Origin of the sequence: Streptosporangium sp. NPDC000239 (assembly GCF_040300765.1) — a bacterium.
In the GTDB taxonomy this organism is placed as follows: domain Bacteria; phylum Actinomycetota; class Actinomycetes; order Streptosporangiales; family Streptosporangiaceae; genus Streptosporangium.
Genome location: NZ_JBEPEI010000031.1, coordinates 1 through 57671 on the forward strand (window position 1 = coordinate 1; position 57671 = coordinate 57671).

Sequence of the window (57671 nt, forward strand, 5' to 3'; positions counted from 1 at the left end):
GTGTTCCCATCCTATCATTTCCGGCCGGTCCGTGTCAACCCGCTGCCTTCGCAGCCACTCGACACCAACCTGTCAGACCCGCTAGGATCTCGCTCGCCCCGTCTCCGGAGCAACCCTTCCAACTTACTCTGACATTCGGCTTCTGTCCAATCGTCCGTGGACGATTCAGACAAACGACTGCCGGAGCAAGGAGGTGGGGTACCGAGCGGGTCGCTGTCTTCGAAGCTCTTTGGCCTCTGCGGCTCGCCGCTCTGCGAGAAGAACATTACCAGGCCCCACGGGTCCCAGAGACAACTTGCCAACCATCCCCAGCACCTGCGCGTCCCAAACGTTCGTAGGGAGTCGACCGCGCAAGCGCTTATCAAGCCGTTCGCAATCGCCCCCGGATACGAAGTTGGCACGAGGGTCAGGATTCTGACTCCACCGTGGAGGTGAGCACCATGACCCGTTCAGAGTTCGACGACATCCGCGCACACATCGATGCGGAAGCCGATCGCCCCGGTGATCTGCTCAGGGTCGCCAGGTCCCTTTTGAGTGATCTTGAGGACGCGCGGATGCGTGAGGCCATGCTCCGCGCCGAACATCTACGTCTTCTCACCGCAGCCCGTGCGACGGCCGCCGCGGAGGCGGCCGGGCGCGCGAACCCGCTTTCCTACATCACCGAGGAACTCGCCCGGCAGGGCCAGCTCCCCGCTACCGAGGTCGAGGTGGACCAGATCCTGCTGGACGTCCGTACCGCGACCACGCTGCTGACCCAGCTCGAACAGGCCCCCGCGCCGGTCACCACCGGAGGCGGGCCGCGCGTTCGCAGGTGTGCCGGCACAAGTCGCACTCTCCCCAGATGAGGCGTTCCGCGTCGTTGACCTGGGCTTGAACCAAGATCTGTAAGACTTCAGGCATGTGGCAGCGGGGGCTGGATTGGGGTGCGACGACCCTCGTAGGGGTCTTCGGCGTCCTGTGGGTTGGCGTGGTGGTGTTCGCAGCGGCCGAAAGACCGATGTGGACGAGTCTCGGACAGTGTGTCTTCGGGGCCTTCCTCATCGGCTGGTCGCTGCACAAGACGTTCCTGCTGCTTCGCCTTCGCCCCCGACACAAAGCGCGGCACCGTAGGGTCAGGGCCTGACTAGAAGCCGGTTCTGAACACTCGCAGTTCATCCGCCACTTCCCGGCACGGGATTCCAAGGTCGAACCTGCTGAGGAGGAAGATCTCCTCTCCTGTGTCGATCTCCAGGAGTTCCGTGCGGGAAGTGAAGCGCGTCCGGGTGTCCACACGAATCCGTTCGACCGCACTCCACGGCACTCTCTGGGCGCCGGAGAAGCCTCGCACCACGATGAGTCCCTCACCGTCCGCGCTGAGCCGCACCGGGGCCAGGAGGTCACGTAGGGCGAGGGTGGCGGCCACCAGGGCTGCGGCGCCCGCCAGGATCGTCCCGCGTGGGTCGTCCAGATTCAGTACGGCCAGCACCGCGAACGCGAGCGCCGCAACGACCTTGACGATGAGCAGTTCTCTACGCACTCTCCAGCGCAGGATCGGTCCTGACATGTCAGCCACACCTGCACGCTAACCGCTGGGTGTCCTGTCCGGAACAAAGTGAAAGGCCCTGATCTCTGAGAGATCAGGGCCTTCCCTTGGTAGCGGGGACAGGATTTGAACCTGCGACCTCTGGGTTATGAGCCCAGCGAGCTACCGAGCTGCTCCACCCCGCGTCGGTATGTCTCAACACTATCGGCCTCCACCGCCAAGAGCAAATCGATACGAGGCCGGGGCAATCGATTCCTTTGAAGCATGGGCTGAAACGGAAGAAGGCCCTGATCTCTGAGAGATCAGGGCCTTCCCTTGGTAGCGGGGACAGGATTTGAACCTGCGACCTCTGGGTTATGAGCCCAGCGAGCTACCGAGCTGCTCCACCCCGCGTCGGCGTGCTTTCACACTACCCGGCTTTGGCGATGAATGCGAACTCAATAGCCGCGGTGCCCCTAGGAACTCGGCGAGGGAGACGGTGTCGGCGTGGTCGAAGGGGTGGCTGACGGAGTCGCCGAAGGGGTTGCCGTCCCCGAGGGAGATGAGCTCGGCGTCGGCGACGGGGTCGCGGCAGGGGCTGTGGAGGCCGAGGCGTTCTTCACCTTCTCCAGGGCCTCCTTCAGCGCCTTCTGAGCCTCGCCGTAGGCCGTCCAGTTCGGCGGCTTGGCCTCCAGGGCGCGCTGGGCGTCGTCATAGGCCTTCTGGGCCTCTCCGATGGCCTGGCTCAGCACGGTGTTCGACTGGGCGGGGACATCGGGTCTGGTCTCCGGCTTGTTCTGCTGAGCGCTGTTGCCGAAGACCTGTTCGAGCGCACCCTGGAGGGTCTCGGCGAAGCCGACCTTGTCTCCGAAGGAGACCAGGACCCGACGGAGAATCGGGTAGGGCTCCTGTCCTGAGGAGGCCGCCGTCTCCACGTAGACGGGCTCGATGTACACCAGGCCCCCGGCGAACGGCAGGGTGAGCAGGTTGCCGTAGCGGACCTTCGCCCCACCGATGCCCAGAAGGTTGAGCTCACCGGAGAACTTGTTCTGGAAGTTGTTCTGTACCTGACCGGGGCCGGGAATCGTGGTGTTCGACGGCATCCGCAGGATGCGCAGCCTGCCGTAGTCGTCACCCGGTGTCGCGTCGACCGCCATGAAGGCGGCCAGGTTCGGCCCCTGGCGTGGCACGAACGTGGTGGTCAGCGAGAAGGTGGGTTCCTGGGTGTCGGGCATCTTGACCGACAGGTAGTACGGCGGCTGCTTGATGTCGTGTCCACCGGAGGACGGGTCGTTCGGGACGTTCCAGAAGTCCTGGCCGCTGTAGAAGGCGTCCGGGTCCTGGATGTGATAGCGGGAAAGCACGTCACGCTGGACCTTGAAGAGCGCCTCCGGGTAGCGCAGGTGCTGCTTGAGGGACTCCGACATCTCGCTCTTCGGCTTGATGATCCCCGGGAAGGCGTTGCGCCAGGTCTGCAGGATCGGGTCCTTCTCGTCCCAGGCGTACAGCGTGACCGTGCCGTCGTAGGCGTCGACCGTGGCCTTGACGGCGTTGCGCATGTAGTTGATGTTGTCGCGCGGCTGCTGCACCACCTGGCGTGGGTCGGTGACCGTGTCACGGGTCATCGACTCCAGGCTCCTGCTGTCGGAGTAGGGGTAGGAGTTGGAGGTGGTGTAGGCGTCGGCGATCCAGACCACCCTGCCGTCGATGACGGCCGGGTAGGGGTTGTCGTCGAGACTCAGGAACGGCGCGACCTTGGCGATGCGGTCCTGCGGGTTGCGCTCGTAGAGGATCCTGGACTTGGCGTTGACGTCTCCCGAGAGCAGCAGGTTCGTCTCGCCGTACTTGGCCGCGTAGAGCAGGCGGTTGAAGAACGAGCCGACGGGGACGCCGCCCTTGCCGGTGTAGGTGGTGTTCTGCTGACCGGTTCCACTGCTCTCCGGATAGTCGAGCTCCTGGCCGACCTTCCTGTCACCGCCGACGATGACGTACTCGGGGGCGGCCGGGGACTCTCCGAAGTAGATCCGCGACTCCTTCAGGCCGATGCGGTCGGCCAGAGAGCCGGTGACCGGCATGTCCTTGGCGTCGAAGTCGGGCAGACCCTGGGAGTCGACCTTGTTGCCGGGCGCGGCCACGAAGCCGTAGCCGTGGGTGTAGACGAGATGCCGGTTGATCCAGTTGTCCTGCTCCCTCGGCGGCCCGGTGAGCTCGCGCACCGCGACGACGGTGTCGCGCGGCTTGCCCGTCTCGTCGGGGTAGCGGTCGACGTCGAGCGGGTCGTGGAAGTCGTAGAAGCCTCGGATGCGCTGCTTCTGCTGGTAGGTCTTGGCGACCAGGTTGGGGTCGAGCAGCCGTACACCGGAGATGGAGCTGTCGGTGGTGACGTTGACCTTGGAGGCGTCGCCCTGGGCGGCGTACTCGATGACCTCGGTCTTGTCGATCCCGTAGGCCTTTCTGGTGGCCTCGATGTTGCGCTTGATGTACGGCTGCTCACGGTCCTGCTGGTTCGGCCGGACCTGGAACTGCTCCACGAGAGCCGGGTAGACCCCGCCGACCAGGATGGCCGACAGGACCAGCAGGCCGAAGGCCACACCGGGCAGCATGCCGCCGGGCCGTACGATGCCGGCGAAGAACAGGATCGCGCAGATGAGGGCGATGATCGCCAGGATGGTCTTGGCGGGCAGCACCGCGTTGACGTCGGTGTAGGAGGCACCGTAGGCGAAGCCACGGTCGGAGAAGACCAGGCCGTATCCGTCGATCCAGTAGGCGACGGCCTTCAGCAGCACGAACACGCCGAGCAGCACCGACAGGTGCACCCTGGCCGCGCGGGAGGCGTGCACGCCGGGCGACTGCAGTCTGAAGCCCCCGTACAGGTAGTGCACGATCGCCGCCATGACGGCCGACAGGATGACCGCGGTGAACAGGAAGTTCAGCACCATCCTGATGAAGGGGTAGGTGAACATGAAGAACGACAGGTCGATACCGAACTGCGCGTCCTTCTCACCGAACGGGGTCGCGTTGAAGAACTCCAGCCACGTCTTCCACTGCCCCGCGAGCGATGATCCCGAGAACAGGGCCAGCACTCCGGCGCCGATCAGGAAGATCAGTTTGCGGTGCGGGTCGAGGGCCATCCGGTAGCGGTCGGCGCCGCTCGCGCCGCCGAACGTTCCGGGGCCGAACATGGGTCTGGCGCGGTAGGCCAGCAGCATGTTGCCGCCCACGAGGCCGACCATGAGCACGGCGCCCACGAAGAAGAGCAGGATCTGTGTGACGACCACACCGGAGAAGACCGCTGTGTAGTCGACCGAGTCGTACCACAGGTAGTCGGTGTATATACCTGCGAAGAGGAAGAACAGCGCGACGATCACGACGATCGCTATCGCGACAGGAAGCAGCAGTCGTGGCCGGCGGGGCAAGCGCATCGCCCTACCGGCTCCGGGGGTCCGGAAGCTCAAGGCCAACCCCTTGTCGTAAAAGAGCACGGTCCGTGTCTGGAAACCTACACCGGTGGGGGTACGGCCGTGCTAAGCCGCTCTGGCAGGGTCCGGCCACATCCCCTGCAGGTTCCAGGGTTCAACGGGTCAACGCGTGAGACCTCGGATGAGTGCCCCGACGTCGTTCTCGGGGCCCGAGACCGTCCGCAGGGGCGCTCTCAGCTCGCCGAGCAGGTCGGTATGGAGCCGGTTCCCGTGCGGATCGCGTCGATCGCCTTCACCGCGTCGTGCAGCGTGCTCACCTTGTAGAGCCGCATCCCGTCGGGGACCGACTTGACCGCCTCCGCGCAGTTGTCCGCGGGCGTGAGGAAGACCGTCGCCCCCGACCTTCTGGCGCCGACCATCTTCTGCGAGATGCCGCCGATCGGGCCGACCTTGCCCTCCGGAGTGATCGTCCCGGTCCCGGCGATCGACTTGCCGCCGGTCAGCGGACCGGGGGTGAGCTTGTCGACGATGCCGAGGGAGAACATCATGCCCGCGCTCGGACCGCCGACGTCACCGACGTTGATCTTCACCTTGAAGGGGAACTTGTAGCTGATCCGCATGGTGATGCCCACGATCGGCGTGCCGTCCTTGGCCGCCACGGTCGGGACGGCCACGGTGAGGCTGCGGTCGCCGCGGTTGACGGTGAAGGTGACCGTCTCGCCCGCCTTGTGCCTGCGGACGATGCCGGAGACGCTCTCCCTGTCCGTCGCGGGGACGCCGTCGACGGAGACGATCTCGTCGCCGGTCTGGAAGTGCCCGTCCGCGGGCAGGCCCTTCTGGGTCGAGGCCACGGTGACGACCGAGGTGTAGGGGATCTTCAGTTCGGTCAGCGCCGCCGCGGTCGCGTCGTCCTGGGAGTTGGTCATCTCCTGGAAGTTCTGCTGCTCGACCTCCTCGGCCGTGCTGGTCGGCGGGAAGATCGTCTCCTCGGGCACGACGGCGACCGTGGGGTCGATCCACCCCCTGAGCGCCCTGAACAGGTCGATCCTGTTGCCCGGGCCGCCCTGGTAGGCGACGGTCACCAGGCTCAGCTTCCCGTCTGTCGGGTAGGTCTCCCGGCCCTCGATGCTGATCACCGGCTTGCCCTTGACGTCACCGATGGTGTTCTCCGTGGGCCCCGGACTCAGCACGACGTACGGCACGGGCAGCAGGGCGCCGACAACGCCGAGCAGAAGCGTGAGGAAGCCTGCCACCATCAATGTCAGCGCTCGTCGGGACATGGGAGGAAGCCTATTCCGTGTGACCGGTCAGAAGGCCGCACCCCCGCGCCGTCACCTTCCAGATTGTAAGGATCGCTCCTCAGCCGCAGCTTCCGACCCATTCGGTCGAGCCGTCGGCGAAGGCCTGGTTCTTCCAGATGGGAACCTCGGCCTTGAGGTCGTCGATCAGGCGCCGGGAGGCCTCGAACGCCTCGCTCCTGTGGGGAGCAGCGACCGCGACGATGACGGCGATGTCGCCCAGGTCGAGGTCACCGACCCGGTGCACGGCGGCCAGCGCGGTGATCGGGAAGTCGGCCACGATCTTCTCCGCGACCCGGCGCAGCTCCTCCTGCGCACTGGGGTGCGCGGAGTAGGACAGGCGGGTCACGGACTTGCCGTGGTCGTGGTCACGCACGGTGCCCACGAAGATCGCCGTGCCGCCCGCGGCGTGGTCGCCGATCGCGGAGAACACCTCGTCCACCGAGAGCGGTGTGTCGCGGATGCCGAGCAGGCGGATGACATTCACGGCTCAAAGGCTACCCGGCGGGCGGGAAGCTCCCCCGCTTCGGGCACGGGAGGCACGGCCGGGACGGCGACGGCCGGGGGCGTGCTCGGGACACGCCCCCGGGAGGGCTTCAGACTCGCCGCTTCTTGCGGGCGGCGCGGACGATCGCCGCCGTGCCGAGGACCGCGACGGTCGCACCGGCCGCGGTGAGCGTGGCCTCCTTGCCGGACAGCCGGCGACCGACCACCGCGTGCCTGCCCTCGCGGAGTTCGAGCAGCTGTGTGAGGGCCGCTTCGTTGCTCCAGGCTGGTTTCCACCCGGCGTCGCGGAGTCCGGCGCAGTCGACGACCCAGGGATAGACCACGTAGTGCAGGTCGGTCGCGGGAGCCGGGGTGATACCGAGGCGGTGCAGGCGCTGGGCCGTACCGAACGTCAGTCCTGCGGGCAGTTCGAACCTGCGCAGACCGGAGAGCTCCTCCACCTGCTCCTGTTCGAGCCAGCCCTCACTGCCGACCGCCACGACGCCGGAGACGGAGCCGAGCGCGGCCAGCTCAAGGGCCGAGATCAGGTCGTCCACGTGGCAGAACTGCCAGCGGGGGCTGCAGCCCTTGACGCTGAGCAGCCTGGGGGCCTCGAAGTGGCGGGTGACCACGCTGTCGACGCCTGGGCCGACGACGGCCGCCGGGCGCAGCACGGTCACCTCAAGGCCGGGGTGGCTGCGCAGTGATCTCCTGACCAGCGCCTCGATCTCCAGATGGTCGCCGACGATGCCGGTGTCCGGCTCGGCCGCGACCGCGGAGTCCTCTGGCAGTGGGACGGGGTTGTCCTGGGCGGCGCCGTACACCATGGCGCTGGTGACCAGCACGACGCGGCGCACCCGGGCGGCGGCCGAGGCGGTGAGCACCGTCTGTGCCGCGCGCAGGTTGTAGGCGCGCCGCTCGGCCGGGTCGGCGTCGAGCGCGTAGTCGCCCGCCAGATGGACGAGCACGTCGATGTCGGAGACCCGGTTCGCCAAGAGCGGATCTCTGACGTCGAGCACCCTCCAGGTGACGTCGGGTACGTCGCCGCGCTGCTCGTCGATGGCCACGACTCTGCGGAAATCCGCAGACGAGGCGACCTTCGAGAGGAAGGCACGGCCGATCCCCGAGGCCGCGCCGGTTACGGCGACGACCGGGAGCCGGGGGCGTTTCGAGGTAGGCACCAGGTCCTCACTTTGCACTGACCCACCATGCGACGGATAACGTGGCGGTTGTGGACTCCTCCATCCTGCACGAGGTAGAGCGGTGACTGACTTGCCAGGTCGGGAAAACGACCCCAACGAGAATCCGTTCGCCATGTTCGGCGACCCGGAGCAGATCGCGGCGGCCATGCGTCAGTTCGCCGACATGCTGTCCGCCCCGCAGAGCTCCGGTCCCGTCAACTGGGACATGGCGAAGAATATCGCCCGGCACGTCGTGGCCGCCGAAGGCGATCCGAGTGTCATGGAAGGCGAGCGGCGCCAGATCGTGGACGCGCTCAACCTCGCCGACCTGTGGCTGAACGAGGCGACCACGCTGCCCAGCGGGGTGAACAACCCGCAGGCGTGGAGCCGGTCCGAGTGGATCGAGAAGACCGTCCCGGTGTGGCGGCAGCTGTGTGATCCGGTCGCCGCCCGCATGGTCGAGACCATGAGCGGCACGCTCGGCGCGACGGGTCTGCCCGCCGAGGCTCAGGCGATGGCCGGGCCGCTGATGGGCATGATGAAGCAGATGGGCAGCATGCTGGTCGGCCAGCAGATCGGCCAGGCCCTCGGCTCTCTGGCCCGTGAGGTCGTCGGCTCCACCGACATCGGCCTTCCGCTGTCGGAGAACGCCGCCCTGCTGCCCGGCGGCATCGCCGCGTTCGGTCAGGGGCTTGAGACTCCCGTCGAGGAGATCCGGATCTATCTGGCGCTACGCGAGGCCGCGCACCACCGGCTGTTCCAGCACGTGCCGTGGCTGCGGGTGCACCTGTTCGGCGCGGTCGAGGAGTACGCCAGGGGCATCACGGTCGACGTGTCCGCGCTGGAGGAGCAGTTGCGCGGCCTCGACGTCAACAACCCCGAGCAGCTCCAGCAGGTGCTGAGCGGCGGCAACCTGCTCAAGCCCGAGGAGACCGAGCGGCAGAAGGCCGCCCTGGCGCGCCTTGAGACCATGCTCGCGCTGGTCGAGGGCTGGGTCGGCACGGTCGTCGACGGTGCCGCCGAAGGCAAACTGCCCTCCTCGGCCGCCCTGGCCGAGACCGTACGGCGTCGCAGGGCGACCGGCGGTCCCGCTGAGCAGACCTTCGCCACGCTCGTCGGCCTGGAGCTGCGTCCGCGCCGTCTGCGTGAGGCGGCCGCCCTGTGGCAGGCCATCGAGCGCGACCGGGGCATCGACGGGCGGGACGCGGTGTGGAGCCATCCCGACCTGATGCCGACCGCGGATGATCTGGACAATCCCGAGGGTTTCGTCAGGGGTGAGCCCGAGCTGGACCTGTCCTCCCTTGAGGCGTCGCTCGGCGAGGCCCCGAAGGAGCCGGAGAAGGGGAACGACGACCCCCGGGACGGCGCCGCGTGAGCCTGCACGCGCACGCGCAGGAGGTTCTCGCGGCCTGGAAGGCGCCCACGGCCGATGAGGAGAGCCTGCGCAGGGAGTTCCTCGATCATGTGCGGGCCCATGAGGACGCGATGTGGCGGGAGTGCGTACCCGGCCATCTGACGGCCACGACCGCGGTGATCTCCCACGACGGCGAGCGGGTGTTGCTGACGCTGCACCCCAAGGCCGGGATGTGGCTGCCCATGGGCGGGCACTGTGAGCGCGGGGACGTCTCACTCGACGGCGTCGCGCTGCGGGAGGCGACCGAGGAGTCGGGCATCGCCGGTCTGCGCCTGCTTCCCGGTCCGCTCGCCCTCGACCGCCACAAGGTCTGGTGTCACCCCCCGCACAGCCACCATCTCGACGTGGAGTACGGCGCGGTCGCCCCCGCCGACGTGGAGGCCGTGATCAGCGAAGAGTCCCTCGACCTGCGGTGGTTTCCGATCGAGGAGATCCCCGAGCTCTCCGACGAGGCGACCCGTAGGCTCGCCAGGCGTGCCCGTGAGGTGATGCGCCAGATCTGAACCGGTTTATGTTCGGCTCACACGACCATCGATAATGTCGTCACATTGGGTGACCGATGAATCGAGGCGTAGTGAGCACGGACACAGCCGGTGGCGCGATTCTGACTCCGGTACGACGACGACGTTCGCCCCGGATTCCCAGCGCTCTGGTCTGGGCGGCTCTCACTCCTTTCGCGGCCTGGGCTGCGGCCAGGGTCACCGGTCTCGAACGTGGCTCACTCACCGCTCAGCTGATGACGGCCACGCCGTACGCGGCGGCCGGGTCGCTGTTACCTCTGTTCCTGGCCGCGGCGACCCGCCGCCGTGCCGCCACGGCTGTGGCGTTGGTCACCACGGCGGCGCTCGGGCTCAGTGTCCTGCCCCGCGCGTTCGCCTCGGCGCAGCCTCCCTCCGGAGCGCCGTTGCGGGTGCTCACACTCAACATGTTGTTCGGTCACGCCGATCCGGGCGCGGTGATGGACCTGGTCAGACGGCTGCGGCCGGACGTGCTGAGCGCTCAGGAGCTGACGCCGGGGATGGTCGAGGAACTCGACGCGGCCGGGCTGAAGGACGTCATGTCGCACCGCGTGCTGCAGACGGCCTGGAGCGCCAGCGGCAGCGGCCTCTTCTCCCGCTATCCGCTGGCCCCGCTGGAGAACCTGTTCCAGCCCATCGGGCACAACATGCCGGCCGCGGTGCTCAGCGTCCCGGGGGTGGGGAACATCGAGTTCGTCGACGTGCACACCTTCCCACCACTGGGCAGCCAGGTGCACGAGTGGAGCGCGGCGTTCGCCGCGTTCCCCGACGCCTCCCCGGATCGGCTGCGGATCTTCGCCGGTGACTTCAACGCCAGCCTCGACCACGCCGCGATGCGCCGTTTCGTCAGCCGGGGCTACGCCGACTCGGCTGATCGGACCGGTCAGGGGCTGGTTCCGACCTGGCCGGTCAACAGCAGGATTCCGCCGGTCATCACCATCGACCATGTCGTGGTCGACCAGCGGATCGGAGTGCGGGAGGTGAGCATCCACACCGTCCCCGGCACCGATCACAGGGCGGTCTTCGCCGACCTCAGCCTGCCTTCGATCTGAGCCCGGTCTTCTCAGACCGACAGCAGTGCCCGGGTGTTGTCCCAGCCCTCAAGGCCGGGGTCGAGCCTGTGGACGTCGGCGGGAGCGCGCAGACGGTGCCAGCCGGGGCCGGTCGCGACCCGCCAGGAGGCGGGGGCCAGCGTGCGCAGGGTCCTGACCGGCTCGGGGTCGTCGAAGCCGATCTCGGCCCAGTCGGGCCACGGTGACCGTGTGGCGATCGCGACGGCCCCGCCCTCGACGGCCGGGCAGACGGCCAGTCCCGCGCTGCCGAGCGCGCGGAAGAGCTTGCCGATCAGCAGCGGCGGCAGGTCAGGGGCGTCCCCGCTCAGCAGAACCGCCTGGCCCGCGTACGGCGCGGCGGCCGAGACCACCTCGAACGCGGCCCTGACCAGGGGTGCTCCGGAAAGCTCGGGGATCTCAAGGACCGGGGTGCCCGGCCAGACGACCTCTTCCATCCCGGGCACGCTCGTCACGAGGACCGGGGTGACGAAGTCGAGGGTGCTGACGAGTTCGTAGGTGTCCTCGACGACGGCCGTCAGGAAGCTCCCGGGGTCGATCCCCGGTGGTGCCCCGGCCGACATCGACGATGTGACGACGACCGCGACCAGGCGGTCCTCCGTACGCTCTGAGGTCAACACTCCTCCGCGACGCCCGCCGCCATGGAGAACCCCTCAAGGAAGCCGCGTGCCCGTTCGGCCTTGGGGTAGTGGTCGACCAGCGCCCAGAAACGAGGTCCGTGGCTGGGCACGAGCAGGTGGACCAGCTCGTGCATGATCACGTAGTCGACCACCCACGACGGCATGCCCCGGAGCCGTGTGGAGATCCTGATGGTGCCGTGATCCGGCGTGCACGAGCCCCAGCGGTGCTGCTGGTTGTCGACCCAGCGCACGCTCGACGGTCTTGCCCGCCCGTCGAGATAACGTGCCGAGAGCTCGCTCGCCCGCTCGAAGAGGTCGTCGTCGGAGGGGCGTCTTCGCTGCTCCTTGGCCGCCAGCCGGTCGAGCATCCGGCGCACCCATTGCTCCTCGTCGGTACTGCTCAGCCCGGCGGGGAGCAGCACGATCGTTTTCTCGCCGTCGCGGTACGCGGATACGGTCCGCCGACGACGAGAACTTCGACGGACCTCGACTGTCTCGGGGGGCACATATGAACGGTAGCCGAGAATCACGAATTCACACCAGAGGGCCGAACACGTTCTGGCTGGTCAATCCCTGTTCGTCGATTGTTCAGCAAGACCGATCGGTTATGGCTGGAGCCCGTGGAATTAACCGGACCGCCGATCCCCTCAGGAGCCGCCGAATCTCGGGGACCGTCGTTCCCGCTGCGCCGCCAACCCTTCGAGCAGGTCGTCGGAGGCCATGGTGACGGGTTGGGCGAGAGACTCCCAGCGCAACGCGGCGTCGAGGTCCGCGTGCCCACCGCCCGCCAGGGCCACCTTGGTGAGCCGGGTGGCGACGGGGGCGTTCGCCGCGGTCCTCGAAGCGATCTCCAGCACCTGCGTCATCAGCGTCTCTCGGGGAAACGCCCTGGTCACCAGCCCCGATGCCGCCGCCTCCGCGCCCAGCATGGTGCGGCCGGTGAGCAGCATCTCCCTGGCGACCCCGACCCCGGCGACCCTGGGCAACAGGTAGGTGGCCGCCATTCCCGGGTGCAGGCCGAGCGAGGTGAAGGGGGCCAGTAGCTTGGCCTCCTCCGCCGCGTAGACCAGGTCACAGGCAAGGGCCAGGCACAGCCCGGCTCCGACGGCGGCGCCGTTGACCGCGGCGATGGTCGGCACCTCCAGGTCCGCCACGGACAGCCAGGTCCGATAGAAGCCCAGCATCCTGTCACGCAGGACGGGCACGCTCTCCGCTCCCCGGTCGGCGAGCCAGGACAGGTCTCCTCCCGAGCAGAACGCGCTGCCCTCCCCGGTGACGACCACGCATCGCACATCCTTGTCGCGACGCAGGTCGGAGACCGCCAGCCGCCACTGTTCCGTCATGCCGTCCGTCATCGAGTTACGCCGGTCGGGGCGGTTCAGGGTGAGCACCACGACGCCGTCGTCGCGCCTGTCGATCAAGAGCTCGTCCATGGCGGGAGCGTAGTACACCGGAAGTTATCCACAGGCGGCGGGAAACGTCTCCGCGATCTTTTGAGGGCGTGGCACTCTGACTGCCCCGGGACCACCGGGTGACCGGAAACTCACGCTCCGCGTCCACCCGGGGTCCTCCCCTTCTGGCCTTCGGGCTCCCTGAGGAGAGGCGGTCACATGAGACCACGTCTGAAGCCCGTTCTGCGTCGGGTCGCGCGCGACGAGCACACCCTGCAGTTCGGTCTGCGCCCCAGGCACGCGGTGGTGCTGACCGACCTGGAACCCGAGGTTCGCCGCTGGGTCGAGAGCCTCGACGGCGTGCGCGACGTCGAAGGGGTGCTCGCCGGGGCGGACGAGGCAGGGCTCGGCAGGGAGAACGGCCGCGCCCTGCTCGACCTGCTGATCGACCAGGGGGTGGTTGACGACGCGGCGGCGCCACCCGGTCCGCTACGTCTGCTCACCCTCGCCGAGCGAGACCTGCTCCAGCCCGATCTGGAGGCGCTCTCCCTCACCCCCGGCACGACGGACGGCGGCCTTGCCGTGCTGGAACGCAGGCGGGACGTCCAGGTGCGGGTGTACGGCGCGGGTCGTGTCGGCGCGCAGATCGCCGCCCTCCTCGCCGCCTCCGGGGTAGGCGGCCTGTGCGTTGTCGACTCCGGTACGGCCCGCGGCCGGGACGTCACACCGGGCGGCCTGACCTGGACGCAGGTGGGCAGAAGCAGGCAGGAGGGCGCGGTCGAGCTGGTGAAGCGGCTCGCACCCTCCATCACCGCGTGGACCGGTGATCGGGCCGCCCGGCTGGCCGACGGTGCCAGGGCACCTGACCTGGTGGTGCTCTCACCGGTCGACCCCCTCGACGACCTGCTGATCGACGAGCTCATGTCCCGACGGATCCCCCACCTGCTCGTGACCGCCTACGAGGACCTGGGGTCCATCGGTCCTCTGGTGCTGCCTGGACAGAGCACCTGTCTACGGTGTCTAGATTTGACGCGACGCGATCGTGACCCGGGATGGCCGGTCGTCAGTGCCCGTCCTGGCGGCTTGCCCGCGGGGGAGATCGGGTGTGGCGTGGTCATGTCGTCTCTTGTCGCGGCGGTGGCGACTGGGCACGCGCTCGCTTTCCTCGACGGGGAGGAGTCCGCTGTGACCAACGGCACAACGGATGTATTGCCTGACTGGCGATGGAAACGGCGATCCTGGAGTATTCATCCTCGATGTCGTTGCTTCCGAAACGAGTTGGGTTCGCCAACAATGGTCGCGTCGGCTGCTGACCGCGGCTGACAGACACCACACCGAAGGGAGGGAGCGGTGTCTCACCACGGGGGAAACGCCGCGAGCCAAGGTGAGTGACCTTCCGCGCCGCGCTGTCGCGCGATCCGCCAAGCTGGCGGCCCTGCCGATCGGATTCGCCGGCCGTACCGCCCTCGGACTGGGGAAGCGGATCGGGGGCAAGTCCGCGGAGATCGTCGCCCAGGAGATACAGGAACGCACCGCCGAGCAGATCTTCAAGGTTCTGGGAGAACTCAAGGGCGGGGCGATGAAACTCGGCCAGGCTCTGTCCATCTTCGAGGCGGCACTTCCCGCCGAGGTCGTCGGCCCCTACCGAGCAACCCTCACCAAACTCCAGGACGCCGCGCCACCGCTACCCGCCGCGACGGTGCACAAGGTGCTCGTCGAGCAGTTGGGCGACGACTGGCGGGAGAACTTCCAGTCGTTCGAGGACCGTCCGACCGCCGCCGCGTCGATCGGGCAGGTGCACAAGGCCGTTTGGCACGACGGCAGAACGGTCGCCGTCAAGGTTCAGTATCCCGGCGCGGGCAAGGCACTGCTGTCCGACTTCAATCAGATCGCCAGGCTCGGCAAGCTCTTCGGGGTGCTGCTTCCCGGGCTCGACATCAAGTCCGTCCTCAGTGAGCTACGCGAGCGGATCGCCGAAGAGCTCGACTACCTGCGGGAGGCAGAGGCTCAGCACGCCTTCGCCCTGGAGTTCAAGGACGACCCCGACTTCCTGATTCCGGATGTCGTGGCGGCCAACGAGCAGGTCCTCGTCTCCGAGTGGGTCGAGGGTGTCCCGCTGTCACGGATCATCAGCGACGGCACCAAGCAGGAACGTGACCGTGCCGGTCTCCAACTGGTCCGATTCCTGTTCTGCTCGCCCGCGCGGGTCGGCATGCTCCACGCCGATCCGCATCCGGGAAACTTCCGCGTCGTCGAGGACGGGCGGCTGTGCGTGCTCGACTTCGGCGCGGTCAACCGGCTGCCCGACGGCTACCCCCCGGCCTTCGGAAAGCTCACCCGGATCTTCAACAACGGCGACATGGAGACCGTGATTCAGGGGCTGCGCGACGAAGGGTTCATCCTTCCCCACATCGAGGTGGACGCCGAGGCGCTGCGAGCCTTCCTCGCCCCCTATGTCGAGCCGACCGCGGTCGAGGAGTTCACCTTCAGCCGCGAGTGGCTGCGGGAGCAGGCCGCCACGGTGACGGACCTGCGTCCGGGAAACGTGGCACGCCAGCTCAACCTGCCGGTGTCGTACGTCCTCATCCACCGTGTGCACGCGGCGGGGTTGGGCGTGCTCTGCCAGCTCGGTGCCACGGCCCGCTTCCGCGAGGAGGTGATCCGCTGGGTTCCCGGTTTCGTCGAGGAGGACCCCGAAGAGCAGGCGATCGCCGCGAGCTGACAGCTCCCCCGTATTCCGAGCCCGCTTCGTTCTGAAGCAGATCCCCATTCGTTCCGAGATCCGTTTCGAAGCCGCACGTCATCCACGATGCCATGACCTCCGCGACGCTCTGAGACCCATGGAGCCCACCTGATCCCGGTAGCTCCTGACCGGTCTCGGCCGTCCCGGTGCTCTTTGTCTTCCTTGCGTCTCAGCGCCGTTCCTGTTGGTCGTTCTTCTCCTCAGCTGCGCCTTGGGGGATTGGCCGTACGGCCCGGGGGCGACATGGCCCGTTCAAGACAGAATCGCCTGGTCAGGGGCGGTTTGACCGTACCTCTGGAAGGGTTCGGCGCGCTCTGGAGAGTACGGCTGCACGAAAAGGGAAACGCATCCGAAAGGGCCGATCATTCAGAAGATCGGCACATATGAAAAGGCCACGTATTCGAAAGATCACACTTCTCGGAAGTGTCGGCCGCCCGTGGGATATCACAGGTTCGAAAGGACCGTGTATCCGAAAGATCTGCGCTTCCAGAAAGGTCTCCGCTCAAGGGGACCACGTGTTTGGGGGAATCACGCGCTCGGGGGGTCACACGTTTGGGAGAAACACACGCTCGGGGAAGCCACATGCTCGGGGTCACATGTTTGGAGCGCGTGTTGGGGCGCGTGTTCGGAGAGGCCACACGTCCAGGAGAGCCACCTGTTCGAGAGCGTCGCGCGTTTTCGGGGCCTCGGTCGGGGTCCCTGCTGGGGGAGAGCATGCGAAAGGGGTGACCCGGGGAAGGAGTCACCCCTTGGAAGTGGTTCTTGCCTGGAAGTGGCGCTCAGCCAGCGGCCCGTTCCCGGCCCGAATTTCTGGGCCTGGAATGCCTGGACCCTGAACGTTCGGGCCCGACTACTCGTCGCTGTTCACCACTGCTCGTCGCTGTTCGCGACTGTGTTGCCGTTGATCGTCGCCGCTTGCTGTTGACCAACGGCGAGCGGCGACGCGCGGCGTGGATCCGTGCCGCGCGTCGCTTACCAGAGCCGAACTGAGCGGTGTTCACCGGCATTCATCGCCGTTGGCCACCGGCGAGCGCCGCTTACCGGCGTTCATCACCGTTGACCGGCGCTCATCGCCGGCGAGCGCCGTTGATCAATGGTGATCAACGGCGATCGACGGTGGCCGGTGGCGATCAGACGAGGCGCAGGAGTACGTGCCGCAGCCGGGCCGAGGCGCGTTCCGCGTTCCGGCGGGCGCGCCTCAGGCGCAGTATGCCTGTCACGATGCGCTGCTCCTCCGCCTCCCGGTGAAGGGTTCGTATTCGGTCCCTCACCAGTTCTTCTTGCATAGGCAGCATGTCGAAACCGGCGGTGGCGCTGTTGGGGTAGGTCATCGGAAGTGGTCCTTTCGGGACATACGGTCTTTTTGGTTGATCAGGTTCCGCGCCGGTCAGGCGGCGACGGGGGTCTTGCGGGGACGGCCACGCGGGCGCTTCCTCGGGACGATGGCGCCCCTCAGGATGAGCTCGCCGCCCCAGACACCCCACGGCTCCTCGCGCTCAAGCGCGCGGGCCAGGCAGGCCTGCTGGATCGGGCAGCCTCCGCAGAGTGCCTTGGCGAACTCCACGTCCTCCGGAGACTCCGCGAACCAGAGGTCGGGGTCGGTACGACAGGGGATTGCGGCTTCGTCGATCAGGTCCATGATCGTCTGGGCCCCCATCTGCTTCACCTCTCAGTTAGGTGTTGGTCTTCGATTACCTCTAGGTGGGGGGACAGGAACAACGCGGACAAACAAGAAGGCCGCGAATCCTGGGTGCGGATCCGCGGCCTGAAGGCTCTTCTTCGGTCAGGTTATGACCGGAGGTTGCCTCCAGGAATACGGACCACGCCGTCCACCATTGCCGGTGTGCTTGGTCAGTGCGTAGCTGCCGCCCTCAGGAGCCAGAACGGCGCCTGCGCCTGCCGCCTTAAAGGCGGCCGGAGTGGCCGGTCGGCTGCCGAGAACTTGGGTACGGACAGTCGTGTCCTGCCGGAGCTGGGCCTCCCGCTGGACCTGGATCTCCTGTCGGAGTCTGGCCGCGGCACCATCGGCGAGGATGGCGCACGTGCCGAACGACAGGGTCATGGCAGGGGTCATGAAGGTAAGCCCAGACTGGGACGGCATCAGAATGTTCTTCACAGCGGACTCACCTCCATTCGTGGATCGTCGGACAGGAGCGTCCGACTTGCTTGAGCATGACCCTAAACCCCGGCGACAGGGAGGGGCAACATATTTTCTACCTGCAGTTTTACCACTAACTCACACGGATCATGGCTTCCTGGACCACCGACACGGCCAGTTCCCCGGACCGGGTGAACATCTCCCCCTTCGCCAGGCCTCGGGCGGAGCTCGACCAGGGCGACTCCTGGGCGTACAGCATCCACTCGTCGACGCGGAAGGGGCGGTGGAACCACATGGCGTGGTCCAGCGAGGCTCCGGAGACGTTGGGGGTTCCCCAGGCCTGGCCGTGGGCCAGCAGCACGGTGTCCACCAGGGTGAAGTCCGAGGTGTAGGCGGCCAGCACCACGTGCAGCAGCGGGTCGTCGGGCAGCTCCGACTCGTAGCGGAACCAGACGTTCGTCGTGGAACGGCTCAGCGAGGGGTCCCGCAGGGCCTCCCAGGTAAGAGGTGTGGCGTAACGGGCGTCGAGCGGACGCGGCCTGGCCAGCAGCTCCCGCCAGGGGGAGTCCTCTGGCATGTCCGCCAGGGCCTGCCGCATCCGCTCCGGGAAGGGCGCCAGTTCCTCGGGGCCGGGCACCTCGGGCATCGTCGTCGCCTGGTGCGCGAGGCCCGGCTCGTCGATGTGGAAGGAGGCCGACATGGTGAATATCGCCTTGCCGTGCTGGATGGCCACGACTCTGCGGGTGGTGAAGGAACGGCCGTCCCGGACGCGTTCCACGTTGTAGACGATCGGCACCGCCGGGTCGCCCGGCCTGATGAAGTAGGCGTGCAGCGAGTGGACGTGACGCTCCGGGGGGACGGTCCTGCCCGCCGCGACCAGCGCCTGGGCGGCGACCTGGCCGCCGAAGACCCGTTGGACGTCCTCGGCGGGGCTGCGTCCCCGGAAGATGTCCAACTCGATCTGCTCCAGGTCCAGCAGGTCGAGCAACTCCTTGAGAGCCTGGTTCACACGTCCTCCGTCCGGTCTGCGGCGGCACGGCAGAGAGCCAGCACCGCCTCGCCGTACCGGTCCATTTTGACGCGTCCTATCCCGGTTATAGAGAGCAGGTCCCTTTCTGTGGCCGGGGCTCGCTCCGCGATGGCCTGGAGGGTGACGTCGGTGAAGACCACGTAGACCGGAACCTTGGCCTCCTTGGCGGCCGAGGCGCGCCAGGCCTTGAGGCTCTCCAGCAGGGCCTCGTCGTAGTCGGCCGGGCAGGTGGCGCATCTGCCGAGCTTCTGCTCGGCGGCCGCGGCGAGGGTCCTGCCGCAGACACGGCAGTTGATCGGCGCGGCCACCTCGCGACGCCCGGCGGACCTTCTTGAAGCCGAACCCTGGGACGCCCCTCCGGACACGAACGCGGCGAAGGCCGACGTCGCACGGCCGGACCCTCCGGAACGTCCTGTGAGGCCGTCGAGGAAGCGGGAGGGCCTCCTGGAGCGGTGCCCGCCGGGTGAGCGGGCCAACGCCCACGACAGCGCCAGGTGCTCTCTGGCCCGGGTGACGCCGACGTACAGCAGGCGGCGCTCCTCCTCGATCTGCTCCGGTGTCTTGGCGTAGACGATGGGCATCATGCCCTCGGTCATACCGACCAGGAAGACGGCGTCCCATTCGAGGCCCTTGGCGGCGTGCAGGGAGGCCAGTGTCACGCCGTCGACCGGCGGCGCGTGCTGTTCGCCCGCCCTGCGCTCCAGTTCCGCCACGAAGGCGGTCAGGTCGGCGCCCTCGGCCGCCATGTCCTCGGCGAGGTCGGCGAGGGCCCTGAGCGACTCCCACTTCTCCCGGGCTCCTCCTCCGCCCGGCGGCACGGGGGTCAGGCCGATTCCGGCGAGGATGTCGTTGACGGTCGGGGCCAGTTCGTCGTCCCGCGCGGCCGAGCGGGCGGCGCCGCGCAGCAGGACGACGGCGTGGCGCACCTCCGGGCGTTCGAAGAAGCGGTCGGCCCCGCGCAGCAGGTAGGGCACGCCGACCGTTGTGAGGGCCTGCTCGTAGGCCTCCGACTGGGCGTTGACCCGGAAGAGCACGGCGATCTCGCGGGACGGGACACCGCCGTCGACGAGGGCTCGGATCGCGCGTGCCACCCCCGCGGCCTCGGCCTGTTCGTCGTCGTACTCGGTGAAGCCGGGTTCCGGACCGTCGGGGCGCTGGGCGACCAGCGTGAGCCGGTGCGGGCTCTTCGACCGGTCGATCAGCCTGTTGGCCAGGGAGACGACCTGGGGGGTCGAGCGGTAGTCACGGACCAGCTTGATCACGGCCGCCTCCGGATGCTCGACGGAGAAGCCGGTCAGATATCTGGGGGTCGCGCCGGTGAAGGAGTAGATCGTCTGGTTGGGGTCGCCGACCACGCACAGGTCGTCGCGTCCGCCGAGCCAGGTGTCGAGCAGGAGTTTCTGCAGCGGGTTGACGTCCTGGTACTCGTCGACGACGAAGTAGCGGTACTGCTGGCGGATCTGTGCCGCCACCTCACGGTGCTCGGTCATCACGGCGGCGGTGAGTTCGAGGATGGTCTCGAAGTCGACCAGGTGCCGTTCGCGGCGGAGCCGTTCGTAGGCGTCGAAGAGCCGGAAGACCTCCTCCGCGGGCACCGGCGGCGTACGGCCCGCCTTCCGCGCGGCCTCGGCGTAGTCCTCGGGGCCGATCTGGGTGGCCTTGGCCCACTCGATCTCGCCCGCGACGTCGCGCAGTTCGGCCCGGTCCGGGGCCCTTCTGACGAGTCGGAAGGCGTCGGCCAGCAGCGGCAGCTTCGACTCGATCACCTTGGGCGGGTCTCCGCCGATGACGCGCGGCCAGAAGTAGGTGAGCTGGCGCAGCGCGGCGGCGTGGAAGGTGCGGGCCTGCACCCCCGGGGCGCCGAGCGCGCGCAGCCGCTGCCTGAGCTCACCGGCGGCGCGTGTGGTGAATGTCACGGCCAGCACGCTCTGGGCGTCGACCACTCCGCTGCGCACCGCGTGGGCGACGCGGTGGGTGATCGCCCGGGTCTTGCCGGTCCCCGCTCCGGCGAGCACGCAGACCGGTCCGCGTACCGCCTCGGCCACCGCCCGCTGTTCCGGATCCAGTCCCGCCAGGACGTCGTCTGTGACCACGGGGACTCCTTACACGGGTTGTACAGGCCAGCTGTGAACATCCTGGCAGTCGGTGGCCAAGCTCCGCCCATTCTGGCAACATGCCGCCGTCAACCTACGTCGTTCCAGAAGATGCGTAAAAAGGGCAGTTCCTCCACAATGAGGGGGGATTTTGGGGTCCGAGGGAAGGAAGAAACCTGTGAGAACCGCGGCGACCGTGAGCGCTCTCGCCCTGGCGGCGTTGGTGATCGGCCCCGTGGCGCTACAGACGTCCTCCGCGGCGCACGCCTCCCCCGCCACGCTGGCGCACTACGGCGGCGCGTCCATCACCGCCTCGAAGGCGACCACCACGCGCAAGGCCAGGACGAAGCACTCCACCAAGGCGAAGCACTCCGCCAGGAAGGCCGATCCGAGCCCCGAGCCGTCCACGACCACCTCGGCGTCGGCCACCGCGACCTCGACCGCCAAGCCGACTCCCAGCCCGACGGCGAAACCGTCCGCCGGCGCGACCGCCAAGCCGAAGAAGCCGTCGGCCACCGCAACCCCGAGGGTCGCCTCGACCGACAACCCGCTGCTCGACGGCACCGTCATCAACACCGTCGCGTACGGCCCGCACCCCCGTCAGCGGATGGACGTCTGGCACCAGACCGACGGTCTCAAGCGGCCCGGTGTCTTCCTGATCCACGGCGGCTGGTGGTCGAGCGGCGACAAGAAGTACATGACCGCGATCACCACCAGCTACGCCGAGCAGGGTTACACGGTCTTCAACATCAACTACCGCCTGTCCGGCGACGCGGCCTGGCCCGCGCAGCGCACCGACGCGCTGGACGCCATCGCCACCGCCCGCAGGCACGCCGCCCTGTGGTCCTTCGACCCCAACAACTACGTGGTCGTCGGCTTCTCCGCGGGAGGGCACCTGGCCTCCGCCGTCGGCACCTACGGGGACGGGCTGCCCGGCCTGCGCGGGGTCGTCGGCATCTCACCGGTGACCTCGCCGATGCTGGCCTACGAGGACGGCGCGACCGACGTCTTCGACCTGAACAAGCGCAAGCTGCGTGAGTCGGCCATCCAGCTCGCCGGAGGCTGCGAACCCGTCAAGTGCCCGAAGATCTGGGCCAGCATGGAGGTCCCGAGGCACGCCAGCAAGGGCGACGTGCCGGAGCTGGCCGTACATTCCCAGGACGAGTTCGTGCCCGCCGAGCACAGTCTGCGGCTCAAGGAGCGGCTCAAGGCCGTCGGTGTGAGCATGACGGTGCTGACCGAGCCGGGAAGCGAGCACAGCACGCCGATGTACCGGCTTCCCGGGGTCGCCGAGACGGTCCAGGACTGGATCGCGGGCAAGCTCCTCTGACCTACGGAAATCCGGGCGACGGGAAGATGAACGGCTCTCACTTTGTTGCCACTGAGCGCTGAACATCTCACGAGGGGAAATCTCACGAAATGGCGCTGACGGTTTACACCGCCACCTGGTGCGGCCCATGCAAGCGGCTGAAGTCCCAGCTCACCCGCGAGGGGATCTCCTACCGGGAGATCGACATCGAGCAGAACCCCGACGCCGCGCAGTTCGTCGAGAGTGTCAACAACGGCAACCAGACCGTGCCGACCGTGCTCTTCGAGGACGGCACGTCCCTCACCAATCCCTCGGTGATCGAGGTCAAGGCCCGGTTGAACGCCTGATCACCAGTTTCCGGCAAGAGGCTCGCCGTACCAGGTCTCGATCAGCCTCCTGGCGATCGAGACCTCGGGCGGCGGTAGCACCTCGCCGCTGTCCAGCGCGGCCCGCAGTTCGGCGCGGCTGAACCAGCGGGCCTCGGAGATCTCTTCCTGGTCGACCGTGAACTCCGTCGTGACCGCCCGCGCGATGAAGCCGAGCATCAGGCTGCGTGGGAAGGGCCACGGCTGGCTGCCCAGGTAGCGGGGCTCGACGACGCGCACGCCGACCTCCTCGGCGACCTCCCTGGCCACCGCGTGCTCCAGTGACTCCCCCGGCTCGACGAAGCCCGCGAGCACCGAGAAACGGCCCTGGGGCCACTGCGGTCCCCTGGCCAGCAGACACCGGTCCGCCTCGTCGTGCACGAGCATGATCACCGCGGGGTCGACCCGGGGGAAGTGCTGGCTGCCGTCCTCGGGACAGACCCGCACGTGCCCGCCGGAGCGCGTCTCGGTACGGCTCCCGCAGCGCGGGCAGAAGGCGTGGGTGGCGTGCCAGGCCTCAAGCGCGACCGCGTAGACCAGCAGCCCGGCGTCCAGGTCCCCCAGCAGCGAGCCGACCTGTCGCAGCCCGGCGACGACGTCCGCCCCCTCCTCGATGGCCGAGAGCGCGACGGCGGAGACGATCCGCCCGGGAAGCGCGGCGGGCCCGTCGGCCGGGAGCGATCCCGAGACGGCGAAGTAGGCGATCCCCTCGGCGTCCAGGCCGAGCAGGTAGCGCTCCCCCTGCGGCGCCTCGTCCGTGGGCAGCAGGACGAGATCGACCCCGTCTCCGTGCCGCCTGACCAGCGCCCGCCCGTCGTCGACCACGACGACCCGGGTCGCGCCGTCGGCCCACGCGCGTTCGAGCCACTCGGCGTCACCGCGTAGCGCGGCGGAGCGGTCGATCGCGCTGCGCGCGAGAAGCAGCGGCCCCAGCAGTCCTTCTTGGGTGGTGATGTCCACGTTCTTCCCCGTCTCCCAGATCGACTGGCATCCTACGACGCTCGCCGTGGACGGCTTTCCGGGGAGCGGCAAGCCGGGCATATGCGGTGAATATCCAGTCAGCCGAGCGACATGATCTCTGTACGGCTAGGATGCGGCGAGTTAGGTTAGGCTTACCTGATTCCGGGGGTCCCATGCGGCTGTACCTCACCGCGCTCAAGCCGACCGACTCGGTCACCGACGGATTCCTGCCCGCGGCACGCGCGCTGGGCTGCGACGTCACCGTTCTGACCGACAGACCGGAGCACCATCGGGACTCGGGGGCCGAGGTGCTCGGCTGCGACGTCCGTGACGCCCGCGCGGTGATCGACACCGTCTCCGGCCACCACACGCCCGGCGCGATCTTCTCCAACTCCGACCACCTGCAGGCCGAGACGGCCCTGGCCGCGGCCTACTTCGGCCTGCCCGGCAAGGACTGGCGGGCCTGCGTCACCGCGAAGAACAAGGCCCTCACCCGCGCGCGCCTGGCGGAGGCGGGCGTCGAGACCGTCCGCTCGGTACGGCTCGCCCCCGGCGACCCCGTACCCCGGGACGTGCCGTTTCCCGCGGTCGTCAAACCGCGCGAGGGCGTCGCCAGTGAGGACGTCGTCCTGGTGCGGGACGACCGTGAGCTCGAAGAGGCCCTGCACGCGATCGGCGCCAGACGGCCCGGTGAGGCGCTGGTCGTCGAGGAGTACCTCGAAGGCCCACTGCACACGCTGGAGACGCTCGGCGACGGGAGCGGGACACGGGTGCTCGGCGGCTTCAGGACGACGCTCGGGCCGTTGCCGTACTTCGTCGAGGAACGACTCGACTGGGAGCCTCCGCCCGCGGCAGGCCATGTGCTGCGGGCGCTGGACGCGCTCGGCGTGGGCTTCGGGGCCTGTCACACCGAGTACGTGATGACGCAGGCGGGGCCCAGGATCATCGAGGTCAACTACCGCGTGATCGGCGACCACTGCGACCTCCTGCTCGGCAACCTGCTCGGCGTTCCGCTGTTCGAGAGGATCCTCGGCGTCCACCTGGGCCTGCCGGCCGGGGACCTGGGCGGTGCCCGGGAGCACGGGACCGCGCTGAGCGTGGTCGCGGAGCGGGCCGGGACCGTCGTCTCCGCTCCGGGAGCGGTCGCCCCCGCCCCCGGCGCCCGGGTCAGGCTCTGGCACCGGCCGCTGCGCGCCGTCGGCGACCGGATCGAACCGACCAACACCAACCGTGACTATCTGGGGGTCGTCCGCGCGATCGGTCCCGACCGAGTGAGCGTCGACGCCGCCCTGACGGCCTTCGCGGCGGACAGACCGTGGGTGATCGCGTGACCGCGCGGGAACGGTACCTCGCCGCGCGTGTCCTGGACGCGCTGCTGCGCGAGGACTACGGCGGCCTGGCCGGGCGGATCACCGGGAACAGGGGCGGCGTCACCCTGGCCCTGGCCGGTGGGCGCGGGGTGCGCCTGGTGCCGGGGTCGCTCTTCCAGGACTTCGTGGTCGCCCCCGAGGAGACGCTCGGCCTGCGCGAGGTCCTGCTGACCCTCGGGGAGGTCGCCCCGCCGGAGGACGGCCCGGGGATCGAGGCGTTCGCCCAGGAGTGCGAGCAGGCGCTGCGCGCCCTGGAGCTGCACGCCGCCCACCGGGAGCGGGTGCTCGGCCTGCTGGCCGCCGCCGGGCCCGGGGAGCGGCTGGACGCCGTACGGTACGAGACGCTGGCCGCCTTCGTCGACCATCCGGTCTATCCGACGGCGCGGTGCAGGAACGGGCTGTCCGACGACGAGCTGACGGCCTACGCGCCGGAGTTCGCGCCCTCCTTCGAACTGCGCTGGGCGGCCGTGCCCCGGGAACGGGCGCGCGGCGCGGCCATGCCGTACGCGCCGGGCTTCGCGGAGGTGGGGCTGCCCTCGTCCCTGGCGCGCACACATGTGCTCTTCCCCGTGCACCCGCTCACCGTTCCCGTGGTCGAGGAGATCCCGTGGGCGGTCGTGGGGGCGCGGCCGTACCTGGAGGTCAGGCCGACGCTGTCGACGCGCACGGTCGCGCTCGACGCGGGCACACACGTGAAGCTGCCGCTGCCGACCAGCACGCTGGGACTGCGCAACCGGCGCTCCATCAAGCCGGGCACGCTCGCCGACGGCGCCAGGGCGGAGCTGCTGCTGCGGCGGCTGCCGCACCCGGGGGTGCTGCTGGCCGACGAGCAGACCTACGGTCACGCGGACCACGAGTATCTCGGCTGGCTCCTGCGCCGCCTGCCGCCCGGCGAGATCGTCCCGGTGGCCGCGCTGCCCGCGCCGACCCCCCGGGGCGCGCCCGTCGTGGAGGAGCTGGCCGGACGGTGGTACGGCGGGGACGTCACGGCGCTGCTCGGCGCCTACCTCAGGCTGCTGTTCGGCTTCCAGGTGCGGCTCTTCGTCCGGTACGGCACCGCCCTGGAGGCCCACCAGCAGAACCTGGCCCTGGTGCTGGGGAACGGTCCGGCCAGGCTGCTGGTCAAGGACAACGACGGGTTGCTGACCTCACCGGACCGGCTGCTGGCCGAGGGCGTCGCGGTGCCGGACTTCACCGACGAGCGGATGCTGACCGACGACCCGCACGCGCTCGCCGACGTGTTCGTGACGATCACGCTGCACCTGGCCGCGGCGGCGGTCGCCTTCTGCGCGCTGCCGCCGGCGCGGGCCCGCCTGCTGGTCCGCGACACGCTCGGGGAGGCGCTCGCCGAGTACGGCGACGACCCGATGGCCCGGCTGCTGCGGGCCAGGACCCTTGAGGCGGCCAGGCTCGTCGGCAAGTCGATGGTCGTCGCCGGGACCCTGGTCGACAAAGCGCGTACCGGGGCCCGTGACGTGAACAAGTTCTACGGCACCAGCGGGCCCAACTACCTGCGCCACCCTCCTGCGGCCATCCAGAACATGACGATGCGAAGGATTCCATGACCGGCCTCGCGCTCGACCCCTGCTCCGCGGCCGTCTCCCCCGCGGCCGTCGCCGAGGAGGCGACGCTCGCCGCGCTGCTGCGCTGCTGCGTCAGGGAGGTCGCCGGGCCTCGCGGACAGGTCTGGCACGCCGAGCCGTACGTGCTGCTGCGGGTCGGCGGCACCGTGCTGCGGGCCAGGACGCACGGCGGGCTCGCGCTGCGCTTGGCGGGCCACCCTGACTGGCTCGACGGGGGCGCCTGGCGCCCGCTCGACGTCGACCGGCTCGTCGGGCTCGTGGAGAGCGAGCTGGGCGGGACGAACGAGGAGTTCGCCGCCCAGGTCGGCGCGAGCAGGCGGGCCATGGCGGCGCTGCTCGCGGCCAGGCGGAGCGGGCGGGAACCGGCCGACCCGTGGCTGGCCTCCGAGCAGCGGCTGGTCTTCGGGCACCCGTTCCATCCGAGTCCCAAGGCCCACGACGGGTCGGGCTGGCTGCGCTACGCGCCCGAGGCGCACGCGAGCTTCCCGCTCCGGCTGCTCGGGGTCCGCGACGACGTGCTGGCCGAGGCGGGTGAGACCGGGCGGCTCGACGAGCTCGGCCCGGCACCCGAGGGGTACACGATCCTGCCCGCGCACCCGTGGCAGCTCGACCTGCTCGCCGACGACCTCGCCGTGCCGCTGGCCGACGGCCGCCTGGTCGACCTGGGGTACGGCTCCCGCCCCGCGGTTCCCACCTCCTCGGTCCGTACGGTCTACGACCCCGGGATCGACCGGTGCCTGAAGTTCAGCCTGGATGTGCGGATCACCAACTGCGTCAGGAAGAACGCGTGGTACGAACTGGCCGGAGCGGTCGAGCTGACCCGGCGCCTCGGGCCGGTCTTCGACGACCTGGCCGCCTCCTTCCCCGGGACGCGCTGGCTGAGCGAGCCCGGCTACCGCTCGGCGAACCTGGGCACCCGGCTGTTCGAAGGGCTCGGTGTGATCATCCGTACCAGCCCGTGGTCGGTGTGCAGGCCGGGGGTGACCCCGCTGCTGAGTGGCGCGCTGGCCGTGCCCGGATCCGGGCCCGCCGACCCGGCCGGTTGGTGGCGGGCCTATGTCGAGTGCGTCGCGCCCCCGGTACTTGAGGCCTACCTGGAGCACGGCGTGGTGCTCGAACCGCACCTGCAGAACGTGCTGGTCGGCGTGGACGCGTCGGGGACGCCGGTCGAGGCGGTCTTCCGCGACCTGGAGGGGACCAAGCTCGTGGCGGGCAGGCACGACCTGTCCGGGCTGCCCTCGCGGGTCGCTGAGGCGCTCACCTACGATCCCGGGCCGGGGTGGGACCGGGTGGTCTACTGCCTGATGGTCAACCATCTGTCCGAGATCGCCGCCTCTCTGGCGGGCGACGGCCCGGTGCGGGAGCTGTGGGCGGTCGCCGGGGAGGTGCTGGCCGGATACGCGGGCTCCAGGGGGTGGCCGCGTCCGCTGGCGGACCTGCTGGCCGGGGCGCCGCTGCCGGCCAAGGCCAACCTCTCGGTGCGGTGGGCGCGCTCGGCCGACCGCCGGGCCGGGTACGTCCCGGTCGCCAACCCATTGGCGATGCTCTCCTAGAGCCCTCCTAGAGCTCTCCTGGGCCCTCCTGGCTTCCGTCCGGCCCACATGCCCGGCGCCGGTTTCCTCCGGTAGCCGGGCTTTTCTCTGGGTGATTTATCACGCCATCCACACATATCTCTCCTGCTGGGCGACAACTGCGACCATCCAAGAAATATGGATAAAATCCACCTTCCATATGACACAAGAAGCCGAAATAAGCGACAGAACACACCAGTCAATTCTTTGATCTTCGTTAATAAACCAAAAGCATCACTGTAACGATCACCGGGTACTTCACCCCTGCCGCCATCAGGCGGATCATGTATCCGAAATCATCAACGACATGGAATGCGATGACTTCTAGTGGTACCGGACGGGCTTCCACCGTCGACTCCAGCAGGTACGTACGGGGATTGATCACCACGGCGGCGACAATCGGTACTTTCCTCACGCTTGCCTCCCAGTCGCTGGCGAACGCCGCGACCCCTGGCTCGGAAAGCGCCCCGCAGGGCAAGCCCGCGGGCCTCGCCATGCGCGGTGAGACTTTCCATATCGGCAGCCTCTCCTCCAGATGGTGTGGGTGCTGGAGAAGGCATTGCAGGTGCCACAACGGCCGTAACGGCCACAATGGCCGTAATGGCCGGGATGGCCACAATGGCCGGGATGGACGCGACGGTAAGACAGGACCCCGAGGCCCTCAGGGACCGCAGGGTGTCCCCGGAACCCCGGGTGGGCCTCCCGGACCTCCCGGGCCTGCCGGACCTCCTGGGCCCCCCGGGCCTCCTGGACCTCCCGGGCCCGCTGGAGCCGCCGGTCCTGCAGGCCCCGCAGGACCCGCAGGCCCTGCCGGTCGCGAGGCCGGACCGCGGGGTCCCGCAGGCCCCGCCGGAGCCACCGGTCCCGCAGGCCCTGCCGGCCCCGCAGGTCCCGCAGGTCCCGCAGGTCCCGCAGGCCTCACTGGCCCTGAAGGACCCGCAGGTCCCACAGGGCCTGAAGGACCCGCAGGACCCACAGGCCTCACTGGCCCTGAAGGACCCGAAGGACCCGAAGGACCTGCAGGACCCACAGGACCTGAAGGACCTGCAGGACCCACAGGCCTCACTGGTCCTGAAGGACCCGAGGGACCCAGAGGGCCCGCAGGACCCAGAGGACCCGAGGGGCCCGAGGGACCTCCTGGGTGTCATGTACCTGAGAAGCCTCGGTGTCATGGGCCCCACAAGCCCCATGAGCCCCGCAAGCCCTGCGAGCCCCACAATCCCTGCGAGCCTCACAATCCCGGCTGGACCGCAGGGCCCAGCGGAGTCGGCTGGACCGCGGGACCCAACGGGGCAGGCTGGACCGCGGGCCCCAGCGGAGTCGCCTGGACCGCAGGGCCCAGCAGGGTCGGCTGAACCGCTGCCCGCTCCCACCGCCTGTCCGTCCGGGCAACCGCACCCCGCTCAGTGACGAGGTGGTGCCCTGACGGGTCCGGCCCCCTTCAGGGGGTGAGGAGATGAACCGGATGCCGTGCCCGACCCATCGGGCGCGGCATCCGCGTTTCCCCGGCCGGGCCGTACTCAGTCGTCGAGGTAGCGCAGGATCGCCAGCACCCTGCGGTTGTAGCCGGGGTCGCGCGGCAGGCCGAGTTTGTCCGTGATCGCGTTGATGTGCTTCTCCACGGTGCTCAGTGACACGTGCAGGCGTCCGGCGATCGCCGCGTTGACGAAGCCCTGCGCCAGGAGGCCGAGCACCTCGCGCTCGCGCCCGCTCAGGCCGTCCAGCGGGTCGGTGCGGGTGGTTCGGGCGAGCAGCTGACGCACCACCTCCGGGTCGAAGACCGTCCCGCCCGCGTGCACCCGCTCCAGCGACTCCAGGAAGTCGGCGACCTCGGAGACACGGTCCTTGAGCAGGTATCCGACCCGCCCGCCCGCCCCGGAGAGAAGGGTCGCGGCGTAGGTCTTCTCCACGTACTGCGACAGCAGCAGGACACCGACCTCGGGCCTGCGCCCACGGATCTCCAGGGCCGCGCGCACCCCCTCGTCGGTGTGGGTCGGCGGCATCCGCACGTCGATCACGGCCACGTCGGGGCGGTGCCGTTCGACGGCGTCGAGCAGCGCCCGCGCGTCGCCGACGGCCGCGACCACCTCGTGCCCGGCCTCGTCGAGCAGCCGGACCAGGCCCTCGCGGAGCAGTACCGAGTCGTCGGCCAGGATCAGCCGCACGGCACGTCCCTCGGCAGCGTCGCGACGACCCTGGTCGGCCCGCCGGGCGGGCTGTGGACGTCGAAGGTGCCGTCGAGCGCCAGGACCCGCCTGGCCAGGCCGGACAGTCCGCCGCCCGAGGGGTCGGCGCCACCCGCTCCGTCGTCTGAGATCGTCACGCTCACCGTCCGTTCGTCCTCGGCCACGACGACCAGGATTTCACGCGCGTCCGCGTGCTTGACGGCGTTGGTGATCGCCTCCCTGGCGACGAAGTACAGGGCCGTCTCGATCGCGGAGGCGGGGCGCCCGGCCAGCCCGTAGTGCACGGTGACCGGCACCTGCGACCGTTCCGCGACGCCGGCGAGCGCGGCGCGCAGGCCGAGTTCGTCCAGGGCGGTCGGGTAGATCCGCCAGGCCACGCTGCGCAGTTCGTCGAGCAGGCGGCGCGACTCGGCGTAGGCCTCCTCGACCAGCGCCGCGGTCCTGGCCTGGTCGGGGTTGCCCCGGGCCCGGCCGAGCAGCATGGCCAGCGCGACGCCCCGCTGTTGCACGCCGTCGTGCAGGTCGCGCTCGATCCTGCGCCGTTCGTCGTCCACGGCCCTGACGACGCCCGAGCGGGTCGCGGTCAGTTCGGCGATGCGCCTGCGCATCAACTCCCGCGTGCCGGGACCGAGGAAGTGGTCGGCCAGGCTCCGTTCCACGGCCCCCGCGGCGAGAAGCCAGAGCACGGTCAGGGCCAGCACGACCGTCCCTCCGGCGAGGCCGAGCACCCCGTCGCTGGTCACCAGCCGCACCCCCGGCAGGTGCACCGGTACGGCCCGCGCCCTGTCCCCGGCCAGGTTCCACAGGCCGCCGAAGAGGAACAGCCCGCCGAGGAACAGCCCGGCGGCGCAGCCGTACCCGGCGAGGAGGCCGAAGAGGGCGCGGACGGCGAGATAGCGACGGCCGTCCCGCCGGAGGTGCCCGGTCGTCTCGTGGTCGAACCAGGCGGCCAGCCTCGCCCGTTCGAGGGCGGTCAGCCGGTTCAGGATCCGCTCGACGCCGGGCCGTACGGCGGGCACCGGGTGAACGAGCGCCGCCGCGCAGAGGAAGAGCAGTTCGACGAGGCCCAGCACGGCGCCCGCGAGCACCCCGACCAGGGCGCGGGTGATCCGGTTACCTGACACGGGCGCGCAGTCTATGCGTCCCTGCGGCGCAGTACGGCATAGCCGGCGACCGTCGCGGCCGCCGTCCAGACCAGCAGCCACACCAGCCCCTGCGTGGCCGGGTAGGGCACCGGGCCGCCCATCGGGGTGTCCGAACTGCCCATGAAGGCCAGGCCCGCGAACAGCGGCATGCGCAGCGAGGCCTCGAAGCCGATCGAGGTGCCCGTCATCACCAGCAGCAGCGGCGCGCCCATCAGCAGCATGAACGCCGTGGTCAGGGTGCCCGCCGCGCTGCGCGTCGCGACTCCCACGCCCAGCGTCGTCACCGAGACCAGGGCGAGGAAGACGCCCACGCCCAGCAGGTCGGGGACGACCTCGGCGGGCGGCGCCGTCACCCGGCCGCCGAACACCTCCGCGGACAACACCAGGTGGACCACCGCCGTCGCCACACCTGCGGCGACCACCCCGGCGACGAACGTCACCGGCGCCAGTACCAGCGCCTTGGCGGCGAGCACCCGGCCCCGGATCGGCGTCGCCTGCAACGTGGTCCTGATGCCTCCCGAGGCGTACTCGGGGGTGATCGTCAGCATCGCCAGCGCGACCAGACCGAACTGGGCGAACGCCGTCGCCGAGGTCACCGGGTCGCTGGCGGACAGAGTGCCGGCCAGGTCCCGGCGCACCATCTCCGTCGCCGTCCCGCCGCCGATCGCCAGCGAGCCGAGCACCATGAGCGCCGTGGTGCAGGCCAGGCACCACCAGGTCGAGCGAACCGAGCGCAGCTTCACCCACTCGCCGCCGATCGCCTGAGCCAGCTCTCTCACCCACGTGTTCACGCCCGCCCCTTCCGTACGCCGTACTCGACGCTGTCGGCCGTCAGTTCCTGGTAGGCCTGCTCCAGGGAGGCCTCGCGGTGGCGTAGTTCGTGCAACCTGATGCCCGCCTCGTGCGCCAGGTCGCCGACGCGCTCCGCCGTGGCTCCGGTGACGACCAGCTCGTTCTCCCCCGGCCGTTCCCAGTGCAGGCCCGCGGCGCCGAGCCGTACGGCCAGGTCGTCCGTGTGCGGGGTGCGGACGACCACCGCGCCCAGCGAGCCGCGCGCGATGATCTCGGCCAGCGGCGCGTCCGCGATGAGCCGTCCCCTGCCGATCACCACGAGGTGGTCGGCGGTGAGCTGCATCTCGCTCATCAGGTGACTGGAGACGAAGACCGTCCTGCCCTCGTCGGCCAGGGAGCGCATCAGGTCGCGCACCCAGCGCACACCGTCGGGATCGAGGCCGTTGACGGGTTCGTCGAACATGAGCACCTCGGGGTCGCCGAGCAGGGCGCCCGCGATGCCGAGCCTCTGGCTCATGCCCAGCGAGAGCGCGCCCGCCCGCCTGCGCGCCGCCTGCCCGAGCCCGACCGTCTCCAGGACCTCCGTGACCCGGCGGCGCGGGATGCCGTTGCTGCGGGCCAGTGCCGTCAGGTGCGCCCGGCCGCTGCGCCCGGGGTGCAGGGCGCGCGCGTCCAGCAGCGCGCCGACCGTCCGCAGCGGGTTCCTGATCCGGTGGTACGGCAGGCCGCCGATGAGCGCCGTGCCCGAGGTCGGGTGGTCGAGTCCGAGGATCAGGCGCATCGTCGTGGATTTTCCCGCCCCGTTCGGGCCGAGGAACCCGGTGACCGCGCCCTGCCTGACCTCAAGGGACAGGTCGTCGATCACCGTCCGGTCGCCGTACCGTTTGCGCAGGCCGTTGAGTCTGATCATGCCCGCAACGCTAGGCGGGCCCCGGGGCGGTGACCATGGAGGCGATCCTCCGACCTCGATGGCGGAAACCCGTAACCGCGTGACCGTGCGGACCGTCCGGGGAGGGGCGGACGGCCCGCACGGATCCCGGTCAGACCTGGTTGAGGTACCAGATCTCGTTGCCCGCGATGACTCCGGCGCCGGAGTCGTTGTTACCGGTGATCGTCTGCTGGTCGAGGGTCGTCCCGCTGCCGGACGGCGCGTCGAGCACCTTGGCGCTGTAGCGGTTGACCAGGTAGAACGTGCCGTCGGCGACCCTCTGCAGGGTCCACTGCTGGCTGGTCCCGCTGCCGCAGGTCGCCTGCCTGATCTGGGTGCCGTTGGTCGTGCTCGCCGTGACGAGGTCGAGGCACTTGGCGCTGTTGACGTTCACCAGCTTCCAGTAGGAGCCGCTGGCCTGGAGGGTCCAGCGCTGGCTGGTCGCCCCGGAGGGCGCGTTGTGCGTGACCAGCGCGCCGGAGGCGGTCGAACCGCCGGCGGGCTCGACGTTGTCGTGGCTGGCGAACCCGTTCAGGTAGTAGGAGGTGCCGTTGACCGGGGAGGCGTCGGTGACCTGGTTGAACACCCACTGCTGGTTGGCCGCGCCGGTGTAGGTCTGCTGCGTGACGGCCGCCGGGTAGGCGCCGCCCGCGGTCAGCGCCAGCCCGGAGAGCCAGTCGAAGATCGCGTAGGTGTTCGTGCCGGTCTGCAGGTAGGCGAAGCGCATGCCGTCCTGGCCGTTGCAGTAGTACTGCAGCAGCGTCGTGCCGGGCGTGGTGCCGCTGTAGGCGCTGTCGGCGCACAGGCGACTGCCGACGTTGATGAACTGCAGTCCGGTGTTGTAGCTCATCAGCCACTTCTGGCTGGGGGTGTCCACCCGGGTGCGCTGGCTCAGCTCGGTCAGCGCCGTGGTCGCGCCGCCGATGGGTTCGAGCGCGCCCCCTGTCGAGGCGTTCGTTATGACGTAGGTGTTGCCCACCTTGGGATGGGGGTCGCTGTCGGCCGTCGAACCCGCGATGAGGTAGGCGCTGTCGGCCACGTTCCAGTGCGTGGCCAGGTAGCTCCCGGCGGTCGGGACCGCGTTGTAGTAGTCGTCCCGGTTGCAGTCGGGCAGCCGGTAGTCGTTCCACTGCAGGCAGCTCCAGGTGGGCGTGCCGCCGTAGCACATGATGTCCCACTGGTCGAGGCAGTGCCAGGAGCCGTCCGAGTGGGCCGCGCTGAGCTGCACGGCGCCGAAGCTGTGCCCCAGTTCGTGGGCGATGGCGTTCGCCCCGAAGCAGTTGGGACTGGCGTCGACCCGGGAGAAGGCGAGGCCGTTGTTGAGGTTGGTCGACCCGGTGGTCAGGTCGTCGTTCTTGATGTCGGAGACACCGCAGATCACCGTGGCCTCGGTGAGCATGAGGTAGTGCCGGTCGTTGCTGTTGTAGCCGAGGGCCTGCAGGGCGGTCTTTCCGGCGTCGAAGGTGGCCAGCGAACCGGCGGGCACCACCACGTTGCGCACGACGGGGACGCAGCCGCCGCTGACCGCCGTGGTGACGTACCGGATGTGCCTGCTGCGGTTGGAGGTCGCGGCGGCGTCGTTGAACTGGTCGTCGGCGTTGGCCAGCCAGGCCCGGAACATGGGCAGGAGCTGCGCGTAGCGGTCCGGCATCGTCGCCTCGCGCACGTACAGGGTCTCGACGCGCTTGCCGCTGGTGCCGTCACCGTCGCAGGCGACCAGCTGGGGGCTGACCCGTGCGGTCTCCTCCTGCTTCTCGGCGTTCTTCCCGGTGTCCTTGACGGCCTTGGGGCCGACGCGCTCACCGAGCCTGGCGCCGGGGAAGACGTCGGAGGTGACACTGGACTGGCCGCCGTCCGGCGGGGCGGCCGACGCCGCGGGGGGTGAGGCGACCAGGCCGACCACGGCGAGTATCGACGCGGCGGCCAAGGAGAGGTTTCGCCTGAGCTGCATTCCGATGAACTCCGATCGGTACGGATACACCCACACAGGGCGATTCATCGGCAATGATCACATTTCAAATATTAAAAGCGACCCCCTTGTAAGATTTATCACACCATATTGACGCGAGGCCTTCCAGGTGTTCTCACATTCAAGGTGAACACGTGCGGTAATACCGGTGAACACCACAACCCCATTACGTCCCCGTACATTCAGAGAATGCGTCGCGACGGAGCGTGCGCACCCCTCCGCCCCACGTGACGTCGGGCTTCGACCGGCACCCCACACCCTTCTCATCGGGAAAGACCCAAGGACAGGAAAGCCGAACATTTCCCTCCCTGGAGGGAAACCCGGGGAATCGGCCGGGAGAATCAGGGGAGGATTTCCAGCCGGACGCCGGGAATGTCGTCGTAGAGGTGAGGGGCCGGGGTTATGACGCGCCAGCCGCCTCTGGACTCGGCCAGCAGTACGGCATGGGCCGCGGCGAGAACGGCCACGAGGTCGGTTCCCGCGACGGGGCCCGGGGTGTGCCGTTCCAGGTTGGCCGCGATCCTCGGGCCGAGCCCGGCGGCGTGCGCGACGTCGGCGGCCGTCAGGCCCCCCACCGTCACCACCGGCACCCCGAGCAGGGCCTCGGCCTGCTCGGGCCGCAGGGCCGTCACACACTGCGCGGCGGCCGCGGGCAGCAGGAGTGTGGTGTTGCGCAGCACGGACTGACGGACGATCTCACGCCCGTAGTTGCTCCTGACGTCGAGCAGATGGCAGACCGCGTCGAGATCGAGGACGTGGCCGGTCAGACCGTCGTCCTCCGGGGTCACCCGGCCTCCCGCACGTCCGGGGTCACGCGACCTCCCGTGCGGAGCCGAACAGGCGGTTGGCGCGCTCCCGGTCGGCGTCGGTGATGTCGTCCTGCCAGCCGGGACCCCACAGCCGTTCCAGGGCCGCCATGCCCTCCCTGATGCGACGCTGCTCCCGCAGTGCCTCGGCGATGTAGCCGGAGGCGTTGCCCGAGCGCTGCGCCTCGTCGGCGAGGTCGTCGGGCAGGGAGATCGTGATCCGCTTGGTCATACCGAGGAGGGTAATCGCGTCATACTCCCCCCGTCCACGAAAGGGCGATCATCCGCGTGGCCGGTCACGCGGAGGCAACGGGTCAGTCGACCCGGGGAGATTCCGTACGGCTCCGCTTGAGCTCGAAGAAGCCCGGGGTCGCCGAGACCAGCAGCACACCGTCCCAGAGCCCGCCCGCCGCCTCGCCACGCGGCACCGGGCTGACCACCGGCCCGAAGAAGGCGTTGACCCGCCCGTCGGGGCCGGGGACGTGGATGGCCGGGGTGCCCAGGTCCTCACCGATCGGGTCGAGACCGGCCCGGTGGCTCAGCAGGAGGGCCTCGTCGTGGTCGGTGCTCTCCGCCGCCTCGGCGAGTCCCGGGTCGAGGCCGAGTTCGGCCAGCGCGTCGCCGTACAGGCCGGGACCGATCGGGACCTTCCCATGGTGGATCCGGTCGCCGAAGGCGGTGTAGAGGTCGCGCAGGACGGGCGTGCCGTACTTCTGCTCGGCGGCGACGAGCACCCGGACCGGGCCGAGCGTGTCGGTGAGCCAGCGCCGGTACCACTCCTCCAGGCCCTGCCTGCCCTCGTTGAGCAGCCACAGGCTCATCACGTGGAAGCGGACCTCCACGTCACGGACGCGTTCGACCTCCAGCAGCCAGCGTGAGGTGTTCCACGCCCAGGGGCACTTCGGGTCGAACCACATGTCGGCGACGGTCAAGACGTAACTCCTCGGCTGTTTCCCCGTTGGTCGAGTCCATCCAACGGCCTCGATTGGCTCCCCAGAAGGGCCAATTCCCCGGAAACCGAAAGAGCCAATGTAGGGTCTCCGCGTGGACCCGCACGTCAGCCTGGGCGGCCCCGGCGACCTGGCCTCCCGCATCTACCGGCAGCTCCGCGAGGCGATCCTGGACGGCAGGCTCCGTCCCGGGGAGCGGCTGCCGCCCTCGCGGGAGCTGGCCCGCCGCCTCGGCGTCTCGCGCAACACGGCCTGCACGGCCTACGAACGGCTGACGGCCGAGGGCTTCCTCCTCCCCCGCGTCGGCGCGGGCACCTTCGTCGCCGAACCCACCACACCCGCCGGAGCCGTACGGCGTGGCGCCCCGCAGGGCCGTGGGGTGCGTCCCCGCCCCTTCTGGGACGATCTCCCCGACACCGCGGAAAGCCCCGAACCCCCTCGCTACGACTTCCGGGTCGGCAGACCCGACGGTGACCTCTTCCCCCTCGCCACCTGGCGCCGCCTTCTCGCCGCCGAACTGCGCGCCTCGACGGTCAGAACCTCCGGGTACGGCGAGCCAGCGGGCCACCCCGCCCTCCGGGAGGCCGTGGCCCGCCACGTCGGCCTGTCCCGTTCGGTGCGCGCCGACGCCGGGGACGTCGTCGTCACCCAGGGCGCGCAGCAGGCCCTCGACCTCGTCGGCCGAATCCTCATCGAGCCGGGTGACCGGGTGGCCGTTGAGGAGCCGGGCTATCCCCCGGCACGACTGCTGTTCGCCTCCCTCGGCGCCCGGGTCAGCGGGGTGCCCGTGGACGACGAAGGACTCGACGTGGACGCGCTCCCGTCCGGCACCCGGCTGGTCTACGTCACCCCGTCGCACCAGTTCCCGCTGGGCACGCCGATGTCCCCGGCGCGGAGGGCCGCACTGCTCGACTGGGCCGCGCGCCACGACGCCGTGATCGTCGAGGACGACTACGACAGCGAGTTCCGCTTCGGTCAGCGTCCTCTCGACCCGCTGCAGAGCCTCGACCGGGACGGCCGGGTCGTCTATGTGGGCACGTTCTCCAAGACGCTGCTGCCGATGCTGCGGCTCGGCTTCCTGGTCGCCCCGGCCTCGTTGCGCCCGGCGCTGCGCGCGGCCAGGCGGCTGACCGACTGGCAGGGCGACCACGCCGCACAGGCCGCGCTCGCCCGATTCATCGACTCGGGCGAACTGTCCCGGCACGTCCGCAAGGCGACCCGCGTCTACGCGGACCGCCGCGAACGCGTCCTCACGGCGCTGCGCGGGGACCTCAGCGACTGGTTCGAGCCTGTGCCGTCGGCCGCGGGTCTGCACCTGTGCGCCAGGCTCAGGCCCGACGTGCCCGTCGATCTCGGCCGGATGTCGGCGGAGGCGCGCGCGTCGGGCGTCGCCGTCGAGAGTCTGGAGGCGTACTGCGCCGAGGACCGGTCACGCTCCGGGCTGGTGCTCGGCTACGGTTCCATCCGCGCCGAGCGCGTCACCGAGGGGCTGCGGCTCCTCACCCACCACCTGGCCACGCAAGTCCGAGAAACGCACCGTGAGCTTGACAAGGCTCTAAATTACGATTTTCCGGCGTAGCCCCCCGGCATGTGATCCTCGATCACGGCTCATAGAGTTTGCGCGCCCCCGAGGCGTTTTCCCCGAGACAGTCATCCGGATTGACCAGCTTGCACAGCCCCAGGGACAGGCAACCGCATCCGATACATCCGGCGAGCCGGTCGCGGAGCCACTCAAGACGCTGGATTCGGCCGTTCAGGTCTTTTTGGTAGCATTCCGAAAGCTTGGCCCAGTCTTCCCGTGTCGGCGTACGCCCCTCGGGAAGGAGGGACAGGTAGAAGCCGATCTCCGCAAGAGAGGTCCCCAGCTGCTGGGACGCACGGATAAAGGCCACCCTGCGAAGGGTGTCACGTGAGTAACGTCGCTGATTGCCCGCCGTACGGCGACTGACTATGAGCTGCTTGCGTTCGTAGAAGCGCAGGGTCGAGGTGGCCACACCACTACGCCTGGACAATTCCCCGACCGTCAGCTCCACGGCTCGACGATATCCCATATAAATGGGGACAACCATTATTCCGTTCATTGCGTGAGCGGCTCTTACGTTCCTCCACCCGACTCCGTAAGAGTCCTGGCGACGGAGTGGGTCACCACCGGATGCGGTGAGATCTCCAGGAATCCCCGCTGACCAGAACGACACCCGGACTTGCCCTCCCGGGGAGGACGCAGGCGACGCCGCGTTTTGGACCTGCCCACCGTGGTCATGCCCCCTCCCGCCCGGACAGCTGGGAGAACACGATCTCCGGCACGGAGGTCGAGGCGTTGGCGTGACCTGACACGTCAGCTGTTCAACCGATCGCGGGGACCGACTCGATGAGGGCGACCAGGCCGCGTTCGTCGAGGAGGTCGGCGGGCCGTACGGTCTCGTTGAGCCGCACGTAGTGGAAGGCCGCGCTCACCCGGCCGAGCGGGACCTCCGCCAGGTGTGCCCAGGCCAGCCGATAGGCCGCCAGCTGTACGGCCGCCGCGACCTCGGCCTTCTTCCCCTTCGGCCGTCTGCCGGTCTTCCAGTCGACGACCTCGTAACCGCCGTCCGGTGTCTCGAAGACCGCGTCCATCCGGCCCCTGACCAGCCGGTCGGCGATCATGGTCTCGAACGGGACCTCGACGTCAAGCGGCTCCCTGTCCGCCCACTCGCTCTCCTCGAACCGCTCGCGCAGCTCGGCCAGCTGGATGTCTGCGGCCTCGTCGGCCTCGCCCGTCTCGTCGGCCGAACCGGGCAGGTCGAGCTCGTCGATCAGCCGCTGCTGACCCCAGCGGGATTCGAGCCAGCTGTGGAAGGAGGTGCCCCTGCGGGCCAGCGGGGCGGGCTTCCTCGGCACGGGACGGCGGATCTGCCGGGCCAGGGCCTTGGGGTCGGAGGCGAGCGTGACCAGCGAGGACACGGTCAGGTGGGTGGGCAGCTCGACCCGGCCGGGACCGCGCCGCCGGTTCAGCTCACGTTCCCTGAGCAACAGCTCGATGTCGCGTTCCCAGGCCCTGGCCCGCTCCCTGTCCCACCCGCGCAACGCCGGGGAAACCCGGTCGGGGACGTCGTCATAGGGTTCGGGGAGAGGCCGGCCCGCCGGGCCGAGGTCCCCGTTGAGATCCTCGTAGGGATCGTCGTAGGGGTCGTCGGGGAAGGGCACCTCGTCGTCCTCGACGACGAACACCTCCTCTACCGGGACGACCTCCGGCTCCTCGGATTCCCCGGACAGCGCCGACAACGCCGCCAGCGCCGCACTGACCATGTCCGCGCCGTCCCGTACGGCCTCGTACCGTGCCCCGGCCGGGGTGACGGGCCACCTGGACTCGGCGGGCTCGGCCAGCAGCGGGTTGGTCTCCCCCTCCTCAAGGGGCGGCGCCCAGACCTCGGCCCGCCCGCACGTGTCGCGGACCTCGACCAGGAAGTCGGACGGGTCAAGGGGCTTCGACCCGCCGCCCCAGCGGTAACCGGAGGCGATCAGCAGGTAGTGGGCACGGGTGACGGCGACGTAGGCCAGACGGCGTTCCTCAAGGAGCTCCCGCTCCCGGCAGCGCTCGTCGAAGTCGCCGATCTCCTCCTTGGACAGACCGCCGAGTCTGGGCAGGTCGGAGGCATCTCCCCGTAGCGGGTACGGCAGTTTGCGCGCGTTCTCCGTCCACCTGGGGCTGACGGTCGGCCTGGCCGGGAAGACCGTGCCGACGGTGAGCGTCCCGCCCTTCGACAACGCCTGGGACATCCCCGGCACGATCACGACCGGCCATTCGAGGCCCTTCGAGGCGTGGACCGTCATCAGCTTGACGCTGTTGCTCTCTCCGACCCGGCCCGCGTCGAGGCCGTTCTCCTCCTCGTCTGCGGCCTTCAGGAACGCCAGGAACGCCCCCAGCGTCGGGTCCTCGGAGTCTCCGGCGAAGCGGGAGGCGGCGTCGAGGAAGGCGTCCAGGTCGGCGCGGGCCGCGAAGACACCGGCGGAGCCCCTGGCCGCGACCTCGATGTCCAGGCCGAGCCTGCGTTCGATCTCGGCGACCAGGTCGGGCAGCGGCTGCCCGGTGTGGGCGCGCAGGACCCGCAGCTCCTGTGCCATGGCCACCAGGCGGACCCGGGCGAGCGGGGAGAACGCCTCCTGCCACTCGGGGCGTTCCGGCAGCTCGTCGAGGGCGTCGACCAGACTGCCCCGCTCCTCGGCCATGTCCGCGACGACCTGGTCGAGGGGGTCGGCGACGCCGCCGGGCCCGTCCTCACGGGTCTCCCGGCTCAGCTCACGCGCCCGGTCGCCCAGTTCCTTCAGGTCGGCGGGACCGATCCGCCAGCGTGGCCCGGACAGCAGCCTGACCAGGGCGTCCCCGGCCGTCGGGTCGTAGATCACCCGCAGCGTCGCCACGATGTCCGCCACCTCGGGCACGGTCAGCAGCCCGCCGAGACCGACCACCTCGACCGGGATGCCCCGCGCCTCAAGGGCCCTGCGCAGCGTGGGGAACTGCGACCGTTTGCGGGCCAGGATCGCCACGTCGTGGGGCTGCAGGCACTGCGGCCCGCCCCAGGCGCTCTGCTTGGCCCGTTTGCGTTCGCCGTCGCCCCAGGGCAGCCCGTCGGGGGCGCTCTCGCCGCCCAGCAGCCCGGAGATCTTCGCCGCGATCCACTCCGCCTCGTCCTCAGCGGTCCCGTGGAAGGCGGTCACGACCCGGCCCCGCTCGATCCGGTTGCCGCCGGGCACCAGCACCGGCACCTCACGGGCTTCGAGCCGCAGCGGGATCTGCACCCTGGCCGCCACGTCGAGTACGGCGTCGCCGTTGCGGAAGCTGACCGAAAGGCGGCAGACCGGGGCGGGCTCCCCCGACGCCGTCCTGAAGTCGCGGGGGAAGCGGGTGAGGTTGCCCGAGGAGGCCCCGCGCCAGCCGTAGATCGACTGGCAGGGGTCGCCGACCGCCGTCACCGGGTGCCCGTTCCCGAACAGCGAGCGCAGCAGGACCAGCTGGGCGTGGCTGGTGTCCTGGTACTCGTCGAGCAGGACGACGGCGAACCTGCCCCGCTCGGCCTCCCCGACCTCGGGGTGCCGTTCGGCGATCCTGGCCGCGAGCGCCATCTGGTCGCCGTGGTCGACGACCTCGCGGCGGCGCTTGAGCCGTTCGTAGGCCTCGACCAGCGGAAGCAGCTGCTCCCTGGCCCGCTGCGTGGCCAGTGGCCTGCGCTGGAGCTGGGTGGGCGTGCCGGGCAGCCTGCCGTACCGCTCGGTCAGCCAGGCGCCGATCTCCCGCACCTCCTGCGGGGTGCGCAGGTGCTCGGCCATCTCCCCGGCGAGGTCGAGCACCGCCCGCGTGACGGTCGCCGGACCCCACTCGATCTGCTCCATCGGGCCGTCGTAGCCGCTGACCACCCGTCCGGCGAGCTGCCACGCGACGGCCGGGCTGATCAGGCGCATGGTGGGTTCGAGCGCCTCCCGCAGGGCGTGCTCGGTGACCAGCCTGGCCGCGTAGGCGTGGTAGGTGGAGATCGTCGGCTCGCCCTGCAACAGTTCGGCGGGCACCTGCTCGGCCGCGACCAGCCCGTTGAGCCGCTCACGCACCCGTACGGCCAGCTCCCCGGCGGCCTTCCTGGTGAAGGTCAGGCCGAGCACCTGCTCGGGGCGGACCAGGCCGTTGGCGACCAGCCACACGACCCGTCCCGCCATGGTCTCGCTCTTGCCGGAACCCGCCCCGGCGACCACGACCATCGGTTCGAGACCTGCCTCGATGACCTCGGCCTGCTCCGGCGTCGGCGGGAGGATGCCCAGCTTGGCCGCGAGCTGAACCGGGCTCAGCACACCTGGTCTCCGTTCTTGCTGACCGGGCAGCTCGCCCGCACGACACAAGTGCGGCAGCCGTCGTTGACCTTCGCCTGGAAGACCGGGCCGGACATCCCGGCCGCCACGGTGTCCACCATGTCACGTGCCCAGCCCGGGTCGGTGTCGTCGGCCAGCGGGATCTGGGCCTGCTCCTTGGCGGCGTTCCTCGTCGCCGCGTCTCCGACCTGCACCAGGGCCGCGCCGCCGGGCTCGGTCATCCCGTGCCGTTCGAACGCGCCGAGCAGCGTGGCGAGCTGGTAGACCCCGAGCTGGGGGTGGCGTTCGAGGTCGGCCTCCTTGGGGCCGTGCTTGCCGGTCTTGATGTCGATGATCACGGCCCTGCCCTCGCCGTCCCGCTCGACCCGGTCGACCCGCCCCTTGATCTGCACGCCCTCGGAGACCGTCGCGACGAACGACTCCTCAAGGGCGACCAGCTCCCGGGGGTTGTCCCGCTGCCAGCGCAGGAACCGGGAGACCATCTCCTCGGCGACGCCGCGCTGCTTGCGGTTGTACCAGGCGCCGCCGAAGTCCAGCTCGTGCCAGACGTCGTCGAGCCGTTTGCCGAGCGTCTCCTCGGTCCCCTCGCCGGTCGCCGCGAGCACCGCCAGGGCGTGGATGACCGTGCCGAGGCCCCTGGCGACGTCGGTGCCGCCCGCGCCGACCGAGGTCTCCAGCAGCCAGCGCAGCCCGCACTTGGTGAAGTTCTCCACCGCGGACGGCGAGACGCGCACGATGTCGTCCGGCCAGCGCAGCGGACGCTCGTCGGAGATCTCCGTCAGGGCGTACCACTCGTTGGGGTGCGCGCCGGGCACCCCGGCGGCGGCGAGCCTGGCCAGGTGCTCGGCGGCGGCCCGGCGCAGCGCCTCGGGCCGTGTCGGGTCGGAGACGGCCGAACGCAGGTCCGCGACCAGCGCGGACATGCTCAGCCAGCGGGAGCGCTCGTCCACGACCGTCTCCCCCGTCTCGCCGGGGGCGAGCTCGGCCAGGAACCTGGAGGGCCGCTCGTCGGCGTCGTCCCCCCCGACGGCGGTGACGACCAGCTTCCTCCTCGCCCTGGTGGCCGCCACGTAGAACAGGCGCCGCTCCTCGGCCAGCATCTGCGAGGCCAGCGCCGCCGAGACGGCCGCGGGGTTCTCGTGCTCGGAACCGGCCGCCTTGGCGACCATCTCGTCGGTGCCCAGCACCGACCCCCGCAGCCGCAGGTCGGGCCAGGCCCCCTCCTGCACCCCGGCGACGACCACGACATCCCATTCGAGACCCTTGGAGCGGTGGGCGGTCATGATGCGCACCGCCTCGCTGTCGGGGGCGCGCTCGGCCAGGGAGTCTCCGGGGATCTCCCGCGCGATGAGGTCCTCGACGAACACCTCGACACCGGCGTGCGGCAACCGGTCCACGAAGCCCGCCGCGTAGTCGAACAGCGCCACGACCGCGTCGAGGTCACGGTCGGCCATCGTGCCCCTGAACCCGCCGGACAGGCTTGTCTCGGTCCACCGTCCGGCCAGCTCGGTGGCGCTCCAGACGCCCCACAGGACGTCCTCGGCGGTGCCGCCGCGCCGTACGACCTCCGCGGCGCCCGCGATGAGCCTGGCGAGCCGTTCGGCGGGGAGCGCGACGTGCGGCTCGATCCTGACCAGCTCCCGCTCGTCCTTCAGCGCGGCCACCAGCAGCTCGCCCGAGGAACGGGGCTCGGCCGCAGGGGCCGGGTCGTCGAGGTCGTGCTCCTCCGGACTGGTCACGGCCTCGTGCTCGGCGACACGCAGGGCCCTGCGCAGCCGCCGTACCCCGATCATGTCGGTGCCGCCGAGCGCGCCGGTCAGCAGTTCCTCCGCCATCGCCTCGTCGAGGATCTCCGGGTCGAGCGCGACCTGGATCAGCCTGATCAGCGGGCGCACCCCCGGCTCCTGGAACAGCGGCAGCTCACCCGCGCCGACCGCGACCGGCACTCCGGCCGCGACCAGCGCCCGGCGCAGCAGCGGCAGCTGACGGGTCGCCGAACGCACCAGCACCGCCATCCGTGACCACGGTACGCCGTCGAGCAGGTGGGCCCTGCGCAGCGTGTCGGCCACCAGCGCCGCCTCCTGCGCCTCGCCGTCGGCCACCACGACGTGGACCTCGCCCGGCTCCACGTCCGGCAGCGGCCTCAGGTCGCGGTGCCCGGCGCCGCCCGGCGGAACCGGCAGGCGGGCCGTCACCCGCCGCGAGGCCTTCAGCAGCTCGGCGCCGCTGCGGCGGCAGACCCGCAACGCGATGACGGGGGCCCTCCCGCCGTCCTTCCTCCTGAAGCGGTCGGGGAACTCCATGATCCCGCGCACGTCCGCGCCCCGGAACCCGTAGATCGACTGGTCGGGGTCACCCACCACGACCAGGTCACGCCCCTCCCCCGCGAGCTGCCCGAGCAGGAACTCCTGGGAGGGGTCGGCGTCCTGGTACTCGTCGACGAAGACGACGTCGTAGGCGGAACGTTCGCGCTGCCGTACCTCGGGGTCGGTCAGCAGCGCCCCCGCGGCCCGGATCAGGTCGGCGTAGTCGAGCACCGGCTCCAGGTCGAGGTCGAACCGCGCCTGGTAACGGCCCGCGAACCGGCCCGCGGCCACCCAGTCGGTACGGCCGTGCGCCCGGCCGAGCGCGACCACGTCCTCACCGTCCAGGCCGCGTTCGGCGGCACGGGCCATGAAGTCGCGCAGTTCCTGGGCGAACCCCCTGGTCCTGAGCGCCTCCCGCATGTCCTGCGGCCACAGCGGGGCACCGTCCTCAAGCTCGCCGTGGAGCAGGCGGCGGATCTCAAGCAGCTGCTCGGGCGCGGTCAGCACCCGGGGCGCGACGTTCCCGGCGAGTACGGCCTCGCGGCGCAGCAGCGCGTAGGCGTAGCTGTGGAAGGTGAGCGCCAGCGGCGTCCTGGTCGTACGGCGCACGCGCGCCGTGATGCGCTCGCGCAGTTCCTCGGCGGCCTTGCGGCTGTAGGTGAGGACGAGCACCCGTTCCGGGTCCGTCCCCCTGCGTTCGATCCGGTCGACGACGCTCTCCACGATCGTGGTCGTCTTGCCGGTCCCCGGCCCGGCCAGGACCAGCAGCGGGCCGCTCTCATGCGTGACAGCCGCCCGCTGGTGCTCGTCGAGCACGGGGGCAACAGCCCTCCCGGCACCCACACGACGCACCAACCGCCAGCCCTGACCACTCACAACTCGTCATTCCACCAGATCCCGGACGATGATCGTGCCGACTCCGCCCCTCCGGCCCCTCTTGTAGGACGCCGAAGCGGACCGGGTCACGAGGAGTTCGACCTGGCCATCACCCCCGGCGGACGCCAGACCTCCTGGCCTGTGCCCCCCGGTCCTGCTCCTTCATCCCGGCCTCACGCCGGTGACCGGCCTTCTCCCACAGGGCACCGACCGGGACGGTCGGCGTCCGACCTCGGAAGGAGCCGGTCCCACCGAGAGGGCATGGGGTGGTCGCTCTCCGAGCGGCTCGCCGTACGGCCTTTTTGCATGGGTCCGCCGACATGTGGTCGGCGTTATCGATCAGGCGTCCGGTTCCAGGGTTGTGACAGTCAGGAAGTGCCGGGTGTGGAAGACGCCGCCACCAGTGGATCGCGAGTCTCGATGTCCACACCCACCGCGGCTCACCCTGTCCTGCCCGACGCGTTCGACGATCGCTGCTACCCGCTCAGCGCCTCGCGCAAGACGGAGGGGGCTTCACCGAGGTGCTTGCGGACGGTTCGGGTCAGGTGGGCGTGGTCGGCGAAGCCATAGCGGGCGGCGAGATCCGCGAGGCAGTCGCCACCGGCGGTCAGATCGTTGAGGACGGCGCGGACGCGTAGGTCGTTCCGGTAGCCGGTGATGGTGCGGCCGGTGACGGTATGGAAGATCTTGCTCAGGTGCTTGGGGGACGCGCCGACCATTCGGGCGAGATCTTCGAGGTTCGTCGTGAGATAACCGGCGTTGAGGGCTTCCTGGACGGCCAACGCCAGCCGACGATGCACCACGCGTGTGGCCATCGAAGTGCCGGTGGAGGCTTTCCACGCCGGCCGGGACGGGGTCAGCGCGTCGAAGAGCAGGTAGAGCCGTTCCTCGGCTTCGAGGCGGTCGGTTCCCCGCAGAAGGGCTCTTAGCAGCTTCCGATGGCGAAGGTCGGCTTGCGCGCTGACATGGAGGGTCCAGTCGTGACGCAACGGGCCGCTGAAGCGATCGGCGAAGCTGCCCGGCTCGAAGAGGATCGCCGTGTACACCCAGTCCCGGCCCAGGGGCTCGGCGAACCTCTCCTCTGTGCCGGCGACATTGACGTATCCGGTGACGGGGTCGAGATAGGACGCCATGCCTTCGGCGTCGCGGACGAAGCCGCTGGCCTGGAAGAGGACGACTGCGTCCGTCTCGTCGGGCGAAAACCCTGACCACTCCGTGGGAGGACCGCCGTCGCCACGGGCGCGCTCGATTCTGATGCCGATGTCGGGCGCGTGCATCAAGTTGTCCCTGGACATGGCCGAAGCATTACACGTCATCGGGTAGGAGTAAACACCCATGTCAATGAATACCATTCGAAACAGTCAATGCATGGAGCCATTTCCACATCCGGCGATTCCCTCCACGACGAAAAGACCTTCTATCGCAGATATCAAGAAAAGCCCTCGGCATTCGCCCCCGCAAATCAACCATGCTTTTCGGACCCGATGACCGTCCCGGCGGGCTCCGAGAAGCCGCGTACCGATGTTCAAGCGCGAGCGGGTTCGAGCGGAAAAGATGGTGGCACAGGGGCTCCAGCCGGGCGGCCCGAGCAGAAGGAAGGCCACGACATGGCGGTACACGTAGCCCTGGTCGTCTTCTGTGCGTCCACAGTCCCGAACGAGGCCGTCCATCCCATGAGCGGCCCGCACGCGCCGGGCGCGGTTTCGGCGACCGCCCCGGCGGGCGCGGCCACGCCGGCCTTTTCAGGCCCCGGATGTCACCGATCCAGGAATGGAGAGTGAGGCATTCGCGCCCCGCCCTCGATCAACGGATCCTCACAACGGAAGGGAAGAACATGTTCAGCCTCATCAAGTCGACGAACCCGACCCCGGGTCGAATGGTCGCGCCTCCGGTGACCGCGGTTGCGGCCAACTGCTGGTCGTAGGCGGAGCCTGGTCGGACCGGCTCAGACAGCAGTGCAAGCGCGATCCGGAAGCAGCCACGAGACCCGGCTCCTGCGCGAACCGGCATCTCGCCCGTCCAAACCGTGAACGGTCGTGTTCCGCGCCTTTACCGGCGCTGCCGACCTCCACTTCCGAACGGACCGTACCCGATGGTCAGCTCGTCCTCCTGGGCGACGACCCGGACGGCGGCTTCGGCTCCCGCCACTTCGGGTTCGTCTCCGCGGAGCCGGTCATGGGAACCGTCGTGCGGTTCGAGGGCTGACCGGCGACGACGTTATCGGCTGGCCTCTCCTGTGGCGCGCGACGCGCGGCTGACGTCGAGAACGGGCATGGTTCGTGCTGGTGTGGCTGTTACCAGGGCACCGTTCCGGCGTCGTCGAAGAATCCGCCGGTCGGGCCGTTGTCGGGCAGGGTCGCGAGGCGAATCGCGATGGCCGCGCCCTGTTGTGGTGTGCGGACGCCCTGGAAGCCGGTGAGGTCGGTGGCGGTCAGGCCGGGGCAGGCGGAGTTGATCAGGATGTTGGTTTCGCTCAGCTCCTTGACGTACTGGATGGTGAGGGCGTTGAGGAAGGTCTTGGACGCCAGGTAGGCGGTGGGCACCGGGCCCATGTCGATACCGGGGGTGGTGTGCAGGGTGAGCGAGCCGACGCTGCTGGACATGTTGACGATCCGCGGTGACGCCGAGTCGCGCAGCATCGGCAGCATCGCGTTGGTGACCCGGATGACCCCGATCACGTTGGTCTCCACGACGGCTCGCACCGTCGCGGGATCGACCGTGGTGGGTGTCTGCGGCACGCCGCCGGTGATCGCGGCGTTGTTGACCAGGACATCAAGCCCTCCGGCATGGTCGGCGATCAGCTCGGCCGCCGCGACCGCACTTGCGTCGTCGGTCACGTCGAGCGGCACACCGAACGCGTCGACCCCGGCCGCGCGCAGCTTCCCGACCGCCGTGTCTCGGCATCGCCGATCCCTCGCGCCCACACCGATTCGCCAGCCAAGCGCGCCCAGGCCGGCGGCGATCTCGTATCCGATTCCCTTGTTCGCGCCGGTCACCAGCGCGATCGTCCGTTCGCTCATACCGCCGATCATGTTGCGGGCTCGGGTGGGGCGTCCAAGACCGGTCAGGTGGACGGCGATACCGCACGGGTATCGATCGTGGTCGGCGCTGGATACGATGAGCGGGTGGAGACGCGGGAGTTGCGATACTTCGTCGCCGTCGCCGAGGAGTTGCACTTCGGGCGGGCGGCACAACGGCTCGCGATGGCGCAACCACCACTGTCACGGGCGATCCAGCAGCTGGAACGACGGCTCGGAGTCGTCCTGCTGCACCGCACCCCTCGCGCCATCTCCTTGACCGAGGCCGGGTCGGTGCTGCTGCGGGAGGCCCGGACCGCGCTCGACGCGGTCGAAGCCGCCGAGCGGCGAACCCGCCGTGCCACGGGCGACCAGCCGGGTGTGGTGCTGGCCGCCAAGGCCGGAGCGTCCAGGGAACTGTTGTCGAAGCTTCTGGACGCCTACGCCGCCGAACCGGGCTCCGCGGCGGTCGAGGTGATGCTGTGCGGGCCGGGCGAGCCGGAAGGTCTGCTGCGCACCGGGCGTGCCGACGTCGCTCTGCTCCACCGGCCTTACGACACGACGGCCGGATTCGACACCGAGGATCTGCACGCCGAACAGCAGATCGTGGTCCTGCCCAAGGGTCATCCCCTCGCCGACCGGGCGTATCTGTCGTTGGCCGAGGTCAACGCCCAGACGGACCTGCCCCTGCCGCGCTGGCCTGAACGGGATGGCAGCCATCCGGACGGCCCCGGCCCGCAGGTGCGCGACCATACCCAGCTGTTCCAACTGATCGCGCTCGGACTGGCCTGCGCCGTCGTACCCGAGTCGCTCCGAGACCGGCTACGCGACGACCACGCCATCGTGCCGGTGCCGGACGCGCCGACCGTCACGACCGTCATCGCCTGGCCGCCGCACAGCAGATCCAAAGCCGTCGCCGACCTCGTCCGCACCGCGACACGCCTCTAGCCGACGTCCGCCGCACGATCCGGGGTTCTCCCGCCGGTCACAGCGACATCGCCTTCCGGTCGGCGACCGGCGGCAAGAACCGCTCATGCCGGATCGACGACGTTCAGCCGTGACCGCCGACGACGACAAGGCACCTGCCCGAAGACCGCCCGTGAGCATCGTGGGATGGAGCCCTTTTGGGCACTTTTCTCACCTGGGAACGGCCCTCGGTAGGGTCGTCGGCATGCGAATCATCAAGGGTGCGGGTGAGTGGGCGCAGCCGGCCGGTGGGTCCGCCAACGACTGGGTCGAGCAGCTCAAGGTGCCTGATCTGTCCGTCGGGACGTACTGCATCCCGGCGGGCGGGGTCGACACCCAGAGCCCGCACACCGAGGACGAGATCTACGTGGTGACCTCGGGCCGGGCCAGGATCGTGACGCCGGACGGCGAGGCGGAGGTCGGCCCCGGCGCCGTGATCTTCGTCCCGGCGGGCGAGGAACACCGCTTCGTCGACATCACCGAGGACCTGGCCCTACTGGTCGTCTTCGGCCCGGCCTACGGCTCACGCGCGGTTCCCCAGTCCTGACGACCGGCTCGCGCGAGGTGGCCGATCGGTTGTGCGAGCGTGCGGGCTTCCGGCGACGGGATTCGACGGCCGGGTGCCGGACGGCCCTCAGGAGTGATTCCGAAGGTCCGCCCGGCCGCGGGAGGGTTACTCGACGAATTCGGCGATGTGGTCCCGGATCCAGGTGGTGAACGGGCGGGCCGGGTGGCCGGTGACCCGTTCGACGGTGTCGCTGAGCGGAGTCGGGCGGCCGTCGTTGGCGTGCCAGTAGTCGAGCAGGGCGTCGGCGTAGGACGCGGGGATGTAGGCCGCCACTTCCCGCCTCCATTCCTCGGAGGTGACGTGGTTGACGGTGATCGGGCGGCCGACGGCCTCGGAGAGCCGGTCGATCTGCTCGCTGAAGGTGAGGGTCCGCGGGCCGGTCAGGTGGAGGTTTCCGCCCTGGTGGTGGGGGTCGGTGAGCACGGTGAAGGCCACCTCGGCGATGTCCCGTTCGTGGATGGGGTCGGTGTAGGAGCCCGGGTAGGGCAGGTTCACCGGCTGCCCCGCCTTGATCGCCCACGCCCAGGCGCTCGCGTTGCCCGCGAAGGAGCCGGGGCGCAGGAGCGTGGTGGTCAGCGGCGAGTTCAGCAGGGCGGTCTCGACGTCGAGATGGGAGGCGGCCAGCGGGTTGTCGGCCGCGCCGGGGTCGAGGACGCTGGCTGAGGACAGCAGCGCCACGTGCTTGACGCCCGCCGTGGTGGCGGCGCCGACGAACTCGTCGATGTGTGACGCCTCGGCGTACAGGAAGACCGCGCTGACACCGTGGAGGGCGGCAGGGAAGGTGGCCGGGTCGCCGAGGTCGCAGGTGACGGTCGCGACGCCGTCGGGGACGCGGAGCTCGCCGGGAACGCGGGAGGCGACGCGTACGGGGTGGCCTGCCTGGTGCAGCAGGGCGGTCAGCTGGGTGGCGACCGCGCCGCGGCCTCCGGTGACGAGAATCATGAAAGTGTTCCTTCGGATGGTGTGGTCAGGGTTCGGGCCGGTGGAGAGACACCGGCCCAGCGTCAGAAGGGCCTGCGAGGCTCGGTGGCGGCGGGCCCCGCGCCGGAGCGGACATGGACCGAGGCACGGATCGAGACGGCGCCGTCGAAGAACGGGGTCGTCCTCAGACCCGCCGGCGATCGTCGGGGAGCCGGACTCCTTCAGGATGGTGAAGGAGGGCCACGAGCAGGAGGACCGCGCGTACGCGCGAGGGGAAGGTTGCGGGCATGGCTGAGCACGCTCTCCACTGAGAGATCCAGACAGCCTTGCTGAGGCTGCCGTGCCGGCCGGATGTCCCGACGCGCTCACCGAGGAGCGCTGCACCTTACGAGCGGGAACGTACCACAAATCACGATATCCACGATCACCGGTACGCCTCAAGGGACCCGGGAGTAGCCTCTGCCGAGGCTGTGAACGACCCGTAAGGCGGCGGAGGGACGAGATGGGCGCGGACGATCGGATCGAGCGGGCCGGGGCGTTGTACGAGCGGGCGGTCTTCGGGGGTGACGCCGACGCCGTGGCGGCGGCCGATCGGGAGTTGGACGCGGTCGAGGCCGATCTCTCCCTCGCCCGGGGGCGGGTCGCGCACGCGCGGTTCCTGGCCGACGGGCGCCGGGAGGCGTACGAACCAGGTCTGTTCGAACGCGCCGCCGAGCTCTACCGGAGCCTCGGGGACGTACGCGGCGAGGCGGAGGCCCTGTTCTGGATCGGGTGTTTCCACCAGGTCGTACGGAACGACGACACCGCCGCGGTTCCCGTGCTGGAACAGTCCCACCGGCGGGCGGTGCGTGCCGGTGACGCCCTGACCGCGTCCTACGCCCTCCGGCACCTGGGTATCGCGGAGCACCGGGCGGGCCGGCTGGGAGCGGCAAGGGAGCGCCTGGAGGAGTCGACGCGGCTCCGCCGTGAGGCCGGGTTCCTTCCGGGTGTCGCCGCCAACCTGGTCGGGCTCGCCTATGTCACGGCCGGGGAGGGTCGCCGCGACGAGGCGCTGAGGCTTCTCGACGAGGCGGGTTCCATCGCCGGGTCGTCCCGGGCCGACGGCGTGCTGCGTCAGGTCCAGGAGGCGCGGTCCCGCCTGTGACCTGGGACGAGGGTCAGGTGAAGATGTGGTCCACGAGGCGGGGGGTGGCCTTGCCGTCGTCTCGGGGGGCGTAGGTGTTGCGGAAGTGTTCGTAGCGTTCGGCGTGGGCGGCGGCCACGGTGTCGATGGTCCTGAGGGCCTCGATGACGTCGGCGCCGTTGGTCAGCAGCGGTCCCGGGGCCTCGGCGGCGAGGTCGAGGTACAGGCCGCGCTTGGTCGAGTAGCGCTGCAGGTCGTAGGTGAAGAAGAGCATGGGCCTGCCGGTGGCCGCGAAGTCGAACATGACGGACGAGTAGTCAGTGATCAACACATCCGCCACCAGCAATAAGTCCGTTATATCCGGATAAGCGGTGACATCGCGGCCAAGCCCTTCGGGGATGTTGGGCGCCGCCTGCATCGAGTGCGCCCTGATCAGGAACTCGTGTCCCGGGCCGAGCGCCTTGTGCGCCCGCGCCAGGTCCAGCTTGAGCGAGGAGTTCTTGCGGTCGTAGTCGCGGAAGGTCGGCGCGTACAGCACCACCCTGACCCCGTCGGCGACGCCGAGCCTGCGGCGCACCCGGGCGGCCAGTTCGTCCCGCTCGGGCGAGGAGAGCACGTCGTTGCGGGGATAGCCGCACTCCAGGACCTCCCCGTGGTAGCCGAACGCCTTGCGCAGGATCGGGGTCGCCCAGGGGCTCTGCGAGACCAGCAGGTCCCAGCCGCGCACCTCGGCGGCCTGCCTGTGCCAGGCGGCGGGCTTCGGGTCACGGGACATGTGGGGCAGGTCGTTGCCCAGGCGCTTGAGCGGGCTGCCGTGCCAGGTCTGCACGACCATCTGGTCGTCGCGGGCCCGGAACCAGGGCGGCAGGAAACCGTTGGTGACGACGTACCGGGAGCGTGCCAGCACGGCGTAGTGCTCCCGGCTGCCCGCCCTGACCACCGTCGGCCGGATGCCCGAGCCGAACCCCAGCTCCGCCGAACCGGGCGGGGTGAAGGCGCCGTCCTTGACGATCCAGACGTGCGCGCGGTCGTCACCGCGCCGTACGCGCTCCTCGTAGATGGCGCGGACGTTGCCCTCGTACTGGCGGCCGTCGTAGGCGACGTAGACGGTGGCCTCGTCCAGCTCACGACGCCGCTGGTCGGGATAGAAGGAGCGCTGCAGGGCGTACAGGCCCCCGGCGCCCTTCTCGTCGTCGGGGATGTCCTCGGCGACGATCAGCACGGGCACGTCGAACCTGGTGGACAACAGGCGGTAGGCCCTGCCGTCGCGGACCCTCGGCTCCTCGTCGAGGGTGTCCAGCGCGGCGTGGTCCACGCGGAGGGGGACGACCTCACCCGAGGGGTCGCGGGTGGTCATGCTCCAGCTTCCGCTCCCCATCGCGACGGCCTCGCCGAACTTCGGCATGGCCGAGGGCGTCAGCCGTACGGCGAAGCGGTCGTCGGCGCGCTCCATCGGCACGGTGTGGACCGTCCCGCCACGGTGCCTGAGCGTCAGCTCGGCGGCCCCCGAACCGGGGTAGGAGCCCTCGATGGTGAGCGTGCCCTCCTCGTCCCAGGTGGCGGAGGAGATGACGGGGCGGATGCGGTGCGCGGCGACGCTGACGCGGTCGCGCCGGTCGCGCAGCACGGTGATCTCCCGGTCGCCGACGACCAGCCGGCTCTCCCTGGCCTGGCCGATCATGACGGGTGCGGCGGGGTCGCCCTTCGGCTCGATCCAGAGCCTGCCGCCGTCGCGCTCCTGCAGCAGCGAGGGTACGGCCAGCGGCACGACGACCTGGGTGCCTCCCTCGACGGGGGTGAACTCGGCGGACATCCGGTGGCCGTCGAGCCGGGCCTGTCCCCTGGTGTGCTCCCCGCCGGGCAGGAAGACCGTCAGTTCGAGGCGGTCGCCGTCGAGGCGGATTCCGGTCAGCTCGGCCCTGGTCGGCTGCAGGGCGATCTGCAGCGCGCGGTCGGAGGTCCAGACAGGACGGATCCACCAGCCGCCGGGGAGCTCGAACCCGGCCGGACGCTCGGTGCGGCCGTTCGAGGGGCCGCGGAGCAGGCCGGTGGCTCGGGCGCCACGGCTCCAGATGGCGATCTCGGCCCGCCAGGTGGTGGTGTCGGGCACGGTCTCCCTGCGGCGCAGGGTCCGCCTGACGCCGTTCACCAGGGAGCGCAGGGCGCCGCGCCAGCGCAGCGGCCAGGCGGGCATCTCGGCGACGAAGCCGGACCAGTCGTAGTTGCAGCCGGGCTCGCGGGCCCCGTGGGTGGCCTCGGGGCGCAGGACCCTGCGGGTGCGCAGCCGTACGGGAGGCAGCCAGCGGGGGCCGCGCAGCACGACGAAGGCCCGGTTGAAGCGGGGGCTGCGGACGGAGAGCCCGGCGAGGTAGGCGTGCCCGGTGACGCGCAGCCGCCCGCCGGTCCAGGAGACGTCCTCGATGTGCGTCATCGGGATCAGGTCGGCCGCGCGCAGCCGGTACATGGCCTCGGGCAGCTCGTCCTGCAGGGGCAGGTTGGCGTACCAGCGCAGGCGTCTGCGGACCCGCCGGGAGGGCTCGGCCGCCGCGGTGGTGAGGCTCTGCAGCGCGTCGCCCTCGGCGAGGTCGTCGATCGTACGGTGCTCGACGAGGTGGAAGGCGAGTCTCCTGGCGACCGGGAGGTCACGCTTGACCTTGGGATCGACACCCGTGATGTAGGGCTTGAAGAGCGTGACGAACTCGCGGCGGCGGACGGCGCCGCGTTTGACCGCGAGATCCAGGCGGCTGCCGAGCGGACCGGAGAGGACTCCGGCGTCGAAGCGGCGGCGTTGCGCGGGTGTCAGTCCCTCGGCTGTCACGGCCGAGAGGATCGATTCGAGCGGTTCTCCCCGGTCACAGAGATCTTGGACAACCCGAAGACGGTCGGCGACGGAGTCGCCACCTGTTCGGGCGGGCGTGACGCCTGTGGCCATGAAGGGGGCACCGCCTTTCGGACAGAGCGCTGTCCTAGGCAATGTTAGTGGGCCACGAAGAAGCCGGTTACGTCGTGATTTCTGGTAGACCGTCCCAGCGTGCGAAACGCATGTCGGCGCGCTCGCCCCGCATGGGTGTGCCCTCCTCGCGCCACCTGGCCAGGCAGCGCGCCTCGTGCCCGGGAGCCGGGGTCCCGTCGGCGTGCACGACACGCCACCACGGCACGCCGCCGCCCCAGGTGGACATGACCCTGCCGACCTGACGGGGACCGCCCTCGCCGAGGTATTCGGCGATGTCGCCGTAGGCCATCACCCTGCCGGCGGGGATGCGCTCGACCAGGTCGAGCACGCGCTCGGCGTAGGGGGTCGGGTGGCCTACTGACTCCATACGGAGGGTCCGGCCGCGAGAATCTCGTCGATCTTCCCGAACTCGTAGGCCGTCGAGCCGTTCAGCTGCTCGACGAGGCCGTCACGGATCGCGTACTGCTCGCCGTCCTCACCGACCAGGCGGGCGCCGAGCAGCGCGGAGACCCTGGCGAGCTGAGCCACCTGCCAGTCGGAGCCCGGCGCGCCCGAGAGCTTGCCGTCCCAGACGGCCACCGCGTGGACCCCGTCGCCGTGGCGGGCCAGGACCTCACCCTTCTCCTGCGAACCGCGGAACTCGAACCCCGCTCGCCCCAGCACGTTCGCGAGCTCCGCGAAGGCGAGAGGCGCCGGGCGCTCCACGCGCAACTCGTACCCCATGATGCGCGACATTAGCGAATGTTCGACGTTCGCCGGACCGTGAGAAGCCGCATGGAGCCGTCCGCGTCCGAACGGTGTCCAAAAAGACTTCGAACCGAATCAAAGCCCGTCCCATATATGACGCTATATGGCATTTATCCGGAACGCCGGGTGAGTGTCACCACGGTCCAGCAGAACGCGAGCAGGCCGACGGCCAGGCCGGTGCCGTACACCCAGAGCCTGAGGACGTCGGGGCCGGGCCTGGCGGGCTCCTCGGTCGGGAGGCCCGCCCCGAAGTGACGCTCCCCCTCGTCGGGTGGCGTGCCCGCCGAGGCGCGCAGCAACTCCCCCGCCCTGACCAGGGCGGCGCCCGCGTCGACCACACCGAAACCGACATGGTCGTCGTATCCGGCGATCGGCGCGGAGGTGGCGGTCGAACTCAACGCTCGCGCCACCAAATAAGGCGGGATATCTGGATATTTCGCTTTTATCAGTGCGGCGACTCCGGCGACCAGCGCCGCCGCCGAACTGGTCCCGTCCGAGGGGCGGTACCCCCCGCCGGGAACGACCACGGGCACCTCGACGCCCGGCGCGGAGACCAGGACCGACAGGTTGTCGCTGCTGAACCCGGCGGGCTCGCTCCGCTCGTTCACCGCGCCCACGCCGATGACCCCGGAGTAGCCCGCGGGGAAGCTCCAGAAGGAGGTGTCCTTCTTGACCGCGTAGGGGGTCTCCCCGTCGTTGCCGGCCGCCGCGACCAGCACGACCCCCTTCGCCAGGGCGTAGGAGACGGCCTCACGCTCGCTCTTCTGCGGGCCGTACGCCCCCAGGGACATGCTGATGACCTTGGCGCCGTGGTCGGCCGCGTAGCGGATGGCGCGGGCGACCGGGCTGTTCGTCCCGGTGCGCTGGTCCTGCTCGGGGAGCGGGGGGGCGCTCTGCTCGCTGTCACGCAGGATCAGCGGCAGGGACAGGACGCGCGCCTCGGGGGCGATCCCCAGCAGGCCGCCCTCGCCCCGGCCTCCCCCCGCGATGAGCGAGGCCATCGCGGTGCCGTGCCAGATCTCCTTCGCGTCGTCCCCGACCGGCCCGGCCGAACCCATCTCGGGCCCGACGGTCACCCTGCCGCGCAGCTCCGGGACCTGGGCGTCCACGTCGCTGTCGACCAGCGCGACGGTCACCCCGGCCCCCTTGGTGATCTTCCACGCCTGCTCGACGTTCATCTTCTCCAGCACCCAGCGCTGGTCCCGGCGCGCGTCGTCGGCGACCGCCGGGGCGCAGACCCCCAGACAGAGCGTGATCAGGGCTCCCGCGGCCCCCAGCCGCCTCAGCACACGTTCCCCTGGGTGCACTGGGGTACGGCGCTCGGCTCGTCTCCCAGGGCACGGGCGATGCGTCCCGCGATGGACTGGGCGGTCGGCCACAGCTCGCTGTGCAGGATCTCCTCGGGCGGAACGGCCTCACGCGTACGGCCGTCGGCGTATCCGGCCGTGGAGAGGACGACGTACGGCCCGGCCGCGATCCAGGAGTTGTGCTGGCGCTGCGCGGCGCCGAACAGCTCGCCCGCCGTGCCGGGGAAGGCGACGGGGCGCACCCCGACCCGGTCGT

General features: G+C 69.9%; 49 protein-coding genes and 2 tRNA genes (1 of these 51 running past the window's edge). 16 read left to right on the forward strand and 35 right to left on the reverse strand.

The genetic code is table 11. The features are described 5' to 3' along the window. Positions 1-440: 440 nt before the first annotated feature. Positions 441-845 carry a hypothetical protein gene (locus ABT340_RS40255; RefSeq protein WP_352016211.1) on the forward strand — a complete coding sequence of 135 codons (405 nt, stop codon included), beginning with the start codon at positions 441-443 and terminating at the stop codon, positions 843-845. Between the two features lie 278 nt (positions 846-1123). On the opposite strand, the gene ABT340_RS40260 is transcribed toward ABT340_RS40255, so the two are convergent. The 7 genes from ABT340_RS40260 to ABT340_RS40290 all read right to left on the reverse strand — a co-directional run bounded on the left by ABT340_RS40260 (position 1124) and on the right by ABT340_RS40290 (position 7888). Next, positions 1124-1543, reverse strand: a complete 420-nt coding sequence (locus ABT340_RS40260; protein WP_352016212.1) for a PH domain-containing protein — start codon at positions 1541-1543, stop codon at positions 1124-1126. An 87-nt stretch (positions 1544-1630) separates the two neighbouring features. After that, positions 1631-1707, reverse strand: a tRNA-Met gene (locus ABT340_RS40265). 131 nt (positions 1708-1838) lie between these two features. After that, a tRNA-Met gene (locus ABT340_RS40270) sits at positions 1839-1915 on the reverse strand. A 62-nt stretch (positions 1916-1977) separates the two neighbouring features. Next, a complete protein-coding gene (locus ABT340_RS40275) occupies positions 1978-4923 on the reverse strand; it encodes a UPF0182 family membrane protein (protein WP_352016213.1) in 2946 nt (981 codons plus the stop codon). A gap of 230 nt (positions 4924-5153) precedes the next feature. After that, positions 5154-6200: a YlbL family protein gene (locus ABT340_RS40280; protein WP_352016214.1), complete on the reverse strand. Its 1047-nt coding sequence runs from the start codon at positions 6198-6200 to the stop codon at positions 5154-5156. Between the two features lie 79 nt (positions 6201-6279). Continuing rightward, positions 6280-6705: a molybdenum cofactor biosynthesis protein MoaE gene (locus ABT340_RS40285; protein WP_352016215.1), complete on the reverse strand. Its 426-nt coding sequence runs from the start codon at positions 6703-6705 to the stop codon at positions 6280-6282. 109 nt (positions 6706-6814) lie between these two features. Beyond that, positions 6815-7888: an NAD-dependent epimerase/dehydratase family protein gene (locus ABT340_RS40290; RefSeq protein ID WP_352016272.1), complete on the reverse strand. Its 1074-nt coding sequence runs from the start codon at positions 7886-7888 to the stop codon at positions 6815-6817. A 79-nt stretch (positions 7889-7967) separates the two neighbouring features. Between ABT340_RS40290 and ABT340_RS40295 the strand changes: the two genes are divergently transcribed. From ABT340_RS40295 to ABT340_RS40305, 3 genes are all read left to right on the forward strand, one after another. Next, the gene (locus ABT340_RS40295) at positions 7968-9260 is read left to right on the forward strand and encodes a zinc-dependent metalloprotease (RefSeq protein ID WP_352016216.1); all 1293 of its coding nucleotides are present in this window, start codon (positions 7968-7970) and stop codon (positions 9258-9260) included. Next, positions 9257-9802: an NUDIX hydrolase gene (locus tag ABT340_RS40300; protein WP_352016217.1), complete on the forward strand. Its 546-nt coding sequence runs from the start codon at positions 9257-9259 to the stop codon at positions 9800-9802. The genes ABT340_RS40295 and ABT340_RS40300 overlap by 4 nt, the downstream gene beginning before the upstream one ends. A 71-nt stretch (positions 9803-9873) precedes the next feature. Continuing rightward, positions 9874-10869: an endonuclease/exonuclease/phosphatase family protein gene (locus ABT340_RS40305; protein ID WP_352016218.1), complete on the forward strand. Its 996-nt coding sequence runs from the start codon at positions 9874-9876 to the stop codon at positions 10867-10869. A gap of 11 nt (positions 10870-10880) precedes the next feature. Here ABT340_RS40305 and ABT340_RS40310 read toward each other — a convergent pair whose 3' ends face one another. The 3 genes from ABT340_RS40310 to ABT340_RS40320 all read right to left on the reverse strand — a co-directional run bounded on the left by ABT340_RS40310 (position 10881) and on the right by ABT340_RS40320 (position 12940). Further along, positions 10881-11504: a hypothetical protein gene (locus ABT340_RS40310; protein ID WP_352016219.1), complete on the reverse strand. Its 624-nt coding sequence runs from the start codon at positions 11502-11504 to the stop codon at positions 10881-10883. Further along, complete coding sequence (locus ABT340_RS40315; protein ID WP_352016220.1) at positions 11501-12013, reverse strand: M48 metallopeptidase family protein; 513 nt, start codon at positions 12011-12013, stop codon at positions 11501-11503. The genes ABT340_RS40310 and ABT340_RS40315 overlap by 4 nt, the downstream gene beginning before the upstream one ends. 141 nt (positions 12014-12154) lie before the next feature. Then, positions 12155-12940 carry an enoyl-CoA hydratase/isomerase family protein gene (locus ABT340_RS40320; protein ID WP_352016221.1) on the reverse strand — a complete coding sequence of 262 codons (786 nt, stop codon included), beginning with the start codon at positions 12938-12940 and terminating at the stop codon, positions 12155-12157. Between the two features lie 177 nt (positions 12941-13117). Here ABT340_RS40320 and ABT340_RS40325 point away from each other — a divergent pair, with 177 nt between their 5' ends. Together ABT340_RS40325 and ABT340_RS40330 are read left to right on the forward strand one after the other, a co-directional pair. Continuing rightward, positions 13118-14221, forward strand: a complete 1104-nt coding sequence (locus tag ABT340_RS40325) for a ThiF family adenylyltransferase (protein WP_352016222.1) — start codon at positions 13118-13120, stop codon at positions 14219-14221. Between the two features lie 61 nt (positions 14222-14282). Next, positions 14283-15620, forward strand: coding sequence for an ABC1 kinase family protein (locus tag ABT340_RS40330; protein ID WP_352016223.1), 1338 nt, complete (start codon positions 14283-14285; stop codon positions 15618-15620). A gap of 1408 nt (positions 15621-17028) precedes the next feature. Here the strand turns inward: ABT340_RS40330 and ABT340_RS40335 are convergent. The 4 genes from ABT340_RS40335 to ABT340_RS40350 all read right to left on the reverse strand — a co-directional run bounded on the left by ABT340_RS40335 (position 17029) and on the right by ABT340_RS40350 (position 20862). After that, complete coding sequence (locus tag ABT340_RS40335) at positions 17029-17298, reverse strand: WhiB family transcriptional regulator (protein WP_184718892.1); 270 nt, start codon at positions 17296-17298, stop codon at positions 17029-17031. Between the two features lie 126 nt (positions 17299-17424). Then, complete coding sequence (locus ABT340_RS40340) at positions 17425-17757, reverse strand: hypothetical protein (protein WP_352016224.1); 333 nt, start codon at positions 17755-17757, stop codon at positions 17425-17427. 115 nt (positions 17758-17872) lie between these two features. Next, complete coding sequence (gene tesB, locus ABT340_RS40345) at positions 17873-18748, reverse strand: acyl-CoA thioesterase II (protein WP_352016225.1); 876 nt, start codon at positions 18746-18748, stop codon at positions 17873-17875. Continuing rightward, a complete protein-coding gene (locus tag ABT340_RS40350; protein WP_352016226.1) occupies positions 18745-20862 on the reverse strand; it encodes an ATP-dependent DNA helicase UvrD2 in 2118 nt (705 codons plus the stop codon). Before ABT340_RS40350 ends, tesB begins: the two co-directional genes overlap by 4 nt. Before the next feature lie 178 nt (positions 20863-21040). Here ABT340_RS40350 and ABT340_RS40355 point away from each other — a divergent pair, with 178 nt between their 5' ends. Beyond that, a complete protein-coding gene (locus ABT340_RS40355) occupies positions 21041-22192 on the forward strand; it encodes an alpha/beta hydrolase (protein ID WP_352016227.1) in 1152 nt (383 codons plus the stop codon). Between the two features lie 89 nt (positions 22193-22281). Next, positions 22282-22518: a mycoredoxin gene (locus ABT340_RS40360; protein WP_184718882.1), complete on the forward strand. Its 237-nt coding sequence runs from the start codon at positions 22282-22284 to the stop codon at positions 22516-22518. On the opposite strand, the gene nudC is transcribed toward ABT340_RS40360, so the two are convergent. Continuing rightward, on the reverse strand, positions 22519-23577 hold the full coding sequence (gene nudC / locus ABT340_RS40365) for an NAD(+) diphosphatase (RefSeq protein ID WP_502992610.1): 1059 nt from the start codon (positions 23575-23577) through the stop codon (positions 22519-22521). A 92-nt stretch (positions 23578-23669) separates the two neighbouring features. Between nudC and ABT340_RS40370 the strand changes: the two genes are divergently transcribed. From ABT340_RS40370 to ABT340_RS40380, 3 genes are read left to right on the forward strand one after another with little or no spacing between them, the layout of a single operon-like run. Further along, a complete protein-coding gene (locus ABT340_RS40370) occupies positions 23670-24827 on the forward strand; it encodes an ATP-grasp domain-containing protein (RefSeq protein WP_352016228.1) in 1158 nt (385 codons plus the stop codon). Further along, a complete protein-coding gene (locus ABT340_RS40375; protein WP_352016229.1) occupies positions 24812-26431 on the forward strand; it encodes an IucA/IucC family protein in 1620 nt (539 codons plus the stop codon). Before ABT340_RS40370 ends, ABT340_RS40375 begins: the two co-directional genes overlap by 16 nt. Further along, on the forward strand, positions 26428-28002 hold the full coding sequence (locus tag ABT340_RS40380) for an IucA/IucC family protein (protein WP_352016230.1): 1575 nt from the start codon (positions 26428-26430) through the stop codon (positions 28000-28002). Before ABT340_RS40375 ends, ABT340_RS40380 begins: the two co-directional genes overlap by 4 nt. A gap of 235 nt (positions 28003-28237) precedes the next feature. On the opposite strand, the gene ABT340_RS40385 is transcribed toward ABT340_RS40380, so the two are convergent. The 9 genes from ABT340_RS40385 to ABT340_RS40425 form a co-directional block, all read right to left on the reverse strand. Beyond that, positions 28238-28435 carry a hypothetical protein gene (locus ABT340_RS40385; RefSeq protein ID WP_352016231.1) on the reverse strand — a complete coding sequence of 66 codons (198 nt, stop codon included), beginning with the start codon at positions 28433-28435 and terminating at the stop codon, positions 28238-28240. A gap of 1105 nt (positions 28436-29540) precedes the next feature. Further along, a complete protein-coding gene (locus ABT340_RS40390; protein WP_352016232.1) occupies positions 29541-30185 on the reverse strand; it encodes a response regulator transcription factor in 645 nt (214 codons plus the stop codon). Continuing rightward, positions 30176-31330, reverse strand: coding sequence for a sensor histidine kinase (locus ABT340_RS40395; RefSeq protein WP_352016233.1), 1155 nt, complete (start codon positions 31328-31330; stop codon positions 30176-30178). The genes ABT340_RS40390 and ABT340_RS40395 overlap by 10 nt, the downstream gene beginning before the upstream one ends. An 11-nt stretch (positions 31331-31341) precedes the next feature. Then, positions 31342-32142, reverse strand: a complete 801-nt coding sequence (locus ABT340_RS40400) for an ABC transporter permease (RefSeq protein WP_352016234.1) — start codon at positions 32140-32142, stop codon at positions 31342-31344. Beyond that, positions 32139-33053, reverse strand: a complete 915-nt coding sequence (locus ABT340_RS40405; protein WP_352016235.1) for an ATP-binding cassette domain-containing protein — start codon at positions 33051-33053, stop codon at positions 32139-32141. The genes ABT340_RS40400 and ABT340_RS40405 overlap by 4 nt, the downstream gene beginning before the upstream one ends. Before the next feature lie 130 nt (positions 33054-33183). Continuing rightward, positions 33184-35022 (reverse strand): RICIN domain-containing protein, encoded by a 1839-nt coding sequence (locus ABT340_RS40410; RefSeq protein WP_352016236.1) that lies wholly within the window; start codon positions 35020-35022, stop codon positions 33184-33186. A 359-nt stretch (positions 35023-35381) separates the two neighbouring features. Further along, positions 35382-35828 (reverse strand): hypothetical protein, encoded by a 447-nt coding sequence (locus ABT340_RS40415; protein WP_352016237.1) that lies wholly within the window; start codon positions 35826-35828, stop codon positions 35382-35384. 22 nt (positions 35829-35850) lie between these two features. Then, on the reverse strand, positions 35851-36078 hold the full coding sequence (locus ABT340_RS40420) for a hypothetical protein (RefSeq protein ID WP_352016238.1): 228 nt from the start codon (positions 36076-36078) through the stop codon (positions 35851-35853). Between the two features lie 82 nt (positions 36079-36160). Further along, positions 36161-36763, reverse strand: a complete 603-nt coding sequence (locus ABT340_RS40425) for a DsbA family protein (protein ID WP_352016274.1) — start codon at positions 36761-36763, stop codon at positions 36161-36163. A gap of 127 nt (positions 36764-36890) precedes the next feature. Here ABT340_RS40425 and pdxR point away from each other — a divergent pair, with 127 nt between their 5' ends. After that, the gene (gene pdxR / locus ABT340_RS40430; RefSeq protein WP_352016239.1) at positions 36891-38375 is read left to right on the forward strand and encodes a MocR-like pyridoxine biosynthesis transcription factor PdxR; all 1485 of its coding nucleotides are present in this window, start codon (positions 36891-36893) and stop codon (positions 38373-38375) included. Between the two features lie 22 nt (positions 38376-38397). Here the strand turns inward: pdxR and soxR are convergent, their stop codons facing one another. The 4 genes from soxR to ABT340_RS40450 all read right to left on the reverse strand — a co-directional run bounded on the left by soxR (position 38398) and on the right by ABT340_RS40450 (position 47108). Continuing rightward, positions 38398-38847, reverse strand: a complete 450-nt coding sequence (gene soxR / locus ABT340_RS40435) for a redox-sensitive transcriptional activator SoxR (RefSeq protein WP_352016275.1) — start codon at positions 38845-38847, stop codon at positions 38398-38400. 292 nt (positions 38848-39139) lie between these two features. Then, positions 39140-42613, reverse strand: a complete 3474-nt coding sequence (locus ABT340_RS40440) for an ATP-dependent helicase (protein WP_352016240.1) — start codon at positions 42611-42613, stop codon at positions 39140-39142. Then, positions 42607-45753 (reverse strand): ATP-dependent helicase, encoded by a 3147-nt coding sequence (locus ABT340_RS40445; protein ID WP_352016241.1) that lies wholly within the window; start codon positions 45751-45753, stop codon positions 42607-42609. The genes ABT340_RS40440 and ABT340_RS40445 overlap by 7 nt, the downstream gene beginning before the upstream one ends. A 536-nt stretch (positions 45754-46289) precedes the next feature. Continuing rightward, positions 46290-47108: a helix-turn-helix domain-containing protein gene (locus ABT340_RS40450; RefSeq protein WP_352016242.1), complete on the reverse strand. Its 819-nt coding sequence runs from the start codon at positions 47106-47108 to the stop codon at positions 46290-46292. Between the two features lie 475 nt (positions 47109-47583). Here ABT340_RS40450 and ABT340_RS40455 point away from each other — a divergent pair, with 475 nt between their 5' ends. Continuing rightward, positions 47584-48018 (forward strand): S26 family signal peptidase, encoded by a 435-nt coding sequence (locus ABT340_RS40455; protein WP_352016243.1) that lies wholly within the window; start codon positions 47584-47586, stop codon positions 48016-48018. Between the two features lie 89 nt (positions 48019-48107). Here ABT340_RS40455 and ABT340_RS40460 read toward each other — a convergent pair whose 3' ends face one another. Continuing rightward, on the reverse strand, positions 48108-48833 hold the full coding sequence (locus tag ABT340_RS40460) for an SDR family NAD(P)-dependent oxidoreductase (protein WP_352016244.1): 726 nt from the start codon (positions 48831-48833) through the stop codon (positions 48108-48110). Between the two features lie 105 nt (positions 48834-48938). On the opposite strand from ABT340_RS40460, the gene ABT340_RS40465 reads away from it, so the two are divergent. Next, positions 48939-49778, forward strand: a complete 840-nt coding sequence (locus ABT340_RS40465) for a LysR family transcriptional regulator (protein WP_352016245.1) — start codon at positions 48939-48941, stop codon at positions 49776-49778. A 223-nt stretch (positions 49779-50001) separates the two neighbouring features. Continuing rightward, positions 50002-50343 (forward strand): cupin domain-containing protein, encoded by a 342-nt coding sequence (locus ABT340_RS40470; RefSeq protein WP_352016246.1) that lies wholly within the window; start codon positions 50002-50004, stop codon positions 50341-50343. 126 nt (positions 50344-50469) lie between these two features. Here ABT340_RS40470 and ABT340_RS40475 read toward each other — a convergent pair whose 3' ends face one another. Next, positions 50470-51306 carry an NAD(P)H-binding protein gene (locus ABT340_RS40475; protein WP_352016247.1) on the reverse strand — a complete coding sequence of 279 codons (837 nt, stop codon included), beginning with the start codon at positions 51304-51306 and terminating at the stop codon, positions 50470-50472. Between the two features lie 481 nt (positions 51307-51787). Here ABT340_RS40475 and ABT340_RS40480 point away from each other — a divergent pair, with 481 nt between their 5' ends. Then, positions 51788-52429 (forward strand): hypothetical protein, encoded by a 642-nt coding sequence (locus ABT340_RS40480; protein ID WP_352016248.1) that lies wholly within the window; start codon positions 51788-51790, stop codon positions 52427-52429. Between the two features lie 13 nt (positions 52430-52442). Here the strand turns inward: ABT340_RS40480 and ABT340_RS40485 are convergent, their stop codons facing one another. The 5 genes from ABT340_RS40485 to ABT340_RS40505 all read right to left on the reverse strand — a co-directional run. Then, the gene (locus ABT340_RS40485) at positions 52443-55226 is read right to left on the reverse strand and encodes a CDP-glycerol glycerophosphotransferase family protein (protein WP_352016249.1); all 2784 of its coding nucleotides are present in this window, start codon (positions 55224-55226) and stop codon (positions 52443-52445) included. 181 nt (positions 55227-55407) lie between these two features. Then, positions 55408-55728 (reverse strand): MGMT family protein, encoded by a 321-nt coding sequence (locus ABT340_RS40490; protein ID WP_352016250.1) that lies wholly within the window; start codon positions 55726-55728, stop codon positions 55408-55410. Further along, positions 55716-56096 carry a hypothetical protein gene (locus tag ABT340_RS40495; protein WP_352016251.1) on the reverse strand — a complete coding sequence of 127 codons (381 nt, stop codon included), beginning with the start codon at positions 56094-56096 and terminating at the stop codon, positions 55716-55718. The genes ABT340_RS40490 and ABT340_RS40495 overlap by 13 nt, the downstream gene beginning before the upstream one ends. 122 nt (positions 56097-56218) lie before the next feature. Next, positions 56219-57397, reverse strand: a complete 1179-nt coding sequence (locus ABT340_RS40500; protein ID WP_352016252.1) for a S8 family serine peptidase — start codon at positions 57395-57397, stop codon at positions 56219-56221. Then, positions 57391-57671 carry the 3' end of a hypothetical protein gene (locus ABT340_RS40505; protein WP_352016253.1) on the reverse strand. Its footprint extends 763 nt past the window's final position, so 281 of the gene's 1044 nt are visible here — the last part of the coding sequence; its start codon lies beyond the right edge, outside the window — the gene reads right to left on this strand; it ends in the stop codon at positions 57391-57393. Before ABT340_RS40505 ends, ABT340_RS40500 begins: the two co-directional genes overlap by 7 nt.

What these genes read in the sequence shown, in the direction of transcription:
- ABT340_RS40405 (WP_352016235.1), bottom strand. Translation starts at nt 33,053, where the DNA reads ATGATCAGACTCAACGGCCTGCGCAAACGGTACGGCGACCGGACGGTG.
- ABT340_RS40425 (WP_352016274.1), bottom strand. Translation starts at nt 36,763, where the DNA reads ATGTGGTTCGACCCGAAGTGCCCCTGGGCGTGGAACACCTCACGCTGG.
- ABT340_RS40275 (WP_352016213.1), bottom strand. Translation starts at nt 4,923, where the DNA reads ATGCGCTTGCCCCGCCGGCCACGACTGCTGCTTCCTGTCGCGATAGCG.
- ABT340_RS40495 (WP_352016251.1), bottom strand. Translation starts at nt 56,096, where the DNA reads ATGTCGCGCATCATGGGGTACGAGTTGCGCGTGGAGCGCCCGGCGCCT.
- ABT340_RS40480 (WP_352016248.1), top strand. Translation starts at nt 51,788, where the DNA reads ATGGGCGCGGACGATCGGATCGAGCGGGCCGGGGCGTTGTACGAGCGG.
- ABT340_RS40470 (WP_352016246.1), top strand. Translation starts at nt 50,002, where the DNA reads ATGCGAATCATCAAGGGTGCGGGTGAGTGGGCGCAGCCGGCCGGTGGG.
- ABT340_RS40475 (WP_352016247.1), bottom strand. Translation starts at nt 51,306, where the DNA reads ATGATTCTCGTCACCGGAGGCCGCGGCGCGGTCGCCACCCAGCTGACC.
- ABT340_RS40455 (WP_352016243.1), top strand. Translation starts at nt 47,584, where the DNA reads ATGGAGAGTGAGGCATTCGCGCCCCGCCCTCGATCAACGGATCCTCAC.
- ABT340_RS40450 (WP_352016242.1), bottom strand. Translation starts at nt 47,108, where the DNA reads ATGTCCAGGGACAACTTGATGCACGCGCCCGACATCGGCATCAGAATC.
- ABT340_RS40335 (WP_184718892.1), bottom strand. Translation starts at nt 17,298, where the DNA reads ATGGGGGCCCAGACGATCATGGACCTGATCGACGAAGCCGCAATCCCC.
- ABT340_RS40280 (WP_352016214.1), bottom strand. Translation starts at nt 6,200, where the DNA reads ATGTCCCGACGAGCGCTGACATTGATGGTGGCAGGCTTCCTCACGCTT.
- ABT340_RS40320 (WP_352016221.1), bottom strand. Translation starts at nt 12,940, where the DNA reads ATGGACGAGCTCTTGATCGACAGGCGCGACGACGGCGTCGTGGTGCTC.
- ABT340_RS40325 (WP_352016222.1), top strand. Translation starts at nt 13,118, where the DNA reads ATGAGACCACGTCTGAAGCCCGTTCTGCGTCGGGTCGCGCGCGACGAG.
- ABT340_RS40370 (WP_352016228.1), top strand. Translation starts at nt 23,670, where the DNA reads ATGCGGCTGTACCTCACCGCGCTCAAGCCGACCGACTCGGTCACCGAC.
- ABT340_RS40410 (WP_352016236.1), bottom strand. Translation starts at nt 35,022, where the DNA reads ATGCAGCTCAGGCGAAACCTCTCCTTGGCCGCCGCGTCGATACTCGCC.
- ABT340_RS40380 (WP_352016230.1), top strand. Translation starts at nt 26,428, where the DNA reads ATGACCGGCCTCGCGCTCGACCCCTGCTCCGCGGCCGTCTCCCCCGCG.
- ABT340_RS40255 (WP_352016211.1), top strand. Translation starts at nt 441, where the DNA reads ATGACCCGTTCAGAGTTCGACGACATCCGCGCACACATCGATGCGGAA.
- ABT340_RS40460 (WP_352016244.1), bottom strand. Translation starts at nt 48,833, where the DNA reads ATGAGCGAACGGACGATCGCGCTGGTGACCGGCGCGAACAAGGGAATC.
- ABT340_RS40260 (WP_352016212.1), bottom strand. Translation starts at nt 1,543, where the DNA reads ATGTCAGGACCGATCCTGCGCTGGAGAGTGCGTAGAGAACTGCTCATC.
- ABT340_RS40490 (WP_352016250.1), bottom strand. Translation starts at nt 55,728, where the DNA reads ATGGAGTCAGTAGGCCACCCGACCCCCTACGCCGAGCGCGTGCTCGAC.
- nudC (WP_502992610.1), bottom strand. Translation starts at nt 23,577, where the DNA reads ATGCCCGGCTTGCCGCTCCCCGGAAAGCCGTCCACGGCGAGCGTCGTA.
- ABT340_RS40420 (WP_352016238.1), bottom strand. Translation starts at nt 36,078, where the DNA reads ATGACCAAGCGGATCACGATCTCCCTGCCCGACGACCTCGCCGACGAG.
- soxR (WP_352016275.1), bottom strand. Translation starts at nt 38,847, where the DNA reads ATGGGATATCGTCGAGCCGTGGAGCTGACGGTCGGGGAATTGTCCAGG.
- ABT340_RS40360 (WP_184718882.1), top strand. Translation starts at nt 22,282, where the DNA reads ATGGCGCTGACGGTTTACACCGCCACCTGGTGCGGCCCATGCAAGCGG.